Source organism: Mesobacillus jeotgali (genome assembly GCF_031759225.1).
Lineage (GTDB): Bacteria > Bacillota > Bacilli > Bacillales > Cytobacillaceae > Mesobacillus > Mesobacillus jeotgali_B.
The window spans coordinates 728,872-786,108 of sequence record NZ_CP134494.1 but is presented as its reverse complement, the minus strand read 5'-3'; the positions used below and the strand labels follow the sequence as shown (position 1 = coordinate 786,108).

At 43.2% G+C, this 57,237-nt stretch carries 62 protein-coding genes, 1 pseudogene and 1 riboswitch (2 of these 64 cut by a window edge); of the genes and pseudogenes, 12 read left to right on the top strand and 51 right to left on the bottom strand.

Going from position 1 to position 57,237, the window contains the following annotated elements; translation table 11 throughout:
- On the bottom strand, positions 1-131 hold the 5' portion of the coding sequence (locus RH061_RS03955) for an RAxF-45 family protein (protein WP_311074102.1). The gene continues 25 nt to the left of window position 1, outside the view; 131 of the gene's 156 nt are visible here — the first part of the coding sequence; the start codon lies at positions 129-131; its stop codon lies off the left edge, out of view.
- A 236-nt stretch (positions 132-367) separates the two neighbouring features.
- Here RH061_RS03955 and RH061_RS03950 point away from each other — a divergent pair, with 236 nt between their 5' ends.
- The gene (locus RH061_RS03950; protein WP_311074101.1) at positions 368-562 is read left to right on the top strand and encodes a hypothetical protein; all 195 of its coding nucleotides are present in this window, start codon (positions 368-370) and stop codon (positions 560-562) included.
- A gap of 39 nt (positions 563-601) precedes the next feature.
- Here RH061_RS03950 and RH061_RS03945 read toward each other — a convergent pair whose 3' ends face one another.
- The 7 genes from RH061_RS03945 to safA form a co-directional block, all read right to left on the bottom strand.
- Complete coding sequence (locus tag RH061_RS03945; protein ID WP_311074099.1) at positions 602-766, bottom strand: hypothetical protein; 165 nt, start codon at positions 764-766, stop codon at positions 602-604.
- An 18-nt stretch (positions 767-784) separates the two neighbouring features.
- Positions 785-1,417 carry a response regulator transcription factor gene (locus RH061_RS03940; protein ID WP_311074098.1) on the bottom strand — a complete coding sequence of 211 codons (633 nt, stop codon included), beginning with the start codon at positions 1,415-1,417 and terminating at the stop codon, positions 785-787.
- Positions 1,410-2,459, bottom strand: coding sequence for a sensor histidine kinase (locus RH061_RS03935; RefSeq protein ID WP_311074096.1), 1,050 nt, complete (start codon positions 2,457-2,459; stop codon positions 1,410-1,412). The genes RH061_RS03940 and RH061_RS03935 overlap by 8 nt, the downstream gene beginning before the upstream one ends.
- A complete protein-coding gene (gene liaF / locus RH061_RS03930) occupies positions 2,456-3,190 on the bottom strand; it encodes a cell wall-active antibiotics response protein LiaF (RefSeq protein WP_311074094.1) in 735 nt (244 codons plus the stop codon). Before liaF ends, RH061_RS03935 begins: the two co-directional genes overlap by 4 nt.
- Before the next feature lie 132 nt (positions 3,191-3,322).
- On the bottom strand, positions 3,323-3,970 hold the full coding sequence (locus RH061_RS03925) for a PspA/IM30 family protein (protein ID WP_311074092.1): 648 nt from the start codon (positions 3,968-3,970) through the stop codon (positions 3,323-3,325).
- Between the two features lie 25 nt (positions 3,971-3,995).
- Complete coding sequence (locus tag RH061_RS03920) at positions 3,996-4,340, bottom strand: lmo0954 family membrane protein (RefSeq protein ID WP_192469663.1); 345 nt, start codon at positions 4,338-4,340, stop codon at positions 3,996-3,998.
- A 170-nt stretch (positions 4,341-4,510) separates the two neighbouring features.
- Positions 4,511-5,119, bottom strand: coding sequence for a SafA/ExsA family spore coat assembly protein (gene safA / locus RH061_RS03915; RefSeq protein WP_311074091.1), 609 nt, complete (start codon positions 5,117-5,119; stop codon positions 4,511-4,513).
- A gap of 120 nt (positions 5,120-5,239) precedes the next feature.
- On the opposite strand from safA, the gene RH061_RS03910 reads away from it, so the two are divergent.
- The gene (locus RH061_RS03910) at positions 5,240-5,389 is read left to right on the top strand and encodes a hypothetical protein (protein ID WP_311074090.1); all 150 of its coding nucleotides are present in this window, start codon (positions 5,240-5,242) and stop codon (positions 5,387-5,389) included.
- 52 nt (positions 5,390-5,441) lie between these two features.
- On the opposite strand, the gene RH061_RS03905 is transcribed toward RH061_RS03910, so the two are convergent.
- The 3 genes from RH061_RS03905 to RH061_RS03895 form a co-directional block, all read right to left on the bottom strand.
- Positions 5,442-6,008 (bottom strand): general stress protein, encoded by a 567-nt coding sequence (locus RH061_RS03905; protein ID WP_311074089.1) that lies wholly within the window; start codon positions 6,006-6,008, stop codon positions 5,442-5,444.
- A gap of 150 nt (positions 6,009-6,158) precedes the next feature.
- Positions 6,159-7,301, bottom strand: a complete 1,143-nt coding sequence (locus RH061_RS03900) for a trans-sulfuration enzyme family protein (RefSeq protein WP_311074088.1) — start codon at positions 7,299-7,301, stop codon at positions 6,159-6,161.
- A gap of 81 nt (positions 7,302-7,382) precedes the next feature.
- Positions 7,383-7,485, bottom strand: a riboswitch (SAM riboswitch).
- Between the two features lie 183 nt (positions 7,486-7,668).
- The gene (locus RH061_RS03895) at positions 7,669-8,850 is read right to left on the bottom strand and encodes a CBS domain-containing protein (protein ID WP_311074087.1); all 1,182 of its coding nucleotides are present in this window, start codon (positions 8,848-8,850) and stop codon (positions 7,669-7,671) included.
- Positions 8,851-9,027: 177 nt separating this feature from the next.
- On the opposite strand from RH061_RS03895, the gene RH061_RS03890 reads away from it, so the two are divergent.
- Positions 9,028-9,894 carry a YitT family protein gene (locus RH061_RS03890; RefSeq protein ID WP_311074085.1) on the top strand — a complete coding sequence of 289 codons (867 nt, stop codon included), beginning with the start codon at positions 9,028-9,030 and terminating at the stop codon, positions 9,892-9,894.
- A gap of 67 nt (positions 9,895-9,961) precedes the next feature.
- On the opposite strand, the gene RH061_RS03885 is transcribed toward RH061_RS03890, so the two are convergent.
- The 4 genes from RH061_RS03885 to RH061_RS03870 form a co-directional block, all read right to left on the bottom strand.
- The gene (locus tag RH061_RS03885) at positions 9,962-10,096 is read right to left on the bottom strand and encodes a hypothetical protein (RefSeq protein WP_260983522.1); all 135 of its coding nucleotides are present in this window, start codon (positions 10,094-10,096) and stop codon (positions 9,962-9,964) included.
- Between the two features lie 24 nt (positions 10,097-10,120).
- Positions 10,121-11,608 carry an amidase family protein gene (locus tag RH061_RS03880; protein ID WP_396654859.1) on the bottom strand — a complete coding sequence of 496 codons (1,488 nt, stop codon included), beginning with the start codon at positions 11,606-11,608 and terminating at the stop codon, positions 10,121-10,123.
- A gap of 131 nt (positions 11,609-11,739) precedes the next feature.
- Complete coding sequence (locus tag RH061_RS03875) at positions 11,740-12,882, bottom strand: DEAD/DEAH box helicase (protein WP_311074082.1); 1,143 nt, start codon at positions 12,880-12,882, stop codon at positions 11,740-11,742.
- A 317-nt stretch (positions 12,883-13,199) separates the two neighbouring features.
- Positions 13,200-15,587, bottom strand: coding sequence for an immune inhibitor A domain-containing protein (locus tag RH061_RS03870; RefSeq protein ID WP_311074080.1), 2,388 nt, complete (start codon positions 15,585-15,587; stop codon positions 13,200-13,202).
- 409 nt (positions 15,588-15,996) lie between these two features.
- Here RH061_RS03870 and RH061_RS03865 point away from each other — a divergent pair, with 409 nt between their 5' ends.
- Positions 15,997-17,049: a M20 family metallopeptidase gene (locus tag RH061_RS03865; protein ID WP_311074078.1), complete on the top strand. Its 1,053-nt coding sequence runs from the start codon at positions 15,997-15,999 to the stop codon at positions 17,047-17,049.
- A 30-nt stretch (positions 17,050-17,079) separates the two neighbouring features.
- On the opposite strand, the gene RH061_RS03860 is transcribed toward RH061_RS03865, so the two are convergent.
- From RH061_RS03860 to RH061_RS03780, 18 genes and pseudogenes are all read right to left on the bottom strand, one after another.
- Positions 17,080-18,258 (bottom strand): hypothetical protein, encoded by a 1,179-nt coding sequence (locus tag RH061_RS03860; RefSeq protein WP_311074076.1) that lies wholly within the window; start codon positions 18,256-18,258, stop codon positions 17,080-17,082.
- Between the two features lie 125 nt (positions 18,259-18,383).
- Positions 18,384-19,568: an HD-GYP domain-containing protein gene (locus tag RH061_RS03855; RefSeq protein ID WP_311074074.1), complete on the bottom strand. Its 1,185-nt coding sequence runs from the start codon at positions 19,566-19,568 to the stop codon at positions 18,384-18,386.
- Between the two features lie 219 nt (positions 19,569-19,787).
- Positions 19,788-21,023, bottom strand: a complete 1,236-nt coding sequence (locus RH061_RS03850) for an ATP-binding protein (RefSeq protein WP_311074072.1) — start codon at positions 21,021-21,023, stop codon at positions 19,788-19,790.
- A 175-nt stretch (positions 21,024-21,198) separates the two neighbouring features.
- Positions 21,199-21,555, bottom strand: a complete 357-nt coding sequence (locus RH061_RS03845; RefSeq protein WP_311074071.1) for an SCP2 sterol-binding domain-containing protein — start codon at positions 21,553-21,555, stop codon at positions 21,199-21,201.
- Between the two features lie 117 nt (positions 21,556-21,672).
- The gene (locus RH061_RS03840) at positions 21,673-22,464 is read right to left on the bottom strand and encodes an ABC transporter permease (RefSeq protein WP_311074069.1); all 792 of its coding nucleotides are present in this window, start codon (positions 22,462-22,464) and stop codon (positions 21,673-21,675) included.
- Between the two features lie 11 nt (positions 22,465-22,475).
- Positions 22,476-23,264 carry an ABC transporter permease gene (locus RH061_RS03835; protein ID WP_311074067.1) on the bottom strand — a complete coding sequence of 263 codons (789 nt, stop codon included), beginning with the start codon at positions 23,262-23,264 and terminating at the stop codon, positions 22,476-22,478.
- A complete protein-coding gene (locus RH061_RS03830; RefSeq protein ID WP_311074066.1) occupies positions 23,239-24,264 on the bottom strand; it encodes an ABC transporter ATP-binding protein in 1,026 nt (341 codons plus the stop codon). Before RH061_RS03830 ends, RH061_RS03835 begins: the two co-directional genes overlap by 26 nt.
- A 270-nt stretch (positions 24,265-24,534) precedes the next feature.
- On the bottom strand, positions 24,535-25,791 hold the full coding sequence (locus tag RH061_RS03825) for a glycosyltransferase family 2 protein (RefSeq protein ID WP_311074065.1): 1,257 nt from the start codon (positions 25,789-25,791) through the stop codon (positions 24,535-24,537).
- Positions 25,784-27,547, bottom strand: a complete 1,764-nt coding sequence (locus tag RH061_RS03820; protein WP_311074063.1) for a DUF2334 domain-containing protein — start codon at positions 27,545-27,547, stop codon at positions 25,784-25,786. Before RH061_RS03820 ends, RH061_RS03825 begins: the two co-directional genes overlap by 8 nt.
- Positions 27,548-27,771: 224 nt before the next feature.
- Positions 27,772-29,313 carry a SulP family inorganic anion transporter gene (locus RH061_RS03815; protein ID WP_311074061.1) on the bottom strand — a complete coding sequence of 514 codons (1,542 nt, stop codon included), beginning with the start codon at positions 29,311-29,313 and terminating at the stop codon, positions 27,772-27,774.
- A 121-nt stretch (positions 29,314-29,434) separates the two neighbouring features.
- Complete coding sequence (locus RH061_RS23070; protein WP_396654858.1) at positions 29,435-29,731, bottom strand: DUF5658 family protein; 297 nt, start codon at positions 29,729-29,731, stop codon at positions 29,435-29,437.
- 245 nt (positions 29,732-29,976) lie between these two features.
- Entirely contained in the window at positions 29,977-30,603 is a 627-nt protein-coding gene (locus tag RH061_RS03810) for an LPXTG cell wall anchor domain-containing protein (protein ID WP_311074059.1), read from the bottom strand.
- Positions 30,604-30,659: 56 nt separating this feature from the next.
- Positions 30,660-31,409 (bottom strand): TasA family protein, encoded by a 750-nt coding sequence (locus tag RH061_RS03805; protein ID WP_311074057.1) that lies wholly within the window; start codon positions 31,407-31,409, stop codon positions 30,660-30,662.
- Between the two features lie 89 nt (positions 31,410-31,498).
- Positions 31,499-32,083, bottom strand: a complete 585-nt coding sequence (locus RH061_RS03800; RefSeq protein ID WP_311074055.1) for a signal peptidase I — start codon at positions 32,081-32,083, stop codon at positions 31,499-31,501.
- Between the two features lie 21 nt (positions 32,084-32,104).
- A complete protein-coding gene (locus tag RH061_RS03795) occupies positions 32,105-32,767 on the bottom strand; it encodes a hypothetical protein (protein ID WP_311074053.1) in 663 nt (220 codons plus the stop codon).
- A gap of 272 nt (positions 32,768-33,039) precedes the next feature.
- Positions 33,040-34,716: an acyl-CoA dehydrogenase family protein gene (locus RH061_RS03790; protein WP_311074051.1), complete on the bottom strand. Its 1,677-nt coding sequence runs from the start codon at positions 34,714-34,716 to the stop codon at positions 33,040-33,042.
- Positions 34,713-35,076, bottom strand: a pseudogene (locus RH061_RS03785) (MerR family transcriptional regulator). The gene RH061_RS03790 and the pseudogene RH061_RS03785 overlap by 4 nt, the downstream one beginning before the upstream one ends.
- Before the next feature lie 95 nt (positions 35,077-35,171).
- On the bottom strand, positions 35,172-36,329 hold the full coding sequence (locus RH061_RS03780; protein WP_311074050.1) for a murein hydrolase activator EnvC family protein: 1,158 nt from the start codon (positions 36,327-36,329) through the stop codon (positions 35,172-35,174).
- A gap of 206 nt (positions 36,330-36,535) precedes the next feature.
- On the opposite strand from RH061_RS03780, the gene asnA reads away from it, so the two are divergent.
- Positions 36,536-37,525, top strand: coding sequence for an aspartate--ammonia ligase (asnA, locus tag RH061_RS03775; RefSeq protein ID WP_311076257.1), 990 nt, complete (start codon positions 36,536-36,538; stop codon positions 37,523-37,525).
- Positions 37,526-37,606: 81 nt separating this feature from the next.
- On the opposite strand, the gene sdaAA is transcribed toward asnA, so the two are convergent.
- The 5 genes from sdaAA to RH061_RS03750 form a co-directional block, all read right to left on the bottom strand.
- Positions 37,607-38,512: an L-serine ammonia-lyase, iron-sulfur-dependent, subunit alpha gene (gene sdaAA / locus RH061_RS03770; RefSeq protein ID WP_311074049.1), complete on the bottom strand. Its 906-nt coding sequence runs from the start codon at positions 38,510-38,512 to the stop codon at positions 37,607-37,609.
- A gap of 27 nt (positions 38,513-38,539) precedes the next feature.
- Positions 38,540-39,205 (bottom strand): L-serine ammonia-lyase, iron-sulfur-dependent subunit beta, encoded by a 666-nt coding sequence (sdaAB, locus tag RH061_RS03765; protein ID WP_311074047.1) that lies wholly within the window; start codon positions 39,203-39,205, stop codon positions 38,540-38,542.
- 141 nt (positions 39,206-39,346) lie between these two features.
- On the bottom strand, positions 39,347-40,381 hold the full coding sequence (locus RH061_RS03760; RefSeq protein WP_311074046.1) for a GGDEF domain-containing protein: 1,035 nt from the start codon (positions 40,379-40,381) through the stop codon (positions 39,347-39,349).
- Between the two features lie 283 nt (positions 40,382-40,664).
- Entirely contained in the window at positions 40,665-41,666 is a 1,002-nt protein-coding gene (locus RH061_RS03755; RefSeq protein WP_311074044.1) for an anti-sigma factor, read from the bottom strand.
- Positions 41,647-42,192, bottom strand: a complete 546-nt coding sequence (locus RH061_RS03750) for a sigma-70 family RNA polymerase sigma factor (protein ID WP_311074043.1) — start codon at positions 42,190-42,192, stop codon at positions 41,647-41,649. Before RH061_RS03750 ends, RH061_RS03755 begins: the two co-directional genes overlap by 20 nt.
- 181 nt (positions 42,193-42,373) lie before the next feature.
- On the opposite strand from RH061_RS03750, the gene RH061_RS03745 reads away from it, so the two are divergent.
- Complete coding sequence (locus RH061_RS03745; RefSeq protein WP_311074041.1) at positions 42,374-42,718, top strand: ASCH domain-containing protein; 345 nt, start codon at positions 42,374-42,376, stop codon at positions 42,716-42,718.
- 3 nt (positions 42,719-42,721) lie between these two features.
- Positions 42,722-43,162 (top strand): hypothetical protein, encoded by a 441-nt coding sequence (locus RH061_RS03740; RefSeq protein ID WP_311074039.1) that lies wholly within the window; start codon positions 42,722-42,724, stop codon positions 43,160-43,162.
- Positions 43,163-43,494: 332 nt separating this feature from the next.
- On the opposite strand, the gene RH061_RS03735 is transcribed toward RH061_RS03740, so the two are convergent.
- From RH061_RS03735 to RH061_RS03695, 9 genes are all read right to left on the bottom strand, one after another.
- Positions 43,495-43,956 carry an SRPBCC family protein gene (locus RH061_RS03735; RefSeq protein ID WP_311074038.1) on the bottom strand — a complete coding sequence of 154 codons (462 nt, stop codon included), beginning with the start codon at positions 43,954-43,956 and terminating at the stop codon, positions 43,495-43,497.
- The gene (locus RH061_RS03730; protein WP_311074036.1) at positions 43,949-44,299 is read right to left on the bottom strand and encodes a MerR family transcriptional regulator; all 351 of its coding nucleotides are present in this window, start codon (positions 44,297-44,299) and stop codon (positions 43,949-43,951) included. The genes RH061_RS03735 and RH061_RS03730 overlap by 8 nt, the downstream gene beginning before the upstream one ends.
- A gap of 364 nt (positions 44,300-44,663) precedes the next feature.
- Entirely contained in the window at positions 44,664-45,092 is a 429-nt protein-coding gene (locus RH061_RS03725; protein WP_311074034.1) for a protein-tyrosine phosphatase family protein, read from the bottom strand.
- 49 nt (positions 45,093-45,141) lie between these two features.
- Positions 45,142-45,561: an arsenate reductase (thioredoxin) gene (arsC, locus tag RH061_RS03720; protein ID WP_226645766.1), complete on the bottom strand. Its 420-nt coding sequence runs from the start codon at positions 45,559-45,561 to the stop codon at positions 45,142-45,144.
- An 18-nt stretch (positions 45,562-45,579) separates the two neighbouring features.
- Complete coding sequence (locus tag RH061_RS03715) at positions 45,580-46,875, bottom strand: arsenic transporter (protein ID WP_311074030.1); 1,296 nt, start codon at positions 46,873-46,875, stop codon at positions 45,580-45,582.
- A gap of 15 nt (positions 46,876-46,890) precedes the next feature.
- Entirely contained in the window at positions 46,891-47,235 is a 345-nt protein-coding gene (locus RH061_RS03710) for an ArsR/SmtB family transcription factor (RefSeq protein WP_311074028.1), read from the bottom strand.
- Positions 47,236-47,421: 186 nt separating this feature from the next.
- Positions 47,422-47,652 carry a thioredoxin family protein gene (locus RH061_RS03705; RefSeq protein ID WP_311074026.1) on the bottom strand — a complete coding sequence of 77 codons (231 nt, stop codon included), beginning with the start codon at positions 47,650-47,652 and terminating at the stop codon, positions 47,422-47,424.
- 20 nt (positions 47,653-47,672) lie between these two features.
- Complete coding sequence (locus tag RH061_RS03700; RefSeq protein WP_311074024.1) at positions 47,673-48,674, bottom strand: permease; 1,002 nt, start codon at positions 48,672-48,674, stop codon at positions 47,673-47,675.
- Positions 48,667-49,038 carry an ArsR/SmtB family transcription factor gene (locus RH061_RS03695; protein ID WP_311074023.1) on the bottom strand — a complete coding sequence of 124 codons (372 nt, stop codon included), beginning with the start codon at positions 49,036-49,038 and terminating at the stop codon, positions 48,667-48,669. Before RH061_RS03695 ends, RH061_RS03700 begins: the two co-directional genes overlap by 8 nt.
- Positions 49,039-49,248: 210 nt before the next feature.
- Here RH061_RS03695 and RH061_RS03690 point away from each other — a divergent pair, with 210 nt between their 5' ends.
- The 4 genes from RH061_RS03690 to RH061_RS03675 all read left to right on the top strand — a co-directional run bounded on the left by RH061_RS03690 (position 49,249) and on the right by RH061_RS03675 (position 50,877).
- Positions 49,249-49,575: an ArsR/SmtB family transcription factor gene (locus RH061_RS03690; protein WP_311076255.1), complete on the top strand. Its 327-nt coding sequence runs from the start codon at positions 49,249-49,251 to the stop codon at positions 49,573-49,575.
- A gap of 74 nt (positions 49,576-49,649) precedes the next feature.
- A complete protein-coding gene (locus tag RH061_RS03685; RefSeq protein ID WP_311074022.1) occupies positions 49,650-49,823 on the top strand; it encodes a hypothetical protein in 174 nt (57 codons plus the stop codon).
- 22 nt (positions 49,824-49,845) lie between these two features.
- Positions 49,846-50,709, top strand: a complete 864-nt coding sequence (locus RH061_RS03680) for a permease (RefSeq protein ID WP_311074021.1) — start codon at positions 49,846-49,848, stop codon at positions 50,707-50,709.
- Positions 50,710-50,745: 36 nt separating this feature from the next.
- Positions 50,746-50,877 (top strand): hypothetical protein, encoded by a 132-nt coding sequence (locus tag RH061_RS03675; RefSeq protein WP_285290787.1) that lies wholly within the window; start codon positions 50,746-50,748, stop codon positions 50,875-50,877.
- 200 nt (positions 50,878-51,077) lie between these two features.
- Here RH061_RS03675 and RH061_RS03670 read toward each other — a convergent pair whose 3' ends face one another.
- The 4 genes from RH061_RS03670 to RH061_RS03655 all read right to left on the bottom strand — a co-directional run bounded on the left by RH061_RS03670 (position 51,078) and on the right by RH061_RS03655 (position 54,337).
- A complete protein-coding gene (locus tag RH061_RS03670) occupies positions 51,078-52,343 on the bottom strand; it encodes a hemolysin family protein (RefSeq protein WP_311074019.1) in 1,266 nt (421 codons plus the stop codon).
- A 121-nt stretch (positions 52,344-52,464) separates the two neighbouring features.
- Positions 52,465-53,016 carry an undecaprenyl-diphosphatase gene (locus RH061_RS03665; protein WP_311074017.1) on the bottom strand — a complete coding sequence of 184 codons (552 nt, stop codon included), beginning with the start codon at positions 53,014-53,016 and terminating at the stop codon, positions 52,465-52,467.
- Between the two features lie 97 nt (positions 53,017-53,113).
- Positions 53,114-53,614, bottom strand: coding sequence for a flavodoxin domain-containing protein (locus RH061_RS03660; RefSeq protein ID WP_311074016.1), 501 nt, complete (start codon positions 53,612-53,614; stop codon positions 53,114-53,116).
- A 219-nt stretch (positions 53,615-53,833) separates the two neighbouring features.
- Entirely contained in the window at positions 53,834-54,337 is a 504-nt protein-coding gene (locus RH061_RS03655) for a methylated-DNA--[protein]-cysteine S-methyltransferase (protein ID WP_311074014.1), read from the bottom strand.
- A 235-nt stretch (positions 54,338-54,572) separates the two neighbouring features.
- On the opposite strand from RH061_RS03655, the gene RH061_RS03650 reads away from it, so the two are divergent.
- Positions 54,573-57,237, top strand: the 5' portion of a protein-coding gene (locus RH061_RS03650; RefSeq protein ID WP_311074013.1) for a GNAT family N-acetyltransferase. The gene runs 380 nt beyond the window's last position; 2,665 of the gene's 3,045 nt are visible here — the first part of the coding sequence; its start codon is at positions 54,573-54,575; its stop codon lies beyond the right edge, outside the window.

The window sequence follows — 57,237 nt, the reverse complement described above, 5'->3', positions numbered from 1 at the left end:
CCGTTTGTATTTGATATTGAGCTGTTAAAAAAGGGCATACGTGTCCCGTTGGCAGCTGCAACAGCAAATTTTGCACGACAAAAATAAAGGAATTCATTCCAAAATCCGCGTACAAAAACAGTCTTGATCATCTCTTCTCACCTCCGTTCAATAATAGTTAGTTTTATTTTACAATTACCACTATATTTTAGCAAGTTTTTCCTGTTCCAATAATTTATATCTGTTAATCAAACATTTGATTGAATCCTCTTCAGTACCGCCACAATGGGCTTTTCTCAATTTTTCCCATACTAATAATCTTGCGGATAAAGCGTTTAAGCAGGCTTGACCCGCGGGTAATGGATAACTAACGAAGGAGTGGGTGGCAATGCTTAGACAGTTGGAACTTTCAGATTACCAGCTCTGGATGTGTAAAAAGATAAAGGAAAAGTTAGCTGAAAAGCATGACTATATAAATAGCGCTTCCCATTATCCAAATGAGTTTGAAGAACGGGAAGTCATATCCATAGCGTTAAGCGAAATGCTTATGAAATTAGATGTAATCGACAAAAAAGCGAATTAGTTTGCCGGGGGCCATTGGCCTCTTTTTTGCTTTTATGAATCAAACTGAATCCTTACTTCTCAACTCCGAAAGAATCTCAGTCAATAATGCTTCCTGTCGTTTCGTGCTCGTCACAAGCATGACAAATAGTACAATAAGAACGATTGGCAAACCAATTGATAGCAAAATACCAACCAATCCAAACAATCCAAAAAACGGCTCCATGCAGAAAACCTCCCCCTTTTATTTTACAATTGAATGCCTGAAAGCATAAATGACCGCCTGGGTGCGGTCCTGCACCTGCAGCTTGCTTAAAATATTGCTGACATGTGTTTTCACCGTCTTCAGGGCGATGAAAAGTTCATCGGCGATTTCCTGGTTTGTCTTTCCTTCGGCAATCAGCTTCAATACTTCCATCTCGCGCTCTGTCAGCTCTTCGTGCAGCTCGACGTTATTCTTCTGGCGCATTTTCATCATCATCTTGCCTGTCACTTCCGGTTCAAGCACTGGCTGACCAGAGTATGTAACCCTTACCGCATCGGCTATCTCACTGGCTTTCGATGTTTTCAGCATATAACTCGTCGCCCCGGCTTCAAGCGCTGGGTATACCTTTTCATCATCAAGGAAGCTTGTGACAATGATGATTTTCGCTTCGGGCCATTGCTCGATGATCTGCCTTGTCGCCTCTATTCCGTCCATTTCCTTCATGACCAGATCCATGAGGATGATATCTGGCCGCAGCTCAAGCGCCATCTCGACACCCTTCTTCCCGTTATCCGCCTCGCCGATCACTTCTATATCCGGCTGGGCTGATAAATAAGAAGAAACTCCAATCCGCACCATTTCATGGTCATCCACAAATACAACTTTAATCATTCTTCTCACCCGCCACCATTAAAATTGGAACCTTAACCTCAAGCCTGGTCCCTTTATTTTCTACACTGACAATCTTCAATGTCCCGCCGATTTCCCCGGCACGTTCGTGCATATTCTGGAGGCCATATGATCCTGCTTTTGCTTCTTCTACGTTAAAACCAATACCATCATCGACAACACGCATGATCACTTTATCATCGCGCTTGATCAACAATACTTCCAATTCTTCTGCCTTACCATGGCGAAGCGTGTTCGAGACAGACTCCTGGAGGATGCGGAATAGATGGTCCTCGACTCCTTTATCCAATGGGAACGGCTCCACCTTCCATTTGATATTCATGGTGACTTTCTGTCTTAATTCGATTAATAGTTCCTCGATTCCTTCCTGCAGGCTTTTCCCTTTCAAGGCAACTGGCCTCAGGTGCAGCAGGAGCGCCCTCATTTCGAGCTGCGATTGATGGATCATTTCCTCGACCATTTTCAGCTGCTTTGTCTCCCGCTCATTTTCGGAAGGTGCCTTCGTTTCATTGATCGCCGACATCAGCATCGATGCAGCAAAAAGCTGCTGGCTGACAGAATCATGCAGTTCGCGCGCCAGCCTGTTACGCTCCTGCGAAATGATTTCCTGGATCCGCGACTCTTGTTCTTCAGCCTTTTCAGTCGCCAGGCGCTGTGACAGCATCGCTTTTTCAGAAATTTGCTTATATAGCTTGCTGACCCTTTTAGAAATCGAGGAGATTTCCGCGTATGCCTGGTTGAGTTCAATTTCCGGATCCTGTCCTTCCTCAAGCTGAAAAAGCCAGTTGTCGACCGTTTTGAACTGTTTTCGCCAGTACGTCCCTGACGCCATGCCAAAAGCGACTCCCAACACGACGCTAATGCTGAAGGTAAAAATGATGAACGGAATATCCATCAATTCCCGGTTCCACAAATCAGAAAGCTTTGCGACCGGAAAAACTAGCACAAAAGACAAAGTCACAGCAATGAACAGAATGATCCCTAGGGTCAATCCCCATAAAATCTGGCGCATGGCAGTCGTCATATGCGTTTCACCTCGATATTACCAACAAGCATCGAGGTGAAAATTTTCACTTTCTGCTCTGCCTCATCATAGCCTGGAGTCTGTACATACAGGCTTTGGTTCAGCATCCTTCCTTCCTCATGCTCAAACACTTCCGCAGAACCGATCACAGACGAATGCCGGAGGGTTACTTCCAAATCATATGGCACATACACTTTTACAGTGCCAATGACATTGCGGATGAAAATGACGGTTTCTCCCTTTGGCAGCACTGTCAGGCTCAGGTCGATCACACTATCGCCAATCCCCGTCTGGATATTGACATCATTCCACTCATAAACATGTGAGGGCGTTTCCTGATGCCCAAACAAACGATTCTTGAAAAGAGGAGGCTTTTCGATCAGCATTTCCTTCCTGGTTTCTATTTCAGGCTCCTGTAAAACTGGCGTGATCACTTCTGGCTTCTTTTTCGACTGTGCGAATTGATAGGCAAGATAGATCAGCACGGCCAATAAGAAGAATCTGAACGTCATCATGCTGAAGACACTGCTCAGGAAAAAGAACAAACCTGCCCAGAACAGCACCTTTCCTGACTTTTTCGGCATTAAAGAGCGGCCGAAGTAAATCATCGCCCCGCTTGCGAGAAGGGAGAAAATCAGTCCTTCGTTAAAAAATGAAACTTCGAGCAATAGCAATATGAGTCCTGTAATCACAATCCAGCTGATATAATCACTTTTCATGTTGTTCAACATGCTGTTTCCTCCCTTCCTCTAGCTTTTTTTAAAATTGGAATACTTGATAGAGGATTATTATTATGAAGTCTTTTCGAGGTGATATTCCAAAAGGCGCAGCTGCCTGCGCCTCTATAGAATACCATGTTTTGCCTATTGAATAGTATGTGTTTCTTTATTTTTGAACTCTTTTTCGAGCTGGGCAATCCTGCTGTCGATTGTATTGCGGTTGTAGGTGCTGTTCACTTTCTCCTCCAGCTGGTCAAGATATGTTTCCATTTCTGTAAACCTTGAATAGGATTTATCAGAGTAAGCACCGTTATCCAGCACTTGATCCATTCTATGGTGAGCCCTTGTTACATTTTCACGGCCCATCAATTCAAGACGGCGGATGTGCATATCTTTTAACTTATGCTTCATCTCTTCATACTTCCGCTCTAACTCGAGCTGCTGTTTGATAGCATTTTCCATGGCTTCCTTCAGTCTGGCTGAACGCTCCTCATACTGTGCCTGCTCCTGCTGTGCAAACTCCTGGAGTTCATTTTCACCAGCTCTCATTGCCACCTCTGCTTGATACTTCCTTTTTTCAGCCATCTCAAGCGCTTGCTGATGTTCGCGGGCAAACTGTTCCTTCAACTGTCCCTGGCGCTCAAGCAGCTTTCTGACCTTTTCTGTTACGCTTTCACATTCACGAAGATATTGATTCAAAAGCGCGATTGGATTTTTCTTTTCCTTCTGGTCAAGTGCCTCGTGAAGATCTGCCATTACCGTGTTTTTGATTCTTGTTAATAGATTTGCCATTAGAAATCTCTCCTTTTAACTTAAATTATTTGTTATTCAATTGTGCCCACTGCTTTTCGAAGTTGACGAAAGGATCGTTGTCTTCGCGGATCACATCTTCTTTTTTATCCCAGTTCTTGTAAACAAGGTACAGGACATAAGCAGCTGCGATTCCAAGGATGGCCGGTACGTTAGAAGCCGTCGCCATCAGGATGATGAAGCCGGCAATTCCCCAGCCGATCTTTGCGGCAGTTGAATCTGTCTTTAAAAATTGTTTGACGACGAAGTAGAGCACCAGCAAGCTGACCCCAAGTCCGACAAGCGGGCCAAGGTTTGATATCAGCACCATGGCAGCAATGAAACCGGCAACCAGTAAACCAAATTTTTTCATGTTCAATTCCTCCTTATCTCTTATGATTACATCTTACCTTTCTGACAAAAATTCAATAACGTGCCTGAGCTTGATTTTGCACTAGGACCTGAGGCTTAGCCTGATACCGGACCATTAAACAGCAAAAAAAATAACCCAGCGATATCCACTTGGGTTATGCTTGTTGATATTTATTTTGAGATGAACATTTGAGTCCAGTAGTGGCCATAATTCCCGCCGGTTACATGCCCGACACCAATATGAGTATACGCAGGGCTTAGGATGTTCTTCCGATGCCCCGGACTGTTCATCCAGGATTGGACTACTTCATTCGGTGTTCTCTGGCCCGCTGCAATGTTCTCGGCAGCGCTTCGGTAATTGATTCCGAAGTTCCTCATCATCGTGAACGGACTGCCATATGTAGGGCTGGTATGGGAGAAATAATTCTTGTCTCTCATATCTGTTGACTTATATCTGGCGACCCTTGAAAGCTGCCAGTCAGTTGCAAGAGGCTTCAAGCCATTCTTGGCACGTTCCTGGTTTGTCAGCTGGATCACCTGGCTTTCAATACTCTTTGTTGCTCTTATTGTAGGGATATTCACCCTCTGGCCAGGATAGATCAAATTCGGATTTTTAAACTGCGGATTGGCGGCGATGATTTCAGAAAGGCCAATCTGGTACCTGACTGATATTTTCCATAGAGTGTCACCTGGCTGTACTGTGTGGACCTGCTGTGCAAATGAAATGGTTGGCAGCGCCATGACCAGTAATAACAGAGCTAATATGATTTTCTTGAACATTGTTCATTCCTCCTCAACTGATAGGATGAGGATAATTCAAGAAATTATTCTTTATTGTTTTTTTCGAGAAAACATCACGATAACGTTGCATATAGTTTTATCAAGGGAGGAATGCGAATTATGGGCTATCTTTGGGTGATGACCATTGGTTTTGTCATTTGTCTCGGTTTTATTGGCGGCATGCTGATGTTCTATATAACATCTGCCTTTAATTATGATGATGTGAGCCGGATTGATATGTTGGATACAGAGAAAAAGAGTAAGTCATAGAATGCCAAAAGGCTGCCAGGATGTACTGGCAGCCTCTTTATATGGCATGTTTTTAAAAGTCGCGTGTGTTATCAAAACGAGCGTTGGCTGGGTTGTCCGAAGTCAGCGGTGCATCAACTGGGTTTCCAGTCCTTGTGCCGTCAACTGTTGTAGCCCCATCATTCAAGCCGACTCTGTTTTCGTCACGCTCGACAACTACAAGAATCTTACCTTCTTTTACATAGCCTTCGTAACGTTCCGCTTCATCTTCCGGAATACCCATTCCGATCAGTGCTCCGGCTAGACCGCCTGCACCTGCGCCAACTGCAGCACCTGTAAGTGTCGCAGCGATTGGGCCCGCAGCCACGATTGGACCAATACCAGGAATCGCAAGTGCGCCGATGCCTGCCAATAATCCAGTAAGGCCGCCTAATATGCCGCCTGTTGCTGCACCTGCAGCCAGACCTTCCTCAGTCTTTGTACCGGTTGCTTCATTGACATCGTGAACCTCATCTTCGTTCTTACTGATAACAGAGATGTCATCAGTTGAGTATCCCTGTCTTTTCAGGTCCTCAACAGCCTGGATTGCGTCTTGCTCGTTATCATATACTCCTACAAGATGTTTTTCATGTTCAAACATAATAAAAGCCTCCTTTAGACGAGTAGTCCTTTTAAAAATACCCGCATATAGGAGGTGTAAACATTATGTCGAACGATAAAATGTTTTAGCTATTCATTTATTAGTGATTTTCATCACGAATCAGTAGCAGTTTTTTTTACAATATAAAGATTATTTCGCCGCCGCAGAAAGTGCAGCTTCAAATTGCTCGATTATATCCTGGCTGTTTTCGATTCCAACTGAAATCCTGACCAATCGATACGTGATTCCAAGCTCAGCCTGTGCCTCCGGCGGCAGCGCTCGATGAGAGGTTTTTAGCGGATGGGAAACAGTCGTTTCGACTCCCGCAAGTGTTGGCACAATTTTGATCCAACCAAGCGACTTGAAAAATTGATCCGCATCCACGTGTTCTGCCAATTCAATACTTACGATGGCACCAAATCCTTTTTCACCTTCAGCGAATGGATAATAAACCTTTGCGACATTCTGATGCACACTCAGACTATCAGCCAGGAGCCTGGCATTCTCTGATTGAGCCTTCATCCTTAGTGCCAGGGTCTTCAGTCCCCTGCAGGTGAGCCAAGCTTCGAATGGACTGAGGTTTGCACCGAGATTCACGATTCTTGCCCGCGCCTCTGCAATCAGTTCCTTTTTGCCAACGACGACACCTGAAGTGACATCACTGTGGCCGCCAATGTATTTCGTCGCGCTGTGGACAACCAGGTCGGCTCCGAGTGTGAACGGACGGACATGCAGCGGTGTAGCAAATGTATTATCCACCAAAACAACCAGATTTCTTTTCTTGGCAAGCGCGATGACCTCCTCCAATTTTTCAACACGGAGTAGCGGATTTGTGATGGATTCGGTATACAGAAGCTTCGTATTCGGCTTGATCGCCTGCTCTACATTTTTAAGGTCTGCAAACGATACAAATGTCGTCTCGATTCCAAAGCGCTCCAACTCAGCCTTCAGCATATGGAAGCTTCCGCCATAAACATCATCAGCCGCCACGATGTGATCACCGCTCTTCACTACTGCCAGGACTCCCGCTAAAATAGCAGCAAGCCCTGAAGAGGCCGCAACACCATCTTCAGCGTACTCAAGCGCCGCTACAGCTTGGCCAAGTTCATCCGTATTCGGGTTGCCAACCCTAGAATACAAATAATTCCCTTCCCCCTGATAAAAGCCCTCCAGCTCATCAAGGTCATTGAATGTAAAAGCCGACGTCTGATAAATCGGTGTCGCCTTGCTTTTAATTCCCTGTTGCTTCGTATGTACTGAATGCAATACTTCTGTTTCAAACTTTTTAGCCATCTTGTCACCTGCTTTTAGAATTCGGAGTATCGTAAAAAAATAACCTCTCCCTATATGGAGAGGTTACAGTCCAATCAGCCTCTCTTATCTTCGGACTGGAATCTACAGAACTTAGCACCTTTCATCTAAAAGATGATGTTGCCGGGCTTCAAAGGGCCTGTCCCTCCGCCACTCTGGATAAGAGTTATTTCGTGTTTAAAAATAGTTTTATAATAGCTGAAGTATACCAGCATCGCCGGCTTTTCGTCAATGACGCTTCTCACAACGCTACTGCAGCATAGCTTGTGTGACAGTTTATACTACGACACTTATCACTAATCATTCGTACATCGTTACGGACGGCTTTCCAATGTGACACACTATCAGCTCAATCTTCCGGATCGCTGTCAAGCAAGTCCCACGGCGTGATCACGCCAATTGGCTTCCCGTGGCGGTCACCGGTTTCCGTGATGATGACGGCCTGCAGTTTCTTCCCTCTTGTATGGTAACGCTCGAACAATTCTTCAATATGATACAGAGATGCATCTTCATCGACAAAGGTCACAAAGTAATTTTTTCCCTTCGTCAAAAGCTCCTTGATGCGAACGTCCTCGAAGTGGACGACACTGTCGGAAAAATGCTTCGCCATCCATTGGATGATTTCCGTTGAAGTCAGCAAGGCAACATATTTATCATCCTTGTCATAGACAGGAAATCTTGTGAAATCAAACTTATTGATCACCTTTAGAACATCTTTAAGATACGCATCTTCATAATAGTAAAACACAGGGCTCGTCGCGATCGATAACGCTGTCTGCGGCTTCTCGAACTCCCGGCATATCTCCTCGATCCGTTCAACCACTTCAATGTGGGGCTCGGCAATATAATAATCCGCATTCACCCGTTCATGGACAATCGCATTGCGAAGCTTGGCAAACTGATGCAGCTCACTTTTATACTTACGCACTAATGAATGATTCTTGTATCCGGAATACAACAGCTCGACAAACGCATCGCTATCCGTGCCCTTCACCATTTCCTTCAGTGCTTTATGAATCCTGTTAAAAGCCGTCTCGAACTTTCCGGATTGCTCCTTATGATTTACCTCATGCTCCTCAGAAGTATTGACTCGGGTTTCAGGTTTCTTCCCATCGTCATTGGCACGCTTTTTCCCATTACCGTTAGTGGATTGACCGGAAGATGGTTTGCCATTACCATTTCTGTTTTTGGCCTGGTTGGATTTACCGTTACTACTTCCGTTTTTTGATTGACTGGCAGAAGAGGAACCCTTCCTGCGTCCAGTCTGCTTGTTGTCTTGTATTTCTTTTGACGGTGAGTTAGACTTTTCTTTTTTTGCTGAGTTGGATGAATTCCCACTTTCACTCCCATTTTTTTTCGGTTGCTTTTGATCCTTTTCATCAACTCGCTTCAGCCTATTTTCATCTAACACCTGCTGCTTGGGATTTGTGCGAATATATGAATTTTTATTTTTACCAGGCTTGCGATTCTTCTTATTTTTTGAACCTGCCTGGTGATTGGATTTATGTTTATTCTGATTATTGTTAGCCAAAATAGCCCCTCCGTGATTTCAAATAACTTCCCTTCTCCTTACCCCTTTTAACACTTTTTCTAATCATGGATATATAATGAAGAAATTCCAGATTGCTTTAATGTTTGATACAATAAGTATAGTACATACATTGCTAATTCATAGAAGTTATTTTTTATAAAAAGGGATTGATATTTAGTGGCAGCAACGAAGAAAAAAAGAATAGTCAAAGAGGTCACACAACTTGTGACCATCACGATCGGGGCGATTATCGCGGCTTTTGGGCTTGATATGTTCCTTGTTCCAAATGCGATCCTGGACGGCGGGGTTATCGGGCTTTCGATCATCGCGGCTGAATTGACGAACATCTCGATGAGTATTTTCCTGATTGTCTTCAACCTCCCATTCTTGTATATCGGGTATAGGAGGATGGGCTTGAAGTTCACACTTCGCACTTTGTATGGAGTCATTATTTTATCGGGTGCGACTGCATATTTACACCATTTTGATCCTGTAACGGATGATTTGTTTTTGGCCACGATAATTGGCGCGGTCATCCTGGGAACGGGTGTCGGTTTGGTCATCCGGGCAGGCGGCGCATTGGATGGAACTGAAATCATTGCCATCCTTGTCAGCAAAAAACGTACCGTCTCTGTCGGGCAGATTGTGATGGTCATGAACTTATTCATCTTCATACTCGCAGCCCTGCTCGTGTTCAGCTGGGAAACGGCCATGTACTCCATCATCACTTATTTCATCGCTTTCAAAATGATTGATGTGGTCGTCGAGGGGATGGAAGAGCTAAAATCAGTCACGATCATTTCCGATGTACCTGAGGAAATTGCTGAAGAATTGCTAAAGCAATTAGGTCGCGGCATGACCTATATCCAGGGCCAGGGCGTTTTTTCAAACGAACCTAAGAAAATCATCTACACCATCGTCAGCCGTATTGAATTATCCACACTACGCTCTGTAGTCGACGATATCGACCCAAATGCCTTGGTCGCAATTGAAAATGTCGCCGACGTTTCCGGAAGCAACTTTGATAAGGCCGGCGGGCATTAGTAAGCAGGCAGAAACCGATCGAATATAAAAAAGTGCCCTGGCGAAGAGTCGCCGGGGCACTTTGCTGTTAATCAATTGGATTGTTGAATTTCTTTTCTTTCTGGCCGGTTGTGAATTCGACTAGTTCTTCGGGTGTGTTGTTGCCCTTCTTCTTGTTGTTGTTGCGCTGGGCGTTACCGTTTCCTAGCTTTTGTTTACCCATGCTGCCACGCTCCTTTTGATGGATTCATGAAGTAGTATGGATTTTTTCTTCAGCGTTTATTCCAAGTTCAGGCGCCCTGCGGACCTTGGTGGCCTGCTCATATGCATAGGCAAGTTTAATCAGCAATGGTTCGCTGAAGGCAGTGCCCGTGAAGGTGATGCCGACTGGCTCTCCACCTTCCGTAAAAGCCGTCGGGACCGTAACGGATGGGTATCCTGCTTTTGAGCCGATTGTCGAGCCATCCATTGGGAATAGAACTGCATCAGCTCCATACTCCTTCAATGCATAGTCAATTCCCTGCTCCCTTGCCATATAAAGATTGTATTCAAGTTCTTCGAGGTACTCAGCCTCGGTCAGCGTCCCGCTTGTTGCTTCAGATTCGAGCAGCACTTCCTGTCCGTACTTCAGCATTTTTTCGCCGTGCTCATAATTGAAGGCGATCACGTCAGCAAGTGTCCTGACTGGAACATTCGGTGAGAGTCCGTTCAGGTAAGCATTCAAGTCTGCTTTGAATTCATAGCTCAGGACTTTATAGCCCCAGGTTGCCTTCGCTGCCGGTATCGCTGCCTCAACTACTACCGCGCCTAGCTCTTCCAATTTTCCAACAGCTTTTTGAAAAATTTGCTCCTGTTCCTGAGTCCATTTGCCAATATACTCTTCTCTCACAACAGCAATTTTCGTTCCTTTTAAAGCTTGTTCATCGAAAAAATAATCGTGATCAAACTTCGGTAAACTGACCATCGTTGCCGGGTCTTGCGGATCCTGTCCAGCAATCGCTTCTAAAAGGTATACTGCGTCCTTCACACTTCTTGCCATCGGACCGGCGGTATCCTGAGTGTGGGCAATCGGGATGATGCCACTGCGGCTGACAAGGCCGACTGTCGGTTTGATGCCAACCAATGAATTTTGCGAAGCTGGATTTAAAATAGAGCCATCCGTTTCCGTACCGACCGCAACTGCAGCCAAGTTAGCGGCAATTGCTGCTCCGGAACCAGCACTGGAACCCCCGACATCGAATTTTCCAGGACCATATGGATTCAGTACCTGGCCACCGCGGGAGCTGTAGCCGCTCTTCATGCCATTTGCCATAAAATTTGCCCACTCGGTCATATTTGTTTTACCAAGAATGACGGCGCCTGCTTCCCTGAGCTTGGCGGCGACAAAGGAATCTCTCTGGGCAAAAGAGTCCTTCAATGCCAGCGATCCAGCACTAGTATGCATTTTATCGTTTGTATCAATATTATCTTTTACAAGAACCGGTATGCCGTGCAAAGGGCCTCTGGCACCCTTTTGCTTTCGTTCAGCATCCAGTGCAGCGGCGATGTGCAGTGCATCTGGATTCAACTCAAGCACTGAATTGATTGTTTTATCAAAAGCAGCGATACGGGCCTGGTACAGGAGAACAAGATCATGTGATGACAGCTCGCCCTTCTCCATTTTCTCCTGCATTTCATCAATCGTCGCTTCCGGCAGCCACTCTGCCATCAATGTATTTAAATGTGGATTATTCACGTTCAACAATTCCTTTCAAAAAAAACTACCATCAAAATAACCTACGGAATATATATTCTGATGTACTAACCAAAAATCCTTTATTCACAGTAAAAAAGCTATAGGAAAAGATCCCATAGCTTCGAAATTCATTATTCAGGGTCGACAATCTTACCGCCGTAAAATTCTTTTTGCACTGGGGTGATATTAAGGGCCTTGCAGTATTTTTTCATATCGCGTTCTTCGCGTTCGTTGACGATTGAGATGACGGTTCCCTTTGCGCCGAAACGGCCTGTACGTCCGGAACGGTGAACATATTGGTCCTGTTCCCTCGGGAAATCGAAGTGGACAACATGTGTGACACCTTTGATATCCAATCCTCGTGCTGCGATATCGGTGACAAGCAGCATTTCGCTGATGCCATCACGGAACTTGTTCAAATACCGCTGACGGTCCTGCTTGTTGAGCTCACTATGCAGCTGGCCGACATGAATGTCCTTGAACTTCAGCTTTTCAGTCGCGATGATCAGGTTAGGAATGTCCTTGATAAAAACAAGTGACTTCGTTCCATCCAGGCGGGCAATCTTCTCAAGGATTTTAATCTTGTCACGCTGCTCGCTGAGGAAATAAATATGCTCTACTTTTGCAGCATCAATCGTTTCGTCTTTTTTAACATTGATAATCTCTGGATCCTTTGCCAATCTCTTGATTGATTTTTCAACAATCTCTGGAAGAGTTGCGGAAAATAGCAGAAGCTGCCTTTGATCAGCAAGAGTCGATTTGACAATGCTTTTTACCGTTTCATTATGCTCCGGAGTAAGAAGCTGGTCACCTTCATCCAGGACGACTGTATGGACTTTGTGCATTTTCAGCTTCTTTTGCTTGATCAGTTCATTCGTCCGACCTGGAGTTCCGACGATGATATGCGGGCTCTTTTTCAGCTTATCGATCTGGCGCTTCAGGTTCGCACCGCCGATCAGGCTGGCCGATTTGATGCCGCTGCCTTCTCCCCATTTCTGGATTTCGGACAGGATCTGCATGACAAGCTCCTGTGACGAAGCAAGGATGACCGCCTGTGTATTCTGCATTTTAGGGTCGATTTTATTTAAAACAGGAAGCAGGTACGCCAAAGTTTTACCTGTACCAGTCGGTGATTCCCCGACAACATCTTTTCCTTCTATTATTAGAGGAATGGCTGTCGTCTGGACAGAAGTCATCGTCTCGAATCCAGCCTTCTCCCAGGCCTGCTGCAGGAACGGTTGTAGTTGCGCAATAATTTGTTGAGTTTCTGACATGATTTTCTCCTTAGTTAAACATTCTAGTATTGATACTAGCTAAAACATGATTATAAGTCCAGTATTCCCTAGAAAATTAGCGTTTTGCACCTTTTATTATTCATTGTTTTTTGCCCGGATCGGTTTTATTGGCGATTTTGTATTTTTATTGGCGAAGTTCACAACTTTATTGGCGAAAACTTGATTATATTGGCGAAGTTCACAACTATATTGGCGAAAACCCGATTTTATTGGCGACTTGGAAATTCTACAGTATTTTTTCCAATTCATAAAAAAGACACCGGACGAGTTACCGCCCGATGTCTCTTATTTCAAACTTATTTACGGATCCAAACTGCGCCAGCAGAGTTATCCTTCGCTTCGCCGATGACTTGGAACTTCAATCCTAGTTCAGGCAGCTTTTTACCTGCATCTGGAATCAATTCGTTGATGTACTTATTAGAGTCATCAAATGTTGTCACACCTGGAAGTCCTTCGTATTCGAACAATCCGCGAGATGGTGAATCAACAGTCCAGGCAGGTGCCTTATCAAGTGAGAATGCTGCGTCAGCGATTTGATAACGTGTGCTGCTCTTTACTGAATCTTGTCCATTAAGTTTGCCGACGATTGCTTCTGGATGTGAATCAACTACACCGATGAAGCCTTCGCCCGGATGGACGCCAACCCAGTTGTCTGTGAAGCTGTCGTCACCGTACCATACAACTAAACCAGTGTTGTACTTCACACCGCGGCCGGTGTTCAAGCCTTTGTCAGACCCAGCGTAGTTTCTCCACTCCAGGTAGTAGTAGTGATCTTTATCGAACAGGCCGTTTGTTGAGATAAAGCCATCAAGAGTCACTTGCTCAGTTCCTTCTGCATCATCAGAGAAAGCAACTACGCCGTCAACAGTCAGGCTGAGGTTGTCCATTGCGAATCCTTCTGGAGCAAGGCCTCCGTCTGTAACGTATTCAAACACAAGTTGAACTTTCTGGCCTGCGAACTGGCTTAAGTCATAAGACTTGTCCTCCCACTGTCCTTGAGAAGATTCCATGCCGCCAGCAGTGTTATTGTCGCCGATCACGTCTAACTCAACTTCTGTGCCATCTTCAGTTACTGCATTTACAAATACATAGTCATAATCGAATTCTACTTCGTACCATGCTTTATAATCGAAAGTCGCTTCTGTTGCAGCTGTCAGGTCGAATACAGGTGTTTCCAATGCAGTGTGCAGGTCATCACCTTTTGTACTGTAGTAGTATTTTTCACCGAAAGCTGGCTTGATACCTTCTACCTTCTTCTTAGGCAGGTTCACTTTTACAATGCCGTTATTTTTTGACTTCGTGACGCTCTGGTCGATGACTGCTGTTAAACCATTTTCATCAATTTCGTCGTAGTTGACTTCTGTAATGTTCGCCCAGTTGCCGCCCATGATTTTCTGGAAGTACTCCTTGTTCTGTGGAGAGAAGCTAGTAGGCTCTGTGCCTGCTACTGCCCCATTCCAGCTGCCGCCGCTCATGATTGACCATGATGCAACCGGCTCGCCTTGTCCAGTGTACTGAGTGTCGTACTCATCTGGAAGACCTAAGTCATGTCCGAATTCGTGTGCGAATACACCAACAGCTCCATCTTCAGGCTCGATTGTGTAGTCGAATGCTGCCATTGATCCGCCCCAGTATGGAACCTCTGCAGTACCCTCTGTTCCAGGAACATCGTATACTCCGTCCAATACCCAGCGGTGTGACCAGATTGCGTCGTCACCTAATGCTCCGCCGCCAGCTTCCTGGCCGACACCCGCGTGAAGGACCATCAAGTGGTCAACAAGTCCGTCAGGCTCGTTCTGGTTGCCGTCAGCGTCCAGATCATATAGGTCGAATTGATCAAACTCAGAAAGATCAAGTCCGCCTTCAACTGCTGCAGTCAATGCATCTTTTACAAAATCGCGCGGACCGCTTTCTCCATTATTGTCATGGCCGCCTTCCGGACTATCGTCGCCGTAGTCAGCAGCATTTCCAGGGACCGTTACCCAGTCAGTTACATGACCGTCAACCGTATAGCTGCCTCCAGACTGTTCTTCGTAGTACTGCTTGAATGTCTGCACCTTTTCTCCATTGAATAATGTGAACTCTTCATCACCGAACAGCATTTTTTCATAATGCTCACGGCTGAAATCGTCTGAATACATATAGCCTTCTTCTTGCTCAATGTTATTGTGCTTGAAGTCTGCAAATTCAGCGAGCAGAACAAGAACCTTGTCCTCTCTGACTTCACCATTGTAAGGAGCCTGTTTCGCAGGATCCACTTTCGCGTAACCTGTTGGCTTGCCTTTTTTATAATTGTCATGGCCTTTTTCAAGCTGTTTAGTAAGCTTGTCTTTTTGCTTTGTCAAAAAGTCCTTGGACTTCTTAGTCATATCATCTTCAGCAGCGTGCTTGTCTGTCTTGCCTGCTTTAGCGCCCTGCTTCTTCTTGATATATTCTGTTACCGCTTTATTGACTTCTTCCTGTGAAGCACCTTTCGCAATCAGGCCACGCTCCAGCAATGCTTTTGCAAGACGATCCTGGTCTACGATGTTCAGGTCGATTGGCGCTGAAACAGGCGCTGTTGCAGCTTCAACTGATTTAGTTGCAACTGGTGATCCTGCAAATGATCCAGCAAATAAGGTTGAAGCGAAGACAGCACTTGCAGCAACGCTGGAAAGAACCTTTAACGAACTTTTCTTCTTCAAAAAGATTACCCCCTGCTATTTTCCAAGTTTCGATTATTCATATATTCCGAAGAATCTGATACGAATTGTAGCAAGGTTTTGAAATATTGTAAATTTTTATAATATAATAATATATTCCTATAAAATCCTTCTTTTTTTAAGAAAAGCACCCTTCATTAAAATTAAACTGAGTCTATCATCCTGTTTTCATCTCAGTAAGAAGTGTAATTGAAACTATTTTAATAAAGCATTCTATTGGGAAAATTTCTTCGGGTATCTAAATTTGATTCAATGGAACTAGCAGAATATAGTAATTTTTTCAAAAAAATGATGTGTTTATTTAATTTGATTGGTACTATTTACATTAAAAGATTGAACTCGATTACTAGTGGTAATGTATTGTAGAACCTTTTCAAGGAGTGTTTGAACTATGAAGGAATTATTGAAGGAATTAATCCTGATTGACAGCTCCACCAAGGAAGGGGCCAATCAGGCTGTCGAGTTTTGTAAACAGTGGCTCATTGAGCATGAATTGCAGCCAAGTTTGATTGAAAACAATGGATATAAAATGCTGGTTTGCGAGATTGGCGAGGGTGATAAAACGATTGTATTCAACGGACATGTTGATGTGGTCAGCGGAAAAAAAAAGCAATTCGTTCCCGTTGAAAAAAATGGCCGGATCTATGCAAGGGGTGCGGCGGATATGAAAGCTGGCGTAGCCGCGATGATGGTTGCGATGAAGGAATTACGCAATCAAAAAATCGGGGTGAAAATCCAGCTGCAGATTGTGTCCGATGAAGAAATTGGCGGGATGAATTGTACCGGCTATCTAGTCGAAAATGGCTATCGCGGGGATTTCGTTATCTGTTCTGAGCCGACGCAGCTAGGAATCGCACTGCAGGCAAAGGGTGTTTTGAGAATCGAAGTCGAGGTTACCGGAAAGTCGGCTCATGGCAGCAGGCCTTGGGAAGGTGAAAACGCGATCGTCAAAGCCTATCAAATATACGAAAAGCTGCTTCAATTACCTTTTACAAAAGAAAGCTCGGATTTCTATCAGTCACCATCTATCAATCTAGCCATCATCTCTGGCGGTGAAGTTTTTAACAAGGTGCCTGATCATTGTGTCATGTCCCTTGATATCCGTTATCTTCCTGGCCAAGATGCCGATGTGATTGTGAAGCAAATCGAAAGCATCTCGGATGGTAAAGTTACCGTCGGACTTAAAGGAATCCCGGTGGCGACAAAGCGGGATGATTCATTTATCAATCAGTTGAAACCAGTTTTGGAAAAGCATGTTGCTGGTGAAGCAGTGATATTCGGACAGCACGGTGCTGCGGATACCCAGTATTTCGCGGCACACGGAATCCCGGCAATCGAGTTCGGGCCGAGCGGAGCAAACTGGCACGGTGATGACGAATTTGTCGAGCTGGAATCGCTTGAAAAGTATAAAGAGATTTTGATCGATTACGTTAAATCTTATTAGAAATTAAAAGACAGCCACTCGGCTGTCTTTTTAACTGCTAAAACGATATTTCTTTGACCAAGAATATAGCAATAATCCTAAAACCAAAACAATTTGCAGCAAAAAGACAACCGAATCCCAAAAACGAATGCTAGTGATTGGTTCCAAGAATCCCGGCAGCATGATCTCATTCACCGCGAACATAATTTGCGGGATATAGTAGTAAGCGGTAATGGCAAATGTGAGCAGGATGCCTGCAAGGTAGAAATAGGCGTATCTGCGTACGAACTTCTCTTCCCCGTCGAATGTTTCTGTTTCTGGAACGCTGAGAAAAGGCAGCCATTTCGCTAAGAAATTTCGCCCGTTTTCCATTAGATTGTAGCAGCCTGTTTTGTTTTCAATGACATAGTATAGGTCCGTTTTCATGAAAACAGCAGTCTGAAAAACTAAACGAATGAAAGTGTTCAGTACGATCAATTTTAAAAGAGCCATTGTGAGAGTATTTTCGCTCGCAATAAACTGAGCAGCCAATGCCAGGAACAATACTACAATATCAAAATTCATCCCGGCAAGAAACAACTTATTACGCTTTTCAGCCGGCAATTTCCACACCTGAGACATATCGGTCTCCAACACAACAAAAAACAGGCGGTTTCCCACTTCTATTTTTGCCGGCAAACCCTCAGAGCGGACCGCCAGCACATGTCCGAATTCGTGGATGATTACAAGAAAGAAGCCTATCAGCATCACAGCCAGGATATTTAGTAACATCAGGTCAAACATAAACAGATCCGAATAGCGTGGGAATAGGTTCGGATTAAATAGAATTAAGCCGGCGCTTGCCACAAGTAAAAGGAAGTACAGCTTTGAACTGATTGTGTTGAATAAGAAGCGGCCTAAATTTTCTGGAATCCAGATTAAGCCAGGGTGGTTTTTCTGCCCCGAATCAATCAAGATTTGTTTGCCATTTAACTCGCTAATCAAGTTAAGTTCAAGGAGTTGAGAAACAAAGTCCAATATGTCGATAATTTCATCAGGATATCTAACAATCAAGGCGTTTTCCACTTCATAAAGTGATTTTTTCTCATTGATTAGCTCAATAGCACTTATACAAACTTCTGGCATTTCGTAAAATTCGCCGGTGGCCTCATTTTCAACGATGTAGTGTTTTTTATCTCTTCTTACTTTCAGAGGATTCATGAAAACGACTGAATCGTATGATAAATTCATGTTATCACCCTATTCCCAGGCAAAATAGGCGATGATTCACCAACATCATCGTGGAAATAATGCACACCACCAGCAAGTTGTTTTAATCCTCTTTAATTTGCGTATTTTCATGATGTCACCTCCTTTCAACTAATATTTGAGTGAATAGGAAGATCCTTTGACCATTCATACTTATTATGAAAGTTAACCCATTCTGGGAAAACCTCTTTGAATAATTCCACAAGGTCAGGGTCAAATTGTGTACCCTGCCCTTCAATAACTCTTTTGTATGCCTCTTCAACAGGCATCGCAGATCTATACGACCTTGAGGATGTCATAGCATCAAAAGCATCAGCGATAGATACTATTCTTGCAGAGAATGAAATCTGCTCGCCCTTAAGCTGATCGGGATAGCCCTTTCCATCCCATCTTTCATGATGAGATCTAATAATTTCAATGCTGTCACCAAGGCCATTTACTTTTGCAATTGCCCCTGCACCTACTTCTGGGTGTGTTTTAATAACTGCATATTCTTCTTTTGAAAGTTTCCCAGGTTTAATTAGTATTGAATCAGGTATGTTCACTTTTCCGATATCATGCAATAAACACGCATGTGAAAAAGAGCGAAGTTCCTCTTCTGAAAATGCACCAGTCGCTGAAGCTAATGAATGTGCATAATAAGCCACTCTTTCACTATGCCCTCTAGTATATGGATCTTTAAGCTCCAGTGTTGCAATGACACCTTTAACAATGCCGGATAACTGATTATCATAAGAAGTTCTGATTGCACTAATATATCCCTGAAATCTTTTTAAAATAATGAATCCTATTAAGGATAGCGCTACAATAAGAGCTATTGGGAACAATACACCCGTAGTTTTAAGGAAGAGTCCGATAAAAGCATACTTAAAAATAATTCCTAAAGACACTGTCCAGTAAAATAAAGAACTTACAAAGATAGGAGCGAATAGAATGAGAAAAACTTCAACTACATTACCACTTTTATATTCATACCCACTTCCGTAGTATGTAATAGAATCATATAGGACTGTTAAAACTAAATAAGATATGACGAAAAAATACTTCAGTATAGATAATTTAGTTTTTTGAGCCAAATATACAACAACAGGAAGCAACAACATAATCAAGAAATAATAGTAATATCTATAAATCCCAAAAAATTCAATATCCTCTTGCAAAATTTGTTTTGGATAAATATAAAAGTAGAAGACATCGAAAGCAATAAATAATCCATAAAACAATGTCAAAAACCATTTTATAGCTCTTTTTTCTTCATGGTTCAACGAAGGGTCTTTAAAATTTGTCTGCATATATGTACCTCGCAATTTCATCCAAAGCGTATAGCCCTCTTTTTCATTCTTATCGCCCAAAAAAACAAATAGTTTAATAGTAATAACAAACACAATCTCAAATGAATAAAAAGACCTATAAAGGAGTCGTCAAATATCGACATTTATTTCATTATAAACCAAAAGGACTATTCAATAAAATAGTCCTTTTGGTTTATTTGTTGGGTATCACTTCATAATTTAGCCACAATTTGGGATGGCCGGCAGTGTTAATGTCACGGTTGTTCCTTTGCCCAGCTCACTTTCAATAGCTAATCTGCCATCATGTTCTTCAATAATTTTCTTTGTTACCATGAGCCCTAAGCCATTTCCATTATTCTTGGTCGTATAAAATGGTTCTCCAAGCTTAGCCAGTTTATCAGGTTCAATGCCACAACCATCATCTTTAACAGAAACTTCAACTTGATTATCTGCTTGTTTTGCATTGATTGTAACCGTACCCCCATGTGGCATTGCTTCCATTGCATTCTTTATTAAATTGATAAAAACTTGCTTTAATTGATTTTCATCACAAACGAGGACAGCAGGCTCTTTCATGTCCAAGTTTATTGTTACATCTTTTCTTTGAGCATGTGGATCAATTACAGATAGAACGTACTCGACTATATCTTTTAGGCTTTTTTTCGTCTTAATAGCTGTGTTAGGTTTTCCTAAAATCAATAGATCATTGACGATTGCATTAATTCTATCTATCTCATTCAGCATTATAGGATAATAATGGTCATCGCCTTTATCTTTCTCTTGTTGCAGCTGTGTAAAGCCCTTCAACGCCGAAAGAGGATTCTTTATTTCATGGGCAATCGCTGCTGCCATTTGCCCGATTACTGCTAATTTTTCTTTCTGTCTCAAATCATTATACATTGTAGTCATAGCATTAATATAAGATTGGAAACGTGTTAAGAGAATCCAGGATATGATAGCAATAAAAATAATCAATCCCATAGGGAACAAAACTTTGGGTGATTGGAAGATGATTCCGAATAATGAATATTTAATAAAAAAGCCTAATGTCATAGTCCAAAAGAAACGCTTGTTAACGAATATCGGAGAGAACAAAATAAAGTAGATTTCCAGTACATGACCGCTTTTAAACTCCTGGTCTGTTCCCCAGTAAATCATTAAATTATTAATAAGATCAATCAGCACAAAGGCTAGAAAGTAGAGATACTTAACTTTTTCGGGCTCTCCACGCCTCACTAGGAATATACCCGCTGGAATAAGTAAGAATAAAAGAATATGAAAGAAAAAGCCAAGGCCTCCACTAGGTAAACCCATTGTTTCGTTATTCAAATATGGAACTAAAAAATAGTAAATAAAATCATATGGAAAAAGGATTATATAAAATGTCCACAAAAAGAACTTAACTGCTTTTACTTCTTCATATACTAGTACTGAATTTTTTTTGAGCGGATTCATATGGAATCTCCTTAAATCTGAAAACTTGATAGCCTTATTATATCAGGATGTGTCACTTCTTGTTACATTTTGTCTCATTGCGCAATGATTTTTTAATAAATATTTTTTATGGATGGAAAGGAATTTTTTATGGAATGAAAAATGGACCAGGCGATAATATGCCTGATCCTTTTCCTTATGCCGTTTCACTTAGGTTGTATTCATTAAGGATTCCTTCGAGTTTGAGTGCGAGTCCCATGCTGCCCTGGATTTTAAGCTTTCCTGTCATGAAGGCGGCTGTGCCGTTGAGTTTGCCCATGATCATCTTCTTGAAGTTTTTATCTGACAGCGTCAGGGTACAATCTGGTGTTGCTTCTGTTCCTTCAACAACCTTCGCAGCTCCATTTGTGATCAACAGCTGGAATGTCCCGCTGTCATCACCAGTGATGTCATATTGATAGACCGTATTCATGCCTTGAATCGGCTCTGGCCTATCTTTCATAACCCTCTCGATCTCCTGCCACACTTCTCTGACCGACTTGTTTTCCAACATCCTACCCACCCCTATCAACCTATTTATTTCCATCATACCCGACGTAAGTCCTAATGGGCAATCCGAAAACGAACGTATTATCTAATAATTCCCTATATTCGTCGGGTTGCTTTTAGCTTAACTGCCTGTACTTGCGAAAGCCTTCAAGCCTCTGTTCCAGAATACATAGGCAAGGACACAGCAAACAATCGCTGCAACCGGAGTCCAGAGCGCAAATTCCTTGTAGCCGGACTTGTCGATAAAATAGGCTGCCGGATAGAATGCCGTGAACCCGTAAGGAATGATCCATGTCAGGAACATACGAATCCCCTTGTGATAGATTGTCAGCGGGTATCTCGCAAAGTCACTCAGGTTGAAGACTGCCCAGACTATCGGCAAGCTGTCGATCATCCAGAAGCTGAACGTCGCGAAAAATAAGTTAATCGCTACGAAAATCAACCCAGATGAGATGATCATCATGACCAGCATCGCAATTTCTGCTGCTCCCCAAACAAGGTCAACCTGTGGAATAGCTGTTCCCAGGATTATCAACCCGATGATCAACTGGCCGAAACCATCCTGGTGCAGTCTATCTGCAACAACATGGAATAACGGATTGACCGGCCTGATCAGTAACCGATCCAGCTTTCCTGGCCTGATGTACTGCCAGCCAAGCGTCCAAAGATTATCAAAGAAAATCTGATGAATTGAACGGCCCGTTGCCGCGATTCCGTAGATGAACAATATCTCATAAAACGACCAGCCATTGATCTGCTCAATGTGGTCGAACACTACTTTTACAAAAAAGATCGAAGCAAATTGCTCAAGCATGACCGAGGCGACACCGATCAAAAAGTCGATCCGGTATTCCATCATCACCTTCATATGGCTCTTCGCAAACTCCCAATATAATCTCGTATAACGACGCATGAAACCGCCTCCTATCCTCCAAAAATCGTAATCTGTTTAATCGCTTGCGACCAGATTACCCTTACCAAAACATATAATGAAATGAGCCAGAACAACTGGACTCCAAGTGCCATGTAAGCGTCTGTTCCAGTGATTAAGCCGGAATAAATTGATACAGGCAGATACACCATTGCCTGAAAAGGGAGAAATTCTGTAATGGTTCTAAGCCAATCCGGGAAAAGTGTAATTGGTACAAGTGCCCCTGAGAAAAATGTGATCAGTGATTCCTTCAAAACTCTGACACCCCAGACATTGACCGTCCAGAATGCCAGCACGCCGACAAGGAAATCAAAGAATGTACCGATCCAGATGCCCACCAGCGCACTAACTACGAATAGCAAAATCGTCTCTGGCGATTTCGGAAAGCTTAAATCCATAAAGAAGTAAGCAATCAGTATCATCGGGATTGTTCCTTGAATCAAGTACATGACCTTCTCACCAACATCCACCGCGAACATTTTAAAAATCATATCGTAAGGGCGCATCAACTCGATCGCTACCTGACCCTCTTTGATATTCTCGGCAAGCTCATTGCCGACACCGCCGACAAACCCTTGAAGAAGCATAGCAATGACGATATACGTCAGCATCGTTTCTAGATTAATATTTTGAATCGTCGTCTGGTTCGCGTATACCGCCTGCCAGAAGAAATAAATAATCAACAAACGCATCACCGAAGATACGGTCCCGGCCCAGTACCAGGCGGAATAAGCAGTGTTCTCCTGCATTCGCCCTTTAGCTATTTGCCAGTACTTTCCCATGCTCTCCCCCCTGTTCCTGCTTGTTGTACAGCTCCTCAACGATCGTCTCGATCTTAGGATCCGCAATATTCAAATCGCCAATTTCATACATGCTCATCATTTCCGAAATGACGAACGAGCTTTTAACAGTCTCATGGTCAAACGCTAAGCTGACCTTCGTTTCTTCTTCGTTGTGTAAAACATCCGCCTGACAGATGAGTGACTCGGGCAATACGAACTTTTCCTTATCCGCCAGCTCAAAGTGGATTACCCGCTGCTGGCCAAATTGTTTTTTAATCTGCTCAAGGCCACCATCGTATAAAATCGTACCGCCATCAATGATGATAATCCGGTCACAGATTTCCTCGATGTCCTGCATGTCATGTGTAGTCAGCAGCACTGTTGTGCCCCAGCGCTGATTCATTTCTTTAATAAACTTTCTGATTTTCACTTTTACCGCAATATCAAGACCGATTGTAGGCTCATCCAAGTAGACAACCTTAGGTCTGTGAAGGAAGGCTGCAGCCAGTTCACAGCGCATTTTTTGCCCAAGCGAAAGCTGTCGGACAGGAATGCTAAGCAATGGTTCCAAGTTCAAAACCTCGGTGAACATCTCGACTGTCTCCTGATACTCGTTCTCCGGAATCTCGTAAATATGTTTTAAGAGATTATAAGATTCACGAACCGGGATATCCCAGAAAAGCTGCGTCCGCTGGCCAAAGACTGCCCCGATATTGACCGCGTTCTTCTGACGGTTTTCATATGGTACCAGCCCATTCACCGTCACCTTTCCAGAAGTCGGTGTCAGGATTCCCGTCAGCATCTTGATCGTTGTCGACTTACCGGCACCGTTCGCTCCAATATAGCCAACCGTCTCACCCTGATCAATGGTAAAATTAATCCCCTTCACCGCATGCTTCGTCTCATACTTCCGGTTAAAAAGCGACTTGATTGCTCCCTTAAGACCAGGGTCTCGCTTCACCAATTTATATTCCTTCTTCAAATTTTCAACTGTAATCACATTATCACTCTCCAAGAACATACATTCGATTTTTAGGCACAAAAAAACCACAGACATCCCAGTCCGTGGTTACGCAATTATTTTAACATGACAAAAATAAGCGCTACTACACAAAATACAGGCAGGCCGAAGGTAAACCATATGAAATTATTGTTGCTGTTCCATTAGTTGTGTTAATCATTTCGACTGCCTCCTTAGGTTATTTGAATACTTTCATATTGTACCTGTTAGGGAAATTTTTGGCAACAGTTATTTTCCACAACCACTTCACTATGCAGATTGTCTATACCGTTCGGTTTTATACCATTTACTTTCTTTTTTCAAGACGACTCGCACTGTTTCCATAACCAATGATGATACAACAAGTAAAACCCATATTTGTGAATACGTAAAATACATCAGGATGATCGTCAGAAAGTTCTTTACGTTCAACTGGTCTTTTTCAATGCTTAACGCAAGAGCCACTTCTGACAAAAAAAGCAGGAATGCCAGAACGAATAATGCCATTGATGCAGCACCTGCAGACAAGTGAAGGTCCGTAAATAGATTGAGAATGAAAATAACATTTGACATCAATACACCCATAAGGAACATCATGTAAGTGAACAAAAAATAAAATAAATCAAGCACGACCCTTTTATTTTTTAGCCGTCCCAGCCCAAACAGGTATTTCCCGATCACATACTGATTTCCTCTAGCCCACCTCGTACGCTGCTTCCACCAGACCCTCCAGGTTTCCGGTTCCTGCTCCCATGTAACAGCTGCCGGAAAAAAGCGGATATGATACCCCAGGTTATACACCCTGAAGCTTAGTTCCGTATCCTCTGATAATGCTTTTACATCCCAGCCACCAATATGCTCAAGAATCGACCTTCTTATCGCAAAATTGGTTCCGGGAATCGTTGAAAGCTTGAACCAGAACCATCGTCCCCCCTGGGCGAGCCATTGGAATGTAATCGTCTCGATATTTATGAACCGGGTTAAAATATTCCTCCTGGCATTTTTTACTCTGAATTTCCCCACGACCGCACCCGCACTCGGATCATTCTGCAAACCCAAAACTAAATAGAGCAAAGAATCCGGCTCTGGCGTGTTATCAGCATCATAGACAACGATCACTTCACCCCTTGAATGGGCGAGTCCAAAGTTTAAAGCAGACGATTTTCCCTTTCCAGCAGATTCCTCGTCCGTCTGCACGACCTTAATAAAAGGAAATTGAGCTGAATACCTTTCCGCAAGCATTCCTGTATCGTCAGAGGAGTTGTCATTGATCACAATCACTTCCAGTCTTCCCCTTGGATAAATCAGTTTAAGAATAGCTTCCAAGGTTTCTTCAATGACCATTTCTTCATTATGTGCTGGAATCAGGACACTTACTGTGGGATAGTAAGGAAGGTTCTTTTCCCAATCGCTTGTTTTATTCCGGTAATTTGCATAATGGGTATACCCTCCGTACATTAAAAACATATGGTATAAAAGCATAAACCAAATGAGAAAAAGACAGAGATAGAAGAGCAGGTTAACCATGATGATCCCCTCCATGCCGTGCCCTTCGTACCTGCACTTTGATAGCTAAAAAGACAAATATTGCAACCATGACCCCTGCTATCGCAACAATCATCCACATAGTATAATTCGCCGCGGATTTCACATGCGGGTTGTAATATTCGGGATTCTTCTTTAAAAGTTCGAAATAAGCAACAGATTTTGTGACCTCTTCTTTTTCACTGGCTATAACCGAGATGTTATCAACCGCAACATAGTTGTTCATTTTTTTCAAATCAATCCATTGAAGGTTCGGAATCTTCTCCCAGCGTTCAATTAACTCCTTGAACCTTTCGACACCGAGATAAGGATGGTAAAAACCCGCTACATACCCATCCCTGACAATCAACTGATTTTCTGCCGCTTTCATCATTTCATCAATGGCTTTGTCATTGTCTGGTTCAACGAAACCAATCGTTTCCGGCAGAAGCTTCATTCCGTGTAAAAAGGCAGGATATGATAAATAGGGCGACGGGGCCATGATTTGCCAATCTCTGTCCCCCAGCTGAAGCTGGCCGATATAGGTGGAGAAATGATCAGAAAGGATTTCATAGCCACTTTGCGACATTGTATAGTGGGGAGCTTCGAAAGCAAGTGGATACAACCCTAGCCCCACCATCTCCTGAATCGCTTTCGTCACCTTCGTTTTGATGTAATCCGTCTCAAACGCTTTCTGCTTGCCGAGGAATTTCAGGTATTCTTCTTCGCTTTTAAAATCTTCTCTATTCTTTTTCTCCGGTGTTTGATCAGGAGGAACAGTTACAGGCATATTAGCGTCTACATCCCAAAATTCAAAACCCTCTCCTGTTTCATCATCCTTGTATTGGTGGGTGTACCCATGCATGATGATGCTTCCCCCATTTTGCTGGCTGTATTTCAAGGCACTAAGCATATGAGGATAATCACTGAAGCGTGACTCAACCCCAGTTTTTGGATCCCTATAGACCGGGATGACAGAAACGATGTAAGGTATATTCTTCTTTTTTAAAATCGTCGCAATCTCCCTAAAGATGCTGGCATCAGTTAACGGATGAATATCTTCAAGTCTTAAATATGCCGGGTGTCCCTCGGCATGGTCTGCCTGAAACACATCATGCAATGCCTCACCAAGGTAGATGGAAAACAAGGAATCCATTTGATCCGGCGCATAATAATAAGCCGACTTGTTCTTAATAAAAATCGGATAGACGTTTCCTGAACTGGTCCCATTAATAAGGGCTATACTATCGTCAGTTGGGTCAATCGTGCTCACCAATCTTTTCTCTTCAAACATAGACCGATGGCCTCCCTTCACCAGTACCAACTCTTCTATAGCCACCTGCCGCTCTTGTTTAAAGAATGATAACTGTTTCCCTAGCTGCTCCGCATTATGGCCAATCGCGAGGGTAGTTCCTTTAAAACTATCAACCGATCCTGCAATGGAATCCGGCAGCAGATCCGCCACCTCCCCATAGTAGACAAGTACGGAAACTCCATCTAAATCTCTTTGACCAAAGTCACTAGCACTCTTAAATGTAATGTCTTTCGAAAAATGACCAAGAAGCATATCAAGTAAATTCACATTCTCAGATCTTACATTGCCTTCTGTCGTATATAAAACCAAAACTTTTGCATCAGTACGGGGATCCTGATTCATATCCGCATTTGCCACAGCCGCAAAAAAGCAACAAAATAGTAAAACAAAAAGCGAAACTTTTTTACTGATTAGTGTCTTATGCTTTCTCTGATCCCCCAGCATTTCTACATCCTCCTATACATATTCAGGAAAATGAATGTGTCATTATAATTAAAACTACGATTAATGCCAGATTCTGTGTTAATGATCGAATTACTTTTGTCCTGAATGTTGTCTTGTTCTCTAAATAGTATTCATGACTCAGGTTTAAAGAACTGCACCAATAAAAAAAGTGCCAGTCCACTAGTGCTTCCTGGCACTTATGGTCTGGCACTTACTTCTTATCGCTAACTTAGCTTCTCAATTGTAATTCCATTTCTATGAGAAATGAAAGTGAATAACTCCTCAGAGTTTTCAAAATGACCTGAAGGACCAAAATTCTGGAAGACATTCATCTTCCTTAAGATGCCGCCGAGATCCAGGTCATTGCCGACAAGATAGAGGTCCTGACCTCGTTCCTTCAGTTGATCTCTGAGCTGAATCAATAGCAGAGCCCCTGATGCATCCACAATGGTGACCTTTTCAATATCTATTGCGATTTGCGGACTGTCATCCGCGGTGATCGTCCTGGTGATCAGCTCAGTCGCACCAAAATACAAGGGGCCTTCCAGATTGTAGATTTTAAGATTTCCCTTTGTTTCGCTACTAATCTTGAAACCTTCCTCGCTCATTCGCTTCATGAAAATTAATGCACTCATGACGATTCCGGCTCCAACAGCTACCATCAGGTCGATGGCCACAGTCAGAATCATCGTCACTAGCATCACGGCTGCATCTGTTTTTGGTTCATCCTTCAGAATCTTAAAGCTGTCATAATCAAACATCGTGATACCAGTCATTATTAAGATCCCCGCAAGCACAGCGAGTGGAATTTCTTCTGCCAGCGGTCCGAAGACGAGCATGAACAGCAGCAAGGCAACACTATGAACCATTGCCGACAACGCCGTTTCACCGCCACTGCGTAAATTGACTACCGATCTGACTGTCGCCCCAGCACCAGGCATCGCACCGAACAAACCTGCAAGTGTGTTACCAATCCCCTGGCCAATTAACTCTTTATTACTTTTGTGCTTAGTACCTGTCATATTATCCATGACAACAGATGTAAGCAATGAGTCAATTGATCCAAGCACCGCGATGCTCAACGCTGCCGGAATCAGTTGAATGATGACACCCAAGTCAGCAATCGGCAGGTGAAGTTGCGGCAAGCCTTTTGGAATCTCGCCAATTCTCTCTGCGATGTCAAAGAAAATGAAATCGTTGATAAAAGGTAATGTAAAATGAACGGCAGGAACTACTTTTTCCAGCAGGATTACCGCCACTGTTCCTAAAATCAGAGCCATCAAGCTTGGCGGGATAATCTTGATCCATTTTATAGCCACGAGCATAAAGACAATCGTCAATATCACGACCAAAAAGCTGCCCGTCACATACTGCAGCTGCCCCATGATAATGATGATGGCAATCCCGTTCATAAAACCACTGACCACCGGCAACGGAATGAATTTTAAATAATTCCCTGCTTTAAGTAACCCAAATATAACCTGAAATAGGCCACCCATAAACGCGGCAATAAACGCATACTCCAGTCCTTTAGACGCCACAATCCCGGTAAAGATAATCGTGATTGGCCCAGTCGGACCCGTCACCTGCCCCTTCGTCCCGCCAAATAAAGCCGCAAAAAAACCAGTAATGATTGCACCATACAAACCAATGATTGCACCATCCGAATTACCCGTCGCCTGCATCCCAAAAGCCAACGCAAGCGGCAGCGCAACAACCGAAACCGTAATCCCGGCCAGCAACTCACGCTTCAGGGTTTGAAACATGTTTGATACGCCTTCTTTCTTATTTTTAGATAAGAAAAATTATACTCTTGGAAAAACGATTAGGATATATGCTGAGGGAAGAAGAAATGAAATTTTGAGGAACTTTTCAAGTTAAACACTATTAAAATATTTGCACTAGCCAACTTCCATGCATGAAAGCTATAACGGTATAAGAAACTGAAGCGAATATTGTAAGTCCTTTAATGAACGCCGAGCGGGGTACTTTTTTAAATATGATGAATAATAGAAGGAAGATGGAAAGGGAAGCTTTCAAACTAACGAACATTAGTGGGCTGACTTTAAATATAGCACTCATTACAGGATTCAACTCTGAAATGAGTTTATGCTTAACCCCAAACCAGGTAACAACAGCATCAAACAGATTCAGGACGGTCAGATAATAAAATAAAAGGGTCATATTATTCACCTCATTGTTGTGTTATTAAAAATTTTTAAATTAAATTTAAAGGGCTATGCATAGTAGTACTCCCAGGCATGAGCCCTTTTTAAAGTATTAATACAAACGTTGTTTTTTTCTTCATGATATCTCCTACAATAGTACAAATAATTAAAAAGTATGTGCGCAACCAACCCTACTTTTATTAACTAGTTTAAAGTGATAAGAGTGTTTAATATGATAACACCCACCCGCAAGCCTATTGATTATTCTTTCGTTATTTTACTCTTTCTATATCTTATAATGAAAAATATTAGTCCACATAAGATCAAACTAATTCCAATGGCAATTAAATTAAAACTATTTGTACTTGTATTAGGTAATCGTTCTCCAGGATGCTCGTTTGATGACCCAACTTGTTCCTCTCCCATTGCATTAAATAATAATTTAACATCAGTAGACAATCCCTGAAATTCATTCCCTATTTCGTGAGGGACTAAGACTTTAACCGAAAGTATTTCACTAGTAAATATCAATAAATTCCTGGTGTTTTTTAGACCTTTAAATTCACTTAATTTCCCCGAATACAAATTGTTATTGTTTCTGTCATTTATTTCAAGATAAAGAGAATCATAATATTCTTTTGACCCTTTGACATACTCTGACCACATATTATAATTGAAATTTAAGGTCCCTTTATTTATCACCTTAATTTGGCTTGTGATGCTGTCCCCAGGTTTCAATCTATCTACCATAATAAAATAGTCTCTTGGCAAAGTATCGATATCAACAATAGGATCCAATTTATTTGCATTTGTTTCATACAAAGGATTTAGAAGCAATACAAAAATACCAAAAACCAAAAAGGTGAAGATAAAATTAAACTTTTTCATACAATCCTCCACCATTAATTAAAAGGTGGGAATGTTGATTCCCACCTCTCAAAATTTTAGTTACCACTGTTATCTCTGTCATTAATATTGTCATTACGCTTGAATTCTCCGCCTCCACCTGTGGAACCGTTATCAACTGCACCTTGATCAATATTTTCGCCATTATATTGTAAAGCTGTGAAACTAAAGTTGATACCAGTAGATTTACCTTGCAAGTCGTTTTGTTCTACTCCAGTATCTTTAAATTTGATAACATATTTCAAACCTTTAATTGTCTGTTCTGTAGTCGTACCATCATTATCATTAGCATCTAAGTATCCAATGTATTTTCCAACATTAGATATAGTGTTTCCGTTAACCACAGCATTCCCAGTACCGAATACTGCTAGAACTTCCCTTAAAGTTACTTCACTTTCACCTGGGAAATACTCGGCTAATAGGTCACCATCAGTTTCATTACCTAAATAAAGCTTTTCGAATACAATAACATCTTTCATTGCGTCATAAGTTGTTGAAGGTGCTTCCATCTTCAAGAAAATATCAAACGGCAAGGATCCTTGGTTATTCAACATCATTGCAGGTTCTTGGTTATCAACAACAGCAGAAAGTTTATCACCTGGTTTAAAGTTTACAATGTTGAATTTTTCTAGGTAAGTAGAATTTGGTGCAATGTTGATTGTTCCGTTTGTAAAAGAGTTGGCAGAGGCAGTTGTATCACTAAAGTATGCAAACGTACCACCCATTACTGCCATTGCACCCATTGCAACAGAAGCCATACTCATAGCCGCTTTTTTCTTAATACTCATTTCTTTTTCCTCCTTGCCCTTAAAGGGTATGTATTTTTTATATTTAATCTAGAAGGATTATCCCCCTAGTTTAAAACCAAACTGATTAATTAAATTGATTGATCATTTGTGGATGCTACTTTTTTAGATGGATCCCATTGTTTAAAAATCTTCCAAAGTGATATTAAGTTATAAATGATTAGGATTAAACCTGGAAGAATCAAACTTAACGCAATTCCTTTTTTAGATTGTAAAAAGCCAAGTATATAACCCGCATAAGGAACATGGATATTAGCATATTTACCTATAAGAGACTGAGCTGGCACAGCTATAGGATCCTCAGTTTTGTTATTATCCCCTTGCGTAATATATTCAATTTGATTTCCTTGACCCTTAATTTCCTTAATCCGATGAGTTACGATCGTATTAGCCTTAATTGGGGAATAAAAGGTAATAATATCTCCTTTTTCCAATGTTAATTTTTTTTTGTCATCTAGCGGTTTAACCCCAACTACAGATCCTGTTTTTATTTTAGGCTCCATAGACCCAGACAAAACTAACATTAATTGGTTGCCCATTACAGATGGTTGACTTCCTGTTATTCTTGAACTGACCATAATATAAAGTGAGATAATCAATAACAGAACTAGAACAAAAGATATTAAACTACTAACAATCTTTAAAGCGATTTTCATCTTGTTCACTCCTGATTTGTGTTATGGTTTTACTTCTGAGCTTTCCTCATTCTCTTCAGAAGGGTTTTCTTCACTGTCACCATTACTAACATTTTCATTTTGTTGTTCATCATCACTTTCTTCTGGGTGCTCTTCTTTCACCAACTCATCTGTATCCTTGTTATCCACCGTCTCTTTATTTTCAGCATTTTTTTCATTTTCGGTCGACTCTATTTTTTGATCATCTGTTGGTTCTTTAGTTGGATTATCTTTATCATCTTTTGAATCTAGGTTTGCCTTATCTTCTTTTTTCTCGCTGCCATTTCCGTTATTATGGTCATTACAATTTCCCTCAGGACAGTATTCATCTTGATGGCCTGGATTATCTCCATCTCCTCTTTCATATTCTTCTTCATCACAAGGTTCGCTTCCGTTTCCTATTCCTGAGTTATCTTTACATTTTTGACATAACTCTTTATGACTTTTTTTATATTCTTTATCTTCACAAAAGTTTTCCATAGTCTGTATCGATCCAGCAAACTTAGTATTATCTACAAAGTAAGAATATGTATCTGCGGTGATAAAACTTATAGTCAGGATCAGTACGTAAACAATAAAAAGGTTGGTGAGAATGAATAGGTGTTTTTTCTTTCTATTAAAGTTTTGTTTCCTGGTTCTCTTTTTTCTACTTGGGTAAAATGTCAATTCATTCACCTCTTTTCACACTATAAAGTTTCCTAAGATCGCAATATGTTCTTTTTAACGAACTTTATATTGTGAGTATATGCCAACATACTAGTTTTGAAAAACCTCAAATTCGGCTGTTTTTTCTTAATAACGCACGAATATCGTTCGTTATCTCTTTTTATCTCCAATTTTCTTAATATTTCGTAAACTAAATAGAACGTTTTGTTATATATATAGAACAACAAATTATTGGAAAGCGCCTCCTAGACTAAGGAGACGCTATGGTATCGTTATTTTACTAAGGATTTTTCTTGAGACAAAAATCCGCTGACTACCTCATGAAAATAATCCACTGGCTTTAATTGATCAACAAATTCATGTCCTGATTTCCATGTTTCTTCTATATAAACCTCCATCATCCTTCGAACGCGTTCATCCCCACCTTCAGCATACTCCAAAGCATTCACACTCTCAAAAACCTTCACCATCAATTCAGCTACCCGCTTTGAGTGAAAAGTCTTATGGTCATGAGATGCTTTCTGCAGAGAAGCCAGCAGTTTCTCCAACTGCTCAATCCCGCCACGGACTTGATCCAAAAACTCTCCCTCAATCCCAGCAATACGCTCCTTCATCTCCTCCAAAAACAACTCCCCAGCATCAAACTTCTCCATCAACCTCAATACTTCCAGCCCAAGGATATTGGCTGTTCCTTCCCAAACGGTCAGCACTTGAGCATCCCTCAATAACCGCGGCGTAACAAAGTCTTCAATGTATCCATTCCCTCCATGCATTTCGATGGCTTCGTGTGTGAAGTGGACGGCTTGTTCTGAGGTTTCTTTTTTCAGTAGAGCGATGTAGAGTCGGTTTAATACGATGTCTTTTTCTGATACTCCCTGCTCATTCCTCATGACTTTCTCAAACAAAGGGAGGTATTTAAACACTGTTCGGGTTTCGATTTCGAGTTTTACGGCCATTTTCACCAGGGAGTTTTTGATCATCGGGAAATCGGCAAGTTTTTTGCCGAAGGCATCTCTCTTCAATGCGTACTCCCGAGCTTCACGATATGCACGGCGCATGATGCCGAGTGAGGCGACGGTGTTGCAGACGCGGGAGAGGTTGAGTGCTTCCATCATGTAATAGAAGCCTTTTGCTGGGTCTCCGACTAAAAAAGCTTCTGCTCCGTCGAATTCGACTTCGGCGGATGGGACTGCGCGAACTCCTAGTTTATCCTTGAGCCTACGGATTTTGATGCCGTTGAGCTTTCCGTCTTCTTTGCGCCATGGGACGGCGAATAATGTCAGTCCCTTTGTGCCTGATGGGGCTCCTTCTTTCCTTGCTAAGACCATTGCGACGCCGCACATTCCTGCGTTGGAGGCGAAGTATTTTTCTCCATAGATTTTATAGCCGTCGGCTGTCTGGACTGCTTTCACCACGTTTGCGCCGACGTCGGATCCGCCCTGGCGTTCGGTCAGGAAAGTGGCGCCTTCGTATAGAGTTGTCTCTCCTGTTGATAAAACATGGGGCAGGAATTTCTCTTTTAACTCTGGTGATGCGTACTGGTCCAATAAATAAGCAGTGGCCATCTTCAAAGTTACTGGACAGTAGAAGCCTGCTTGGGTTTGGGACAATAGATAGCCCTGGGCATAGGAATAGATATAATTCCCACGTCTCCCCAGTTCGGGAATATCCTTGTGAACATAGCCGACAATCCCGGTATTATAAGAATCCTCGACTGTTTTCCGGTAGCCTTCATTCACCCATACTTCGGAGATATCATCGCCATAGGCATCGAATTTAATCAGCTTCGGCTGGCCTTCGCGGTCGGTGAATCTGGCTCGCTGGTCGATTTCGTTGGCACATTTTTCGCCGAACACCAGCAGCTCCCGGTCTGCGTACTCAAAAAATTCTTCATCCAATAATTCCTTCGGCAAAGCTCGAAACTGCGGTTCTTCCTTATAAAAATTCATTCATTTAGCCTCCCTTTGAATTCAGTCAACAGCCTTTCGATTTCTTCCCTGATCTCAACCAGTTCACAAATTCTTTCATTCACTTCTGCGAGCTTTTCCTCTCCATACTGAATTGTTCGCTGTAATTGTTTTTCACCAGTCCGATCCTCGTCGAATAGCAATACCATTTCTTTAATTTCATCAAGTGAAAATCCAAACCGCTTCCCGCGGAATACAAGTTTCAAGCGGGTTATCACTAGCTGTGTAAATCCTCCAGCCACCTTCTGTCCTGGATGGCAGCAGTAAACCGAGCTCTTCGTAATAGCGGATGGTACGGGTTGTAACTCCAAACTGCTCCGCCAAGTCAGAAATCGTATACATCAGCAAAACCTCTTTTTTTACAGAATAGTCAGTAAATTAATTATACCATTGACGTTAACGTAAAGAGCAAGCCAGATTCCCAATGGAAACCTGGCTTATTTTTTCACATATAGCAGTGGGTCAACGCTGTTTGATTTCTCATAATTCCACTGGCCTTCATGGATTTCAAAGTGGAGATGCTTGCCCCTGCTGTCGCCGGTGTTTCCCATATAGCCCAGCAACTCGCCTTTCTTGACAGGCTGACCTGTTGTGACTACGTTTTTTTCCAGATGGGCATAAAGCGTGGTGAAGGTCTTGTCACCGATTTTGTGGGTGACCAGGACGCAGTTTCCGTATGTAGCAGAATAATATGAGCGGATGACTGTTCCGGATGCAGCCGCGACCACTTCCGTTTCTGCCGATTCATCGGCAATATCGATACCTGCGTGCAGCCTGCCCCATCTAGGACCATATCCCGAGGTCAGTTCTCCCTTTGTAGGCATGATAAAAACGTCCTCAGATTCAGAGGCAAGCTTCTCCACTCTCTGGTTTTCTTTTAAAATCGCAATCTCCTGGGATGCGAGGTTGACATAGACCTCGTACATGTCCATCAGCTGTGATTCGCTTTCCTCCTTACTGGCATGAACAGTTTCAAGCAGACGCTGCTTCTCCTCTGCCTTCTTCTCCAAGTCAGCTTTCAGCGACAGCATTTCCTCCTGGTCCTTTTCCAGCAGGATTACCTGGTCTTCAAGCGCTTCTTCCTGTTCCTTCAGCGACTCCAATTCAGTTTTGTGTTTTGCCAGCAAATCTTTATCAGCCTTAATGATTGTGCTGACCGCGATTGCTGCATCAAACAACTGGGAAACGTTTTTTGTATCAAAAATCAAATCTACATACATTCCCAATCCATCGTTATTTTGCATCAAACGCAGTCGTTTTTTGATTAATTTCTCCCGGTGTTCGATGTTGGAGCTGAGCTTGCGAATTTCATTTTCCATGTTCGCTGCAGATTGTTCTGATGAATCAAGGACGATTTGAAGATCCCTGATTTTCTGATTCAGCTCTGTCATCTCATCATCCAGCGCCTTCAGTTCGGAGAGGTATTTTTCTTCAGCCTTGTCCATTGCTTTAATTTGGTTTTCTTTTTCAGTGAAGTTTTCCTTAAGCTCTAGCCGATGCTGGCGGATTTCCGAGTCTTCTGCTGATTCAGCAGGCTGCACGCCTGTCATGACTAGTCCGGCTATTATTGCGATTGTAAAAGTATTTTTCCTCATCTCACGCCCCCTACGCTTGGATTCTATCAATTAGTATATCTCTACAAAGCTACTAAACCTGTCGACTTCTGTTGTCGCTTTTCGTTTTTGCAGTAGGACAGTAGCAACTTTCACCCATTGCTGTCATAATGTAAATGGATGTTTGCGTAAATACACTAAAGCGCTAAATGAATCTGGAGGGATGAGGACAATTGAGCCATGCTGCTTTGAAGTATCAGTCAAAATTAGATTTGAAGGAAACCGAAATAGCGATTAAGAAAACGAAGGATTTTTTTGAGAACCATCTTGCTGAAACATTAGAGCTGACAAGGGTTTCGGCGCCGATTTTTGTCAGGAGCGGCAAGGGGATCAACGATGATCTTGCGGGGAATGAACGGGTGATTTCCTTTGATGCGCCTGGTGTGGAAAACGATGTAATGGAGATTGTTCAATCTCTTGCAAAGTGGAAAAGGATGGCGTTGAAGCGCTATGGTTTTTCTCTGGGAGAAGGACTTTATACAGATATGAACGCGATCCGGCGCGACGAAACTCTCAGCCAGCTCCACTCCCTTTATGTTGATCAGTGGGACTGGGAGAAAGTGATTTCCCGGAAGCAGCGGAATGGGCAGATACTGAGGACAACTGTTGAGAAAATTTTTGATGTGATGAAAAAAACAGAAATTTTCCTGGCAAACCTCTATCCGACCCTCGGCACGATCTTGCCGGAAAAAATCAGCTTCATCTCCTCACAGCAACTGGAGGATCTTTATCCCGAGCTATCACCAAAAGAACGGGAGGATAAAATTGCAGAAAGGTTTGGGGCAGTTTTTATTTCGGAAATCGGCCACGAACTTCGCTCTGGCCAAAAGCATGATGTCCGCTCACCTGATTATGATGATTGGAATTTGAATGGCGATCTATTGCTCTGGTACCCGCCATTAGGCCGGGCAATTGAAATGACTTCAATGGGAATCAGGGTCGATGAGAAAAGTCTGCTGGAACAATTGAAGCTTGCAGGCCAGGAACAACGAACCCAATTGGAGTATCACCAGGCGTTATTGAACAAAGAGCTGCCATATACAATTGGCGGCGGGATTGGCCAATCGCGGCTGTGCATGTTCCTGCTCCGGAAAATTCATATTGGCGAGGTCCAGGTTTCTGTGTGGGATGAGGAAACCATCGAGGAGTGCCGGAAGCGGAATATTCATTTATTATAGAAAAAGCAAAAGCCACCAACTATGACTCGCTCCTTGATTGCTAACAATCAAGGATCAGTTCACAACGGGTGGCTTTTCGTCTTATTTTTGAATCAAGTAATCTACCAATTTCTCCTTTGGCTTCCCAAAGATTTCTTCTTCTAGGCGCTTGCCTGTTGGTGTTGCCGCAAGTCCGCCTTCTGCTGTTTCCCTTAATGCGGATGGCATTGTCTGGCCGATGGCATACATCGCACCGATAACTTCATCGCATGGGATTCGGCTTGTGATACCTGCCAGTGCCATGTCAGCCGCAGTGATGGCGTTCGATGCACCCATTGCGTTTCTTTTTACACATGGAACTTCGACCAGCCCTGCAACTGGGTCGCAGACTAATCCAAGCATGTTTTTCAATGTGATTGCAAATGCATCAGATGACTGTTGCGGAGTTCCGCCAGCCATTTCAACAATTGCAGCCGCAGCCATTCCGGCAGCCGATCCGACTTCTGCCTGGCAACCGCCGGCAGCTCCGGAAATCGATGCGTTATTCGCTACGACAAAACCGAATGCAGCGGTCGTGAACAGATACTCGATCATCTCCATGCGTGTCGGGTTCAACTTTTCCTTTACGGCAAAAAGTGTCCCCGGAACGACACCTGCTGATCCAGCAGTTGGTGTCGCGCAAATGATACCCATTGCGGCGTTCACTTCATTTGTTGCGACCGCCTTGCTGACAGCATCCAACAATAGATTACCAGCCAGCGATTTTCCGCTGTCGATGTACTTTTGCAATAAGACTGCATCCCCGCCGGTAAGACCGGTCTGGGACTTAACGCCAGCCAAACCTCTTTCCACTGCGCGTTCCATGACCTGCAGGTTATTGTCCATCTGGGCAATGATATCCTCACGCGAGCGGCCAGAAACTTCTATTTCTTGCCGAATCATGATTTCGGCGATCTTCACCTGATTTTTTTCAGCTAATTCAACAAGCTCCGCAACATTACGAAACATGGCTTGCCCTCCTGATGTTACTCAATTTTAGTCAACGAGACGGATAACCTGATCAACGCCATCAAGTGCGGTTAACTCCGCATAAACTCCGTCTTCGAGTTTGTGGTCCATTTCGATGACCATGACGGCGATGTCTCCCTTGTCCTTGCGGGAAACTTCCATATGGCCGATGTTGATTTGATGCTTTGATAAAACCGTTGTCACAGCTGAAATCAGCCCGAATCGGTCATGATGGACGACGAGGATCGCCGGGTTGGCGCCGGACAGCTTCAGCTTGAACGAATTGATTTCTGTAATCTCAATCGTTCCGCCGCCGATGGAAATCCCGACGATTTCAAGCTCCTTGCCCTGTCCATCATAAAGATTTATTTTTACCGTATTCGGATGCTCTGTGACTGCATCCTCGGTGATGAATTCAACTTCGAGCCCGGATTGCTCAGCGATTTTCAAAGCGTCTGGAATCCGTTCATCAAATGTATCAAAGTCCAAGATCCCGGCAACGAGTGCCAGGTCCGTTCCATGTCCTTTATACGTTTTAGCAAAAGAGCCGTACAAGGAGATGACGGCCTTTGTCGGCTGCTTCTCGAACAATGTGCGCGCCACACGGCCAATCCTTGCAGCGCCGGCTGTATGCGAACTCGATGGCCCGATCATCACCGGACCTATAATATCAAATGCAGAACGATATTTCATGGTGCACTGCCCCTTTACCAATCTATTGAAAGCGATTTCATATATAAATAATTTATTAGAGTCCTAACCATAGTTATCTTACCACATTCTATATAGAGTTTAATCATAAATTTACTGGAATTTAAAAACCATCCCAATCAATCAGGATGGTTCATTCACGCTTACTCTATTCCTGCCGCTGTTTTTCGATCTATACAGTGCTTCGTCAGCACGGTTAAGCAATGAGTCAATATTGTCATTCTGACGATATTCCGTGACACCGAAGCTTGCGGTTAGACTGCCAGCTCCTTTAAAGCAGTGGTTCTCGACCATTTTGCGGAAATGTTCGGCTTTTTCATAGGCTTGTCCACCGGTACTGTCGATGATCAGGATGAATTCCTCTCCGCCCCAACGGCCGAACAGGTCACCGTCACCTAGATTTCCAGAAACGATGGCAGACAGCTCCTTCAGCACACAGTCGCCAATCTTATGGCCGAACACATCATTAACCTTTTTAAAATGATCGATATCGAAAAAGATGATGGAAAACGGTTTGCCTTCTCTTTCCGCAGACTCGAGCCTTTCCTCAAGCCAGACATCAATCTGATGCCGGTTGGCGACGCGGGTCAGGGAATCAAGATAGGCGTACTTCTTAAGCAAATCTCTTTCCGTAAAAGCACGGAACATATTTTGCGCGTAATAGAGGACCAATATATAGACAATATTCGCCGCATGGAACTGCGTGAGCGAATCGATTGATTCAGATGTCAACTGCCCGCTGTGAATCACACCGATTGCCAATGTTACCATGAAAATGAAGATTGAGTAATACAGTCCTCTTTTAATGCCAAGCGCCAAAAAGAAAAACATGATGATGAGCGGCATCCAGACAATGAAGTCTCCCAATGAGCCGCCTCTTTCCGCGAGATCATTGGAAACGACATCGAACATCGTGGTGATATGATACACACTCACCAAAAAGAGAGTGACATATTCCGCTATGCGAATTCCACGATTTGTATATGCTATAACCCAGCTCATGGAAAACCAGATGATCAGCGTTGTATTAACCACTGTATCGAACAGGCTGTTATGATTTAAAAAGCTATTGATGACCAGGGCAACCGTAATAATCGGGAGCATCCACATGTACACGCTTCGTTTAAGTTCTTCAATCGTTTCAAAGTTATGAAACATCGTTCTCATCTCCCCTGCCATTCATTGGCAACGCTTCTTTTCATGTAAGAACGTGTTGCCTGGTCCAGCAGCTTTATAGGCTCAAGATTTTTCCTCGAAAGTAATTATTTTGAATTTGAAATATATTGCTGTGGGATGCGACCATTACTGCATGTAACAGCGGTTTCCACTCTACTTCTATTGTACTAGAAAACTCTATTTTAGTATATTTCCAAAAGCAAAAGAAGAAGCAAAAGTCCCAGAAAAGACCTTGCTTCTTCATAAAATTTTATCCAAAGATCCTTTATTCTTCAGACCAATTCCAGTACGACATATCCCCGAGATTCGCCCCCTGAATTTGTTCGTTCTCCTTCAACTTCAGCAATTCTTTTACCGGACCGGTCACGACAGCGCCGTAAACCTGGAATCCCTCCTTCATCAGGTAATCGTAGCGCTCTTCAAGATGAGAGAGACCGAGGAAATTCTCCCGGTAGCTCGCTGATTCATTTTCAATAAGATTTTTCATTTGCTTCAACATCCGTTTCTTATTTTCATCAGTCAGATTTTCGTAGAGCAGATTCTTGCTTGTTGAATTGTAGCCATCATGGGCATCACGGCCGCCCGTGAAGCCGAAAGGTGCAACCGAAACAGAGTTGCTGCTGCCCCACCAGCTTTCTTCATACTCCTTCAATTCACCCGTATACAATGGCATCCATAGTACATCAAGATCATATGGCTTCAAAAACTCCAGCATTTCCTCTGGTGTCATATACTTTTTCGTCGAAAAGGACAGCTCGGCAACCGTGCCTTCGTGAACCTTATCGAGCTTCGTCCAGACCGATGGATCTTCATTAGCTTCCAGCTTGTTGCCTGTCTTCGGATGTTCTGGAAGATAAAAATTGTATTCTCTCTCGGTTTTAGGCTTGAGGTATTCCGTCTGATTTGTTGAGTACATAGGAACCAACCGTTTTGCCAATTGTTTCGTGCCAACGAGTTCAGGCTCTTTTCCAATCATCTTGTAGACTGGATAAGAAATTTTTTGCGTAAGAAAAGGTGTGATCTCGGCTGAGTCGATGCTGCCAAACTCCTCCTGCATATTCGGCTGCGTCCAGTCCATTGCCACCCGGCTGTAAAAAATATGTTTTTTATCAAGACCAAGCGCATGATAGCTGATTGAAACAACCAACATATACAGCCAGAAGAAAAACAGTGTGGCGAGAATCACCTTAATGACCTTCACCGTCAATGCAAATCGATATTTAAAAAGGATTTTCTTTTCCTTATCTTTAGTCCAATCCATGTTCATCGTCCTTCCATCCTTGTTTTTCCGCCATATGCGCAAGTCTTTTACGCGCCCGGTGAAGCGTGACCTTCACCTGGTTTTCCGTCAAATCGAGCGCTTCCTCTATTTCCTGGTAACTGAACATCTCGACCTCACGCAAATACAGGATCGACCGGTACTGTTCCGGCAAATAGGTCATTAGCTGCTGCAGGTCATCGGAGATTTCCGCCTGAATCGCTTCGTCCTCCGGAAGCCCGTATGGACTCGCCATCTCATCCTTTGAAAATAGATAATCCGCGAACGGTACCCATTTTCTCCGCTGGCGACGACGCCATTCATCCAGATAGGCATTGCGGGCAACCTTGAACAGCCAGGCCCTTACATCCTCATTCTCGTAAAAAGAAAGCGAAACCGTTGCCCGCACAAAGGTTTCCTGCGTCAAATCCTCGGCCAGCTGAGGCGACCCTGAAAGCTTCAGCAAAAAGTAATACAGGGGCTTTGTGTACTTCCTATATAATTGTTCGAGTTCATTCCTTCTGCCGTCATCCATACTACTGCCCCTCATTTTTAAAATCTCGATACTAAAACGATGAACTATGTAAAATGTTACACTCAATATAAGTGTTTTTGTAAAAAAGTTTTCAAAACACTATTTTCACGGTGAACGGCTTGGCTTTCCTTTTTCGAAGTATGGTACATTATATAGGAACAAAGTGAAGGGAGTTTTTCAAATGACTGAACAAAATAATGCATTGCCGCCAAAAACATGTGAGATCGAGCGTCTGATCACAATGGAAGACGATATTAATCTAGTACTGGAAGGCAAGAAGACAGCCACTCGCCGTAACGGCCGTTATGCCGATGTAGGCGAAGTCATGGAGTTAAAAGGAAAGAAATTCGTTGTGGACAATGTCTACTCACAGTCTCTTGGTGAATTGACAGACGCTGACGCACAGCGTGAAGGCTATGAAACAGTCGAGGAGTACAAGCAGTCAATCCTGTCTTACCACCCTGGAATGCCTTGGCTTCCGCAAATGCGCGTTTGGGTACACGAATTCAGCCCTGTTGAAGAATAAAAAATGAATCTGGCATACCGAGCGATTATTTATCTTCACGTCGCAAGCGTGATTATGTCGATTGGCCCGTTCTTCATTTTGATGCCAATTGTAAAAAAACTGCCTGATGCAGTGGGGAAAGAGCTCGAGGCTCATCTGGCTACATTGAAATCAGCTGTCCGGCTGTCAAAGCACGCCGGCCATGTACTGATTGGAACAGGAGTGCTGCTCGTCATCCTCGGACCATGGACATGGCAAACACCGTGGATTATCGCGACACTGGCCTTGCTGTTTGCCTCACTCTTTTTCCTTGCAAGGGCATTCTCGCCAACACTCCGGAAATTTGCCGAAGAAGGCGCGAATAAAATAGAACTCTCCGCAAAACTGAAACGCACCATTTGGACATACATCATCCTGTTGATGTCGATGCTCTGGTTCATGGTCGTGAAACCGAATTTGTGGTGAGGAAGCTGAAGCCCGGGCCGTGGTGCCCGGTTTTTTTTTACACTTGGTCGATATAATGCTAAATGTGGTCGATATATTTAAAAATCCGCCGATATATTCAAAAATGTGGTCGATAAAATTCAAAATCCGCTGATAAAATCAAAAATGTGGTCGATATAATTTCTTTCGCCAATAAATTAATTGGGATTAATAAATAACACTAAATCTGCCGGCAAATATCCTTACCTGAACCAAAGTCCTGCGCTGCTTACTACATTTCCCCTTATTCATGTCCATATTGAGCCGGTTTTCCCCATAAAAAAACTGCCATCCCAAAATGGCAGCAATCCCGATCATTTCTTCGCTTCCTGCAGTGCTTCTTTTTCCACCAAATCCATAAAATCGGTGACGACTTTTTTGTTGTTCTTTTCTCCGCCCAATTTCAGCAAGGTCTTTCCCAGGAAGTTCAGCCCCGTATTCTGGCCTTGGTAAATGAACCGGGTTTCATGCTCCCCGACCTTGATCAGCGTATACGCTGCTTCAACCTGAAATGCTTTGGCTAGCGTGAAACCGATTTTGTTGTGTTTTTTATCAGGAGTATTTTCGTGCTCGAGGTCCTCAACAATATAAGTTTCGATTCGTTTGCCTTCTTTATATTTCTGCTCGTATTTCGAGCCGACGACTCCTTCTTTCTTTTCGATCACTTTGTTCTCTATCACATTGGGCATGATGCGCTGAATGTTCTCCAGTTGAAATAATGTCCATATTGTTTCGATATTGACCGGTATGATCCGCTCTTCGTGCCACTTAATCATCTACTTCGCCCTCCATCCCAAATTCGAAGAAATCATCCATTTCTTCAATGAGTTCATTCAGTTCCTGCACCTGATTGACGAGTCCCTGTCTCTTTTTCAATAAGATTTGTTCCAGATTTTCAAACGATTCATCGTTCACGACGGTCAGCATTTCCTGGATGGTAAAATTGAACCGCCTCAGATGGACCAATAACAGCGCAACCAAATAGGAACCATTGTCATAATAGCGGTACTTATTATTGTGGTCGATGAATACAGGCTCGAGCAGCTTGATCTCCGCATAATATCTGAGCGTCTCCTTGCTGAGCCCTGTCATTTTGGAAAATTCGCTTACCTTGTACATTTCGGCCCCCTTATAGAAACATCTTAAACCATGTAGTGCACCACATGGTCAAATTATTTCCGTGAATATAGAAAAACAGCCACCAAAATAGCGGCTGCTTAGCAGAAATCTCTGTTGCTCTTTGTTAAAAGAAAATCGTCTTTAAAGTCTATCGTCAAACCTTTTGTTTCATATTCAATCGAAGGGTCAACAGCGACCTTGATTCCATTGACCAGGATGATTTCATCGTCTTCGTCCGGCTCATCCAGAGCCAGTCCAATTTTGGAGCTCCTTCAGCTGATCCCGGCAAAATAAAGCCGGATGCCTGGAATCTGCTTCTCATCCAGCAGGTTCAATATTCGTTCACGTGCTTTGTCAGTTATCTTCATTTTTTCTCAGGAAAAATTCTCTCAAGAGATGTGATCAATTTGGAATCAAGATTCAGTACTTCACGAACTTCTCTTGCTTGTGCCTTCGCTTCATCAACACTATTAGCTTTACCTAGTTTCAGCAATGTTCCAGCGGCAAGGGTACCTGTCCGCGTTCTGCCAGTTGAGCAATGAAAGTAGATGTTTTTTCCGGCATCATAAGCTCGCTCCACTTCCTCAATCGCCTTCTGAACGGACTCATCCTGCTGGGAGTCATCGTCATACATTGGCAGATGTGTGCGTGGATATTCATACTCGCCATCCTTATTTTCCGCTCGCAAATCATAAACCATATCGATTTTCTCGTTTTCAAGCAGTTCGGGGATCGCATCTGTACCGCCGATAAAAATCCTGCCAGGTATCAAAGCTTGGTAGTTCTTGCTCATTCATTGCTCCTCCTTTTAAAAAGGCCAAGAGTTTCCCCTTGGCTTCGAATTATTTCCCTGTCTCAGCGAATGTCTTGATACGGTCGCTGATTTGGTCGCGGACGCGCTGGAATACGGCCCACTTTTCTTCTTCTGTTCCTTCAGCTTTTGCCGGGTCGTCAAAGCCCCAGTGTTCGCGTTTTACATGTGGAGGTGTTACCGGGCAGTGCTCATCTGCGTGCCCGCAAAGTGTGACCACAAGCTCTGAATTGTTCAGGATTTCTGGGTCGATGACATCTGATGTGTGGCCAGTGATATCGATTCCCACCTCATTCATCGCCTTTATAGCATTCGGGTTCAATCCGTGCGCTTCAAGACCCGCACTCTTCACTTCCCACTCGTCACCCAGATACTTTTTTGCCCATCCTTCAGCCATTTGGCTTCTGCAAGAGTTTCCAGTACATAAGAAGTAAATAGTTTTTTTAGCCATAGTAGAATCGCTCCCTTATTAGATAATTAGCAACCAAATATATAGACCTACCAAAGTGATGAACAGAGTAGGAATGGTTAAAATGATTCCGGTTTTAAAATAAGTGCCCCATGAAATCTTGACGCCTTTCAGTGAAAGGACGTGGAGCCACAATAGTGTTGCCAGTGATCCGATTGGCGTGATTTTCGGACCTAAATCAGAACCAATGACGTTGGCATAAATCAGTGCTTCGCGGACCACTCCTGTTGTATTAGTATCCGCAATCGCCAGCGCGTCAATCATGACAGTTGGCATATTGTTCATGACCGAAGAAAGAATCGCGGCGATGAAACCCATGCCGATCGTTGCGACAAATAAGCCCTGGTCAGCTGCAGCCTGAATGACATCAGCAAGGATGTTCGTCAATCCGGCGTTTCGAAGACCGTAAACGACCACATACATACCAATTGAGAAGAATACAATTGCCCATGGCGCGCCTTTGACGACGGTCGTCGTATGGACAGCTGGGCTTCTTCTTGCCATCATCAAGAAGAAAATCGCGACGATGCCGGCAATGAATGATACCGGGATATTCAGGAATTCGCTAGTGAAGTAACCGAAAAGAAGGACTCCCAAAACAATCCAGGATAAGCGGAACATTTTCATATCCTTAATCGCTTCAACCGGCTTTTTCAGATCAGACATCTCGTAGTTTTTCGGGATGCTTTTTCTGAAGAATAAATACAAGACCAAAATACTTGCACCTAATGAGAAAAAGTTCGGCACGATCATGCGAGACGCATACTCGACGAATCCAATATTGAAGTAGTCAGCAGAAACGATATTGACGAGGTTGCTTACAACCAGCGGCAATGAGGTCGTATCGGCAATGAATCCGCTCGCCATGATAAAAGGAAACACCATTTTTTCTTCGAATTTCAGGTTCCTCACCATCGCCAGAACGATTGGCGTCAAAATCAGTGCAGCGCCGTCATTCGCAAACAATGCAGCAACTGCAGCACCAAGCAGGGTGACGTACACGAACATTTTCACTCCGTTACCCTTTGCTGCCCTCGCCATATGTAAGGCAGACCATTCAAAAAATCCAATCTCATCTAAAATAAGTGAAATGATAATAATTGCGATAAATGCAAGTGTTGCATTCCAGACAATCCCCGTAACATCTATTACGTCCTGGAAGTCAACAACACCGAAGATCAAAGCTAAAATGGCTCCCCCTACCGCTGACCAGCCAATTCCCAGCCCTTTAGGCTGCCAGATGACCAGTGTCAGCGTCACGAGGAAAATCAGTGAAGCGATAATCGGTAATGACAAATCCACACACCTCCGTTAATCACAGGAAATCCGTTTTCCCTGCTTTTCAAGTTCTGTTAATTTTTCTTCCTGGCTTGGAAGTGCATCCATGAGCAATTGAACAAAATCGAAATGCTCATATTGCCGGTTCAGCGAGTAAAAAATCCACTGCCCTCTCCTGCTTTCTTTTACCAAACCTGCATCCTTCAGCTTGCGAATATGCTGGCTGATCGCCGGCTGGCTGGCATCGAACATGGCTACAAACTCACAAACACAGCAATCGTGATCAGCAAGAATTCTCATCATCGTCAAACGCGTCTTGTCACCAAGCAGCTTAAAAATTCCAGCAGCCTGATCCATCTCAATACTTTGCTTAATCAATTACTCTCCACCTCCAATTACTGTATCATCATATAATAATTTGCTTATATGTTCAATAGTGATCATATGTAAAGAATATTAAGGTTTTGTAAAGGCGGTTATTTGCCTTATTTTAAACAATTGGAACAGATATTATTTAAAGAAAAAGCGCCCGGGTTTCATCCAGACGCTGATTGTGATTCGCTATTAAACCAAAATACCTTTCAGATCATTGACTGTGAGCAGCTTCCCTGTGGAAACCACTTTTTCGTCGATGACAAGTCCGGGCGTACTCATTACCTTATATTTCATGATTTCCTTAATGTCTTCAACTTTTTCTACCTGTGCTTCAAGCTGTAGTTCTTCTACCGCCATGCGAGTGTTTTTTTCGAGCTCCTGGCATTTTTTGCAGCCTGTACCTAGTATTTTGATGTTCATCTTCATTTCCTCCTCATAAATTATAAGATTGCATTGAAACCATAACCAATCAGGATGATCCCTGTGGTGACAACGCCTGCGAAGACAGCAATAAGCTTTGGTTTGATTATCTTCCTGAGCAAAATCATTTCCGGAAGGGACAACGCCGTGATGGCCATCATGAAGGCCAGCGCTGTACCTGCACCTACCCCTTTGTTTAACAATGCTTCGACAATAGGCAGGGAGCCGACGGCATTAGAGTATAGCGGCACGCCTAAAATCGTCGCGATCGGAACTGCGAAGAAATTGCCTTCCCCGGCATATTTGACAAGCAAATCCTGCGGCGCATAGCCGTGAATGAACGCCCCGATGCCAATCCCGACTAAAAGGTAGAGCCAAATCTTCTGTACCGTCTCCACTACATTCCGGGCAGCGTAAATCGTTCTTTCCTTAAGCTCCTCTCGAGTGAATAACGCCTTGATTTTTTCGGCAAACGTTTTGTTATCGCCCTCAGGCATATGAATCCTTTCCTGGCCGGCCGCAATTTCATATACATATGACTCCACATGCTTTTCCATCTTCAGCTTGCCAATGATGGCACCAGCGACAATCGCCAGAGTCATTCCGGCAAGGACATAAATCAAGGCTACTTTCCAGCCGAAAATGGAAAACAGCATGACCAGCGAGATTTCGTTCACGATCGGGGATGAAATCAGGAAGGTAAATGTGATGCCTAAAGGGATTCCAGCCTCGACAAAGCCGATAAATAAAGGCACCGTCGAACAGGAGCAGAATGGCGATAGCACTCCGAGAAAAGCCGCCATCACACTGGCAGCGCCTTTCCTTCTGCCTTCAAGCCAATCCTTTACTTTTTCAGGCGGGAAAAAGCTCCTGACGAATGAAATCGCGAAAATCATTACCGCGAGCAAAAATAAGATTTTCGTCGTGTCGTAAATGAAAAAATGCAGTGCCCCGCCAAGTCTGGAGGACAGCTCCATATTCAAGACATCGACGACAAGCCAAGTGGCCAGTTGATTAAACATGTAAATCGCCTTCTTTTATATACGGAATCAGAGGTGCCAGCCTTTCCTTGTCCAGACTGTAGACAGTGAACTTACCTTCTTTTCTAGATTGGATGAGCTTTCCTTTTTCCATGATCTTCAAATGGTGGCTGATTGTTGAGGATGCTCCCGACAGGCCATCCACGATTTCACACATGCATAGATCCTCGAACCATAATAGTGTCATGATTTTAAGTCGTGTCTCATCTCCGAGCGCCTTGAAAAAGGCCGCTGTGCTTTCAAGCTCTTCCGCAGCATTCATAAGAAGAAATTCTTCCTTGGCTCTGGCAATGACCCCTTGCATGGTGTTTGACGATTTAATTTCCCATCCAGTTCGACAACTCATTAAAAGCACCTCCCACTAAAAGTATATAACTATTTTTCTAGTTTTGTAGTTTTTGTTTTTGACATATTTTCGACTTCTGAAAAATAAATCAAAAGTTTTTGATTTAACAGTTGCAAAATGGTTTTACAGGAAATACAATACAATATATCAAGAGATTTTGATTAAGGAGAGCTGAAAGTGGAAAAATTCATTCCTTTAACAGACCTGACCATTGACTCCAAAGCTACTAAGGAACCACCGCTTCAAAGCACCTTTGAAAAATACGAAAAGAAATTCAAAGCCCTTGCCGACCAAAAACGCCTGCACATCCTCAATCTTCTATGCCAGCAAGACTCCAGCTGCGTTTGTGATCTAAGTGAACTGATTGACATGCCCCAATCAAAATTGTCGTATCATTTGAAGATTTTGCTTGATGCCAATCTGATCAAAAAAGAAACAAAGGGAACCTGGAGCTACTACACAGTAAACACCGAAGAAATAAACCACCTCCTATCTCCAGAGCTTTGCTGCCTTTTCAGACCTAGCAACTGTTGTTAGGTTAACTTTTCAACATATTAATCAATTTTTTTTGATAAATAAATCAACATATTTTGATTAAGGAGAGGATATATATGTTTTATCAAGATTATCAAGCTTTGGCGCAGTTAAAGCAGCAGGAAGTTGAAAGGAAAGCTCGACACGCGTGGAAGTTCTATGAACAGCCGGAAACGAAGCAGTTCCCTTTGTTTTCCGGAAACAAAAACAGCAGCCTAAATGCTGCGCAGTTCCAGCTAACGCTTAATTAATGGAGGAAGAAGGTAGAGGTTAATGATTGAATTTCTTAAAAGCTTTTTATGGATCGCCCTTGAATTAACGGTGCTTTTTATCGGGATTTCCTTCTTGATCAGCCTGCTGCAGGGATACATTCCTTATGAAAAAATCGAAAAGAAACTGACAGGACGGAATAAAGTGTTCGCCAGCTTTGCCGCCATCCTGTTCGCATTTATCACACCATTTTGTTCCTGCTCGACGATACCAGTAGTCGTCAATATGCTGAAAAAGAAAATCCCATTTTCAATCGTTATGATTTTCCTCTTCGCTTCTCCGGTATTGGACCCAACGATTTTAACCATCATGGGTGTTGTAATGGGCTGGAAAGTAACAATTATTTACACAATCATCACAAGTGTTTTCTCGATTGTTATCGGCTTTACACTTGATAAGCTGGGATTTCAGCGCTACGTCAAAAACGTCATCATGTCCGGATATGAAGAAAAGAACCAGAAGTTCAATTGGAGATTTGCATTAGACGAAACCTGGTCGCTGATGAAAAGTGTCTACCCTTACTTGCTGATTGGTGCCGCGATTGGTGCAGTCATCCACGGACTCGTTCCAACGGAATTCATCACGAAATGGTTCGGACACGATGCATGGTGGCTGATCCCAGTCGCTGCAATTGCAGGAATTCCTTTATACATCAGGCTTTCGAGCATGATTCCGATATCGCAAATGCTGATCATAAAAGGAATGGCCCTAGGCCCTGTAATGGCAATGATGATTAGCTCAGCCGGTGCCAGTCTGCCTGAAGTCATCCTGCTAAAATCAATCTTTAAAAAGCAGCTTGTGATTGCCTTCATCGCATCTGTCATCATGATGTCTACTATCTCTGGGTTTGTGTTCTACTTCGTTTAATTAATCAAATTTTATTGATGAAAGGAGGTGAAAACAATGGCTAACTTTATCAAAATCCTTATGGGCAGCAACTCAAAGTCTGATTGCTGCAGCGTAGAAATCAAAGAAGTCCAGGAAACAGAAGAGAAAAACGAAGCTTGCTGCGGCGGGGATACTTCTTGCTGCTAGTTTTTTACAGCAAAAGGAAGACGGTGCAATTAGCATGGGTTTTCGTGCAATTAACAACATTTTCCGTGCAATTCCCTGACTTTACTGTGCAATTACAGGTAATCTTAGTGCGATTATCGCTCAACATTAAGAGAATAATTTTTCCAGCAAGCAAAAAAGGTGGAACCAGGCTCTAAAGTCGCCTGATCCCACCTTCTTTTTTACTCTTCTACCTCTAAAACGGGCATGATTTCCACTTTTATATTACGAATACGGTGATTTTCTACTTCCTTTACGATGATCCGCAGGTTTTCGTAGACAAATGTATCGCCGTTCACCGGAATGCTTTCCAATGTTTCAAAAATCCAGCCGCCCAGGTTGTGGTACGATGTATCCGGCATTGGCACATTGAACAATTCGGCAAAATCATCAAGATCGTAGGCCGCATCGAACTCATACGTGCTCTCATCGATCTTCGTCATGATGTTGACCTTTTCATCATGCTCATCCCAAATCTCGCCGACCAGCTCTTCAAGGATGTCTTCCAGCGTAATCAAGCCGCTCGTTCCGCCGAATTCATCAACGACGATGGCCATATGGCTCTTCGTCCTTTGAAGCTCAGGCAGCAGTGTCGCGATTTTCATCGACCTTACCACGAACATCGGCTGGCGCAGCATTTCACGGACATTAACCTCTTTATTCTGGATCAGTTCTGCAAAAAACTCACGTTCGGACAAGAATCCGATGATATTATCTATATTGTCCTCATAAACCGGCACCCGTGAGAAACGTTCTTCAAGGAAGATTTGCTTGATTTCCTCGAGTGGCTGGTTTACTTCGATTGTAATCATGTCCATTCGATGTGTTAAAATTTCGCCGACAAGAACATCGTTAAATTCCAGGGAACGGTGTACGAGCTCCCTTTCCTCATTATTGATGACACCCTCTTCTTCACTGATGTCGACCATTACCTTGATTTCTTCTTCGGTAACAGATGGCTGAGCTTCTCCATCCTTCGAGAACATCCTTGATACGAATGCCTTCAATTTACTGAAAAAGAAATTGATCGGCGTCAGAAGTTTGATCATCAATAGCAGGATACCGGAAATTTTTAACGAATACGTTTCTGCATTTTCCTTCGCTATCGACTTTGGCAATATTTCACCAAAAATCAGGATCAAGATCGTCATACCAAATGTACTTACGATAAGACCTGTGCTGGCTCCGAAGATATCAACAGCAACCTTGGATGAAATACTCGCCGCCGCAATATTTACAATATTATTACCTACTAGAATTGTAGACAGCGCGTCATCGAAATTCTCTGAAATATACAAAGCATTCTTGCTTCCAGCGCGGCCTTCAGATTCATAGTTTCGCAGCCTGATTCTATTGACGCTGGAAAAAGCGGTTTCTGCCGATGAAAAGAAGGCAGATAAAAGAATTAAAACACCTAATAAAATGACTAAACCTATGGGAACTTCCAAAAAAATTCACTCTCCGAAAAAAAATTTGTCAGAATATATTTTACAGGTCTAGAGTAAATAAATCAAATACTCTATCTCGGTATTGTTTATGTACGATTTACCCGGCGCATAGGTTTCATAATCAGAGATTTTTCATTTCCTTGCCTGTCAATTTATTCTTGCTGGATAAATTGATAGTGGGAATGACACGGTAGCCAAGATAAGCAAAGCCCGATCCTAGAATGGCACCCACGAGGATGTCCGCCGGATAATGCACGCCGGCCCAAATTCGTGAAAGACCAACTATCCCGGCAAGCAGAATCCATAAATATGTATGCTTTCTTTTAAACAGCCAGAACGTGACCGCCATCGTGAAAAAGATAATCGTGTGGTCACTTGGAAACGAGTTGTTCACTTCCATTTCAATTAATTGATTGACATCTGCAAGCGTTGCAAACGGCTGGTGATTAGAGTGGAACATGCCCCCAATTTTCCCGGCCACTTCCGCTAAAATAAGCGACACTAAACCGCTCATGATCATCAGCCTGTTCCCCGGCTTCCGGCTGAACAAGTATATCAGGACAGCCGCCGCTAACAGGTAAATCGCATTGTTAGCGATAAAGACCAAGACCGGATTCAAGGCCTCGAATTCCTTTCCAGCGTCATTAATCATTCTGAAAATCTCAATATTCATTCCTTAAAAACACTCTCCCCCTGAAAAATTAATTTGATTATACAATATTTTCCGCTGTCCAAAATAAAAAAATCGAAGGCCAGACAGCCCTCGATTCTCAGACAGGTAAATACTTATTATTACGATTGAAAGTTTCCGCGAATTCGTCGATCGATTCCAGGTTGAGATGTGAAATTTCTTCTGCAGATCCGCTCACGCTTTTCGCAATGATTTTCTCGAAGAAATTCATCTTTGAAAAAATGAATTCACCCCCGAACAACCCTTTCGCGATTGCCGCTTCCCTCAGGTTTGGAGGGAATGCATTCTCAAACTGGAGATTTGCATCCTGCCCTTCCCTCATGCAGCATAGAAACAGGCCAAGATTCTTTCTCTGCAACACATTCTCATGCTCTTTCATGAATTTCTTGATTTTCCCCTGAATGCTCCCAGCATGGATCGATCCGCCGATCATCACCGAATCAAACAACTCCAAATCTGAATGGAGCTTTGTCTTATCCAGGTTGATGGCAATGACATCTCCCTCAATCCGTTTTCGTAAAAGATGTGCCGCTTTTGCTGTCGTACCATGTGTTGAGCAGTAAACAATCAAACTCTTCATTCAATCGCCCCCATCAGCCCTTTGGTATTCCAGACCACCGTGCCTAGTCCATTTGGGTTCATTATAGCTTTAAGGTGGAGAAAAAGTGTGAGAGATGTATGGCAATTTCCTTACAATTTGAATGTTAAATGATAAGGTAAAACCCGTATAACTTCATACGAAGCCATTGTTGGCCCTACTTGTTACCGAGAACGCGGGGGCCCTTCCGTTTCGGGCACATTAGCTTCTAAAATGCGTTTTCTCCAACTCCAACAAATGCTGCTTCATGGCAATCCCACCGCGATAACCGGTAATCGCTCCGTTTTTGCCAATGACCCGGTGGCAAGGTACAGAAATCAGGACTGGATTGGCCCCGATCGCTGTTCCGACTGCCCGCACTGCAGCGGGTTTGCCGATTTTTCCTGCGATATCGGAATATGTATGGGTCTCGCCATAAGGGATTTCCTTCAGTGCTTCCCAGACTGCTTCCTGGAATGGTGTTCCTTTTACATCGACTGGCAGGGAAAATTGTAGGAGCTTTCCTTCTAGATATTCCGTCAATTCTTGCTTGTATGGTTTCATCATTTCTTCATTTTTCTCAAAAACAGCCCCAGGAAAACGTTTAGCCATAACTTCATAGTCCTCTTCAGGCGATCCAACATAGCATAGACCTTTTTCCGTTGCCGAGATATAAATTTCGTTGTGATTGAAATCAAGGATATCCCAATAGATTTTTTGTTCCATACTGCCCGACTCCCCCTTTTTCTCCATTATAACCAATAAATGAGCCTGATGCTTTCCAGGAAAATATTATTAATTCTAAATTTTCTTTACTCTAGTAAATTTTCCCTTTACGATGGATATGGAGTGTAAAACACTCCCAATAAATCAAAGGAGGTTAAGCAAAATGGACAATTCAAAAAAGAAGCTTATTTTAACGAAAAAGGAAGATGGCCCATAGTCGGGGAGGAGAATTGTAATGACACAATTGAACAAGGTAATTCAAATCGAGAAATATCACGAAGGGTTGGCGGCTGGAGTCGCTAAAATGTGGAATCTGAGCCGTGACGGATGGGGCGGCGATACGCGCGTCATGACAGAGGAGCAAGTGAAAAAGAAGGAGGCTAACTCAGACAATATCGAGCTTTATCTGGCACTGGACGGTGAAGAAGTCGCCGGATACTGCGGCTTGTCTGAGTATAAGGAGGATACGGGCTCACTGTATATCCCTCTGCTCAATGTCAGGCCTGATTACCAGGGGCACAAGATTGGCAAGAAGCTGCTGCTTCAGGCGCTGGAAAAAACGGTGGAGCTGGGCTGGCCGCGTCTTGACCTCTACACCTGGGCCGGGAATACGAAGGCCGTTCCGCTTTATAAAAAGTGCGGCTTTTTCTGGGAGGACCGGGATGACTCAACACACTTGATGAATTTCATTCCACAGGTCCTGAACACACCGCTGTTAAAACCTGTCTTTGAAAAATTGGATTGGTATGAGGACAGCACTAGAATGATAGAAGTGAAGCCCGACGGCCACAAGGAAAATGGCTTCACCTTCTATGAATATAGCTGGCAGAACGCCGAAACATCAGCACGAGTACTATTCGAACGAACAAGCCGAGGGATCTGTCTGATCGAAAATGATGAGTTCATTCTGCAACTGAAGATGGCCGACCATGAAGTGATCCAGGAAGAAGAGCGGGAGTTTAAAATCACGGTCGTGAACAAGGGCGCTGCACCGCTAAGCTTCAAGGTAAGCGGCATCGGCAATGAGCGTGTTAAGTATGATTTTTCAACGGAGCAATTGGTAGTTGATGAATCTACTATATCCGCTACCTTTACCGTTGAAAAAGGAGAAGAACCGAGCAACTGGCATACGCATCCTAGCATCAGGACGACTGTTTGGATCAATGAACTTGAATGCGAGTTGAAGCTTGGTGTCTTTCCGATCAATCCGGCAAAAATAGAAGCCAGCTACTCTGGCAATCTCTCTTTCCTTGAAAAAGAGACTTCAATTGAAGTTGAAATAACGAATAATCTGAGGGAGAATGCTGAGTTTCAATTAAGCTTTCCGGAGAGTGAGCAGGTTGTTTTAGGAAATAACAACATCACCACAAATGTTCCTGCCCGCGGCCGCAAGACGGTGTCTGTGCCGTTAACGGTAAAAAAGCATGGATTTTACAAGCCTGAGCTGACGATTACAGCAACAAAAACTGATGGACAAAAGCTGACTTACGAGCAGGATATCTCGGTTTCCTTCAAAGGTCCTGGCGCGAAGTTCGGCGGTGAGTCGAAGGATTGCTGGCATATTTTCAACGGCCTTGGACAGATCAATGTCCGCAAACGGGATTTGCTGACGACTGTTGCGAAAAGCACCAGTAAGCAGAATCTTCCTTTTGCCTTCCTGACACCAAAGCTTGGAAAACCATATTCGCTCGAGTTTACCAAGAAAAAACCTACATCTGTTACCTGGGAGGTCGATGATTCCTCGGTGTATTTAAAAATCTGCCTGGATTCAGCTGAGATGGAAGGTTTGCGTTTAACACAGACGTTCCGCTTATTTGGTGATGGAATTCTCCATACATGGGCAGAGGTTGAAAATAAGGGAGAAAGCACCCATCCTGATGTGGCCTTCAGCCAGCCTGTCCATCAAGATTTGGAGCAGGTTTACTTCCCGCTTGATGGCGAGGTTGTTTATTTTTCAGAAAATCGGATCATGGAAATTGGTGAGCTGGATCCAGAAAGAATCACTGGAAACTGGTATTTTTCCGAAGGGCATTTCGGACCGATTGGATTGGCCTGGTCTAAAGAGAGCAACGCTGGTCCTGAGAGCTGGCAGTTCATCATTGAGGACCAATTTGGAAAACTGGAGCCAGGCGCCAAAGCGGTGTCCGGAACCATCACCCTTTCACTTGGCGCTTTCCAGACTGTAGACGATTTCATTGCCTATGCAGAGCAAACCCCAGTCCATAAGAAAGCTGAAAGAACAACCGAACTGAGTTATCAATCAGACCAGCTCGTGATCAAGCCTGATGCTGATCCGGAATTCACTTTAAAAACATACCGAAACAGCTATCTGGATGGAACTTTAACCATCGGAAATGTGATCCATGAAATTACGGCAGAAATGGAGAAAACCTCTCATTCCGTGACAGTGCCAATAACAGCTTCACAGCCCGTGTCGATTCTCGAGGCTGCATATGATGGCAATGGAACAGAAGCTAGATTCAGAGAATTGCTGCTTTCTCCTGCTGGAAAGGTTATTAGCAACAGTGAAGGAAGCAGTATCTTCGTTGATAACGGAGACATCACCCTGAAGGCAGACCCAGCTTTTTATCCTGGAATCTATTCTATGGAAGTGAATGGCCACGAGTGGCTCGCCAATTCCTACCCAGAGTTGACGGCGAAGAGCTGGTGGAATCCATGGGCCGGCGGAATGAAGACCGCTCCGAGAGGAATCAACACCTTCTCACTGTTAAAAGAGAACAGTCATGCTGAAGTCGTTGAAATGGCGGACTGTGAAGGCAATAAGTGGAGCGGACTGGCAATCACTACAGAGTTCGAGGAACATAAGCAGTGGAAAGGCGTCCAGTATGTGCAATATTATTTGATGCTTCCAGGCGTGCCGGTTGTCGCCTCTTTTGCAA

Excerpts from the sequence above, each read along its gene's own strand:
- RH061_RS03950 (WP_311074101.1), top strand. The coding sequence starts at position 368 with ATGCTTAGACAGTTGGAACTTTCAGATTACCAGCTCTGGATGTGTAAA.
- RH061_RS03945 (WP_311074099.1), bottom strand. The coding sequence starts at position 766 with ATGGAGCCGTTTTTTGGATTGTTTGGATTGGTTGGTATTTTGCTATCA.
- RH061_RS03940 (WP_311074098.1), bottom strand. The coding sequence starts at position 1,417 with ATGATTAAAGTTGTATTTGTGGATGACCATGAAATGGTGCGGATTGGA.
- RH061_RS03935 (WP_311074096.1), bottom strand. The coding sequence starts at position 2,459 with ATGACGACTGCCATGCGCCAGATTTTATGGGGATTGACCCTAGGGATC.
- liaF (WP_311074094.1), bottom strand. The coding sequence starts at position 3,190 with ATGTTGAACAACATGAAAAGTGATTATATCAGCTGGATTGTGATTACA.
- RH061_RS03925 (WP_311074092.1), bottom strand. The coding sequence starts at position 3,970 with ATGGCAAATCTATTAACAAGAATCAAAAACACGGTAATGGCAGATCTT.
- RH061_RS03920 (WP_192469663.1), bottom strand. The coding sequence starts at position 4,340 with ATGAAAAAATTTGGTTTACTGGTTGCCGGTTTCATTGCTGCCATGGTG.
- safA (WP_311074091.1), bottom strand. The coding sequence starts at position 5,119 with ATGTTCAAGAAAATCATATTAGCTCTGTTATTACTGGTCATGGCGCTG.
- RH061_RS03910 (WP_311074090.1), top strand. The coding sequence starts at position 5,240 with ATGGGCTATCTTTGGGTGATGACCATTGGTTTTGTCATTTGTCTCGGT.
- RH061_RS03905 (WP_311074089.1), bottom strand. The coding sequence starts at position 6,008 with ATGTTTGAACATGAAAAACATCTTGTAGGAGTATATGATAACGAGCAA.
- RH061_RS03900 (WP_311074088.1), bottom strand. The coding sequence starts at position 7,301 with ATGGCTAAAAAGTTTGAAACAGAAGTATTGCATTCAGTACATACGAAG.
- RH061_RS03885 (WP_260983522.1), bottom strand. The coding sequence starts at position 10,096 with ATGGGTAAACAAAAGCTAGGAAACGGTAACGCCCAGCGCAACAACAAC.
- RH061_RS03875 (WP_311074082.1), bottom strand. The coding sequence starts at position 12,882 with ATGTCAGAAACTCAACAAATTATTGCGCAACTACAACCGTTCCTGCAG.
- RH061_RS03865 (WP_311074078.1), top strand. The coding sequence starts at position 15,997 with ATGAAGGAATTATTGAAGGAATTAATCCTGATTGACAGCTCCACCAAG.
- RH061_RS03860 (WP_311074076.1), bottom strand. The coding sequence starts at position 18,258 with ATGAATTTATCATACGATTCAGTCGTTTTCATGAATCCTCTGAAAGTA.
- RH061_RS03855 (WP_311074074.1), bottom strand. The coding sequence starts at position 19,568 with ATGCAGACAAATTTTAAAGACCCTTCGTTGAACCATGAAGAAAAAAGA.
- RH061_RS03850 (WP_311074072.1), bottom strand. The coding sequence starts at position 21,023 with ATGAATCCGCTCAAAAAAAATTCAGTACTAGTATATGAAGAAGTAAAA.
- RH061_RS03845 (WP_311074071.1), bottom strand. The coding sequence starts at position 21,555 with ATGTTGGAAAACAAGTCGGTCAGAGAAGTGTGGCAGGAGATCGAGAGG.
- RH061_RS03840 (WP_311074069.1), bottom strand. The coding sequence starts at position 22,464 with ATGCGTCGTTATACGAGATTATATTGGGAGTTTGCGAAGAGCCATATG.
- RH061_RS03835 (WP_311074067.1), bottom strand. The coding sequence starts at position 23,264 with ATGGGAAAGTACTGGCAAATAGCTAAAGGGCGAATGCAGGAGAACACT.
- RH061_RS03825 (WP_311074065.1), bottom strand. The coding sequence starts at position 25,791 with ATGGTTAACCTGCTCTTCTATCTCTGTCTTTTTCTCATTTGGTTTATG.
- RH061_RS03820 (WP_311074063.1), bottom strand. The coding sequence starts at position 27,547 with ATGCTGGGGGATCAGAGAAAGCATAAGACACTAATCAGTAAAAAAGTT.
- RH061_RS03815 (WP_311074061.1), bottom strand. The coding sequence starts at position 29,313 with ATGTTTCAAACCCTGAAGCGTGAGTTGCTGGCCGGGATTACGGTTTCG.
- RH061_RS23070 (WP_396654858.1), bottom strand. The coding sequence starts at position 29,731 with ATGACCCTTTTATTTTATTATCTGACCGTCCTGAATCTGTTTGATGCT.
- RH061_RS03810 (WP_311074059.1), bottom strand. The coding sequence starts at position 30,603 with ATGAAAAAGTTTAATTTTATCTTCACCTTTTTGGTTTTTGGTATTTTT.
- RH061_RS03805 (WP_311074057.1), bottom strand. The coding sequence starts at position 31,409 with ATGAGTATTAAGAAAAAAGCGGCTATGAGTATGGCTTCTGTTGCAATG.
- RH061_RS03800 (WP_311074055.1), bottom strand. The coding sequence starts at position 32,083 with ATGAAAATCGCTTTAAAGATTGTTAGTAGTTTAATATCTTTTGTTCTA.
- RH061_RS03790 (WP_311074051.1), bottom strand. The coding sequence starts at position 34,716 with ATGAATTTTTATAAGGAAGAACCGCAGTTTCGAGCTTTGCCGAAGGAA.
- RH061_RS03780 (WP_311074050.1), bottom strand. The coding sequence starts at position 36,329 with ATGAGGAAAAATACTTTTACAATCGCAATAATAGCCGGACTAGTCATG.
- sdaAA (WP_311074049.1), bottom strand. The coding sequence starts at position 38,512 with ATGTTTCGTAATGTTGCGGAGCTTGTTGAATTAGCTGAAAAAAATCAG.
- sdaAB (WP_311074047.1), bottom strand. The coding sequence starts at position 39,205 with ATGAAATATCGTTCTGCATTTGATATTATAGGTCCGGTGATGATCGGG.
- RH061_RS03760 (WP_311074046.1), bottom strand. The coding sequence starts at position 40,381 with ATGTTTCATAACTTTGAAACGATTGAAGAACTTAAACGAAGCGTGTAC.
- RH061_RS03755 (WP_311074044.1), bottom strand. The coding sequence starts at position 41,666 with ATGAACATGGATTGGACTAAAGATAAGGAAAAGAAAATCCTTTTTAAA.
- RH061_RS03750 (WP_311074043.1), bottom strand. The coding sequence starts at position 42,192 with ATGGATGACGGCAGAAGGAATGAACTCGAACAATTATATAGGAAGTAC.
- RH061_RS03745 (WP_311074041.1), top strand. The coding sequence starts at position 42,374 with ATGACTGAACAAAATAATGCATTGCCGCCAAAAACATGTGAGATCGAG.
- RH061_RS03740 (WP_311074039.1), top strand. The coding sequence starts at position 42,722 with ATGAATCTGGCATACCGAGCGATTATTTATCTTCACGTCGCAAGCGTG.
- RH061_RS03735 (WP_311074038.1), bottom strand. The coding sequence starts at position 43,956 with ATGATTAAGTGGCACGAAGAGCGGATCATACCGGTCAATATCGAAACA.
- RH061_RS03730 (WP_311074036.1), bottom strand. The coding sequence starts at position 44,299 with ATGTACAAGGTAAGCGAATTTTCCAAAATGACAGGGCTCAGCAAGGAG.
- RH061_RS03725 (WP_311074034.1), bottom strand. The coding sequence starts at position 45,092 with ATGAGCAAGAACTACCAAGCTTTGATACCTGGCAGGATTTTTATCGGC.
- arsC (WP_226645766.1), bottom strand. The coding sequence starts at position 45,561 with ATGGCTAAAAAAACTATTTACTTCTTATGTACTGGAAACTCTTGCAGA.
- RH061_RS03705 (WP_311074026.1), bottom strand. The coding sequence starts at position 47,652 with ATGAACATCAAAATACTAGGTACAGGCTGCAAAAAATGCCAGGAGCTC.
- RH061_RS03700 (WP_311074024.1), bottom strand. The coding sequence starts at position 48,674 with ATGTTTAATCAACTGGCCACTTGGCTTGTCGTCGATGTCTTGAATATG.
- RH061_RS03695 (WP_311074023.1), bottom strand. The coding sequence starts at position 49,038 with ATGAGTTGTCGAACTGGATGGGAAATTAAATCGTCAAACACCATGCAA.
- RH061_RS03685 (WP_311074022.1), top strand. The coding sequence starts at position 49,650 with ATGTTTTATCAAGATTATCAAGCTTTGGCGCAGTTAAAGCAGCAGGAA.
- RH061_RS03680 (WP_311074021.1), top strand. The coding sequence starts at position 49,846 with ATGATTGAATTTCTTAAAAGCTTTTTATGGATCGCCCTTGAATTAACG.
- RH061_RS03675 (WP_285290787.1), top strand. The coding sequence starts at position 50,746 with ATGGCTAACTTTATCAAAATCCTTATGGGCAGCAACTCAAAGTCTGAT.
- RH061_RS03665 (WP_311074017.1), bottom strand. The coding sequence starts at position 53,016 with ATGAATATTGAGATTTTCAGAATGATTAATGACGCTGGAAAGGAATTC.
- RH061_RS03660 (WP_311074016.1), bottom strand. The coding sequence starts at position 53,614 with ATGAAGAGTTTGATTGTTTACTGCTCAACACATGGTACGACAGCAAAA.
- RH061_RS03655 (WP_311074014.1), bottom strand. The coding sequence starts at position 54,337 with ATGGAACAAAAAATCTATTGGGATATCCTTGATTTCAATCACAACGAA.